General features: G+C 63.2%; 52 protein-coding genes (1 of these 52 only partly in view). 21 read left to right on the plus strand and 31 right to left on the minus strand.

Annotated features, from left to right (window positions below):
- The 3 genes from EKH80_RS24210 to EKH80_RS14745 form a co-directional block, all read left to right on the plus strand.
- On the plus strand, window positions 1-228 hold a 228-nt coding region (locus tag EKH80_RS24210; RefSeq protein ID WP_230473709.1), incomplete at its 5' end, for a hypothetical protein.
- A gap of 77 nt (window positions 229-305) precedes the next feature.
- Complete coding sequence (locus EKH80_RS14740) at window positions 306-992, plus strand: rhomboid family intramembrane serine protease (RefSeq protein WP_230473711.1); 687 nt, start codon at window positions 306-308, stop codon at window positions 990-992.
- A 10-nt stretch (window positions 993-1,002) separates the two neighbouring features.
- Window positions 1,003-1,326 carry a DUF1820 family protein gene (locus EKH80_RS14745; RefSeq protein WP_126685541.1) on the plus strand — a complete coding sequence of 108 codons (324 nt, stop codon included), beginning with the start codon at window positions 1,003-1,005 and terminating at the stop codon, window positions 1,324-1,326.
- Window positions 1,327-1,328: 2 nt separating this feature from the next.
- Here EKH80_RS14745 and EKH80_RS14750 read toward each other — a convergent pair whose 3' ends face one another.
- Together EKH80_RS14750 and tfpB are read right to left on the minus strand one after the other, a co-directional pair.
- Window positions 1,329-2,051 carry a glutamine amidotransferase gene (locus EKH80_RS14750; protein ID WP_126685542.1) on the minus strand — a complete coding sequence of 241 codons (723 nt, stop codon included), beginning with the start codon at window positions 2,049-2,051 and terminating at the stop codon, window positions 1,329-1,331.
- Between the two features lie 23 nt (window positions 2,052-2,074).
- A complete protein-coding gene (tfpB, locus tag EKH80_RS14755; RefSeq protein ID WP_126685543.1) occupies window positions 2,075-3,898 on the minus strand; it encodes a type IV pilus assembly ATPase TfpB in 1,824 nt (607 codons plus the stop codon).
- Window positions 3,899-3,987: 89 nt separating this feature from the next.
- Here tfpB and glyQ point away from each other — a divergent pair, with 89 nt between their 5' ends.
- Entirely contained in the window at window positions 3,988-4,899 is a 912-nt protein-coding gene (glyQ, locus tag EKH80_RS14760) for a glycine--tRNA ligase subunit alpha (protein ID WP_126685544.1), read from the plus strand.
- On the plus strand, window positions 4,896-7,043 hold the full coding sequence (gene glyS / locus EKH80_RS14765; RefSeq protein WP_126685545.1) for a glycine--tRNA ligase subunit beta: 2,148 nt from the start codon (window positions 4,896-4,898) through the stop codon (window positions 7,041-7,043). Before glyQ ends, glyS begins: the two co-directional genes overlap by 4 nt.
- A gap of 69 nt (window positions 7,044-7,112) precedes the next feature.
- Here the strand turns inward: glyS and EKH80_RS14770 are convergent, their stop codons facing one another.
- Entirely contained in the window at window positions 7,113-7,688 is a 576-nt protein-coding gene (locus tag EKH80_RS14770) for a helix-turn-helix domain-containing protein (protein ID WP_126685546.1), read from the minus strand.
- 536 nt (window positions 7,689-8,224) lie between these two features.
- Here EKH80_RS14770 and EKH80_RS14775 point away from each other — a divergent pair.
- Window positions 8,225-9,088: a YbaY family lipoprotein gene (locus EKH80_RS14775; RefSeq protein ID WP_126685547.1), complete on the plus strand. Its 864-nt coding sequence runs from the start codon at window positions 8,225-8,227 to the stop codon at window positions 9,086-9,088.
- A gap of 78 nt (window positions 9,089-9,166) precedes the next feature.
- On the opposite strand, the gene EKH80_RS14780 is transcribed toward EKH80_RS14775, so the two are convergent.
- From EKH80_RS14780 to mnmG, 4 genes are all read right to left on the minus strand, one after another.
- On the minus strand, window positions 9,167-11,209 hold the full coding sequence (locus EKH80_RS14780; protein ID WP_126685548.1) for an autotransporter outer membrane beta-barrel domain-containing protein: 2,043 nt from the start codon (window positions 11,207-11,209) through the stop codon (window positions 9,167-9,169).
- Between the two features lie 196 nt (window positions 11,210-11,405).
- A complete protein-coding gene (locus tag EKH80_RS14785; RefSeq protein WP_126685549.1) occupies window positions 11,406-13,730 on the minus strand; it encodes a Tex family protein in 2,325 nt (774 codons plus the stop codon).
- A gap of 134 nt (window positions 13,731-13,864) precedes the next feature.
- The gene (locus EKH80_RS14790) at window positions 13,865-14,662 is read right to left on the minus strand and encodes an RDD family protein (RefSeq protein WP_230473713.1); all 798 of its coding nucleotides are present in this window, start codon (window positions 14,660-14,662) and stop codon (window positions 13,865-13,867) included.
- A 46-nt stretch (window positions 14,663-14,708) separates the two neighbouring features.
- Entirely contained in the window at window positions 14,709-16,586 is a 1,878-nt protein-coding gene (gene mnmG / locus EKH80_RS14795; RefSeq protein WP_126685550.1) for a tRNA uridine-5-carboxymethylaminomethyl(34) synthesis enzyme MnmG, read from the minus strand.
- A 534-nt stretch (window positions 16,587-17,120) separates the two neighbouring features.
- Here mnmG and EKH80_RS14800 point away from each other — a divergent pair.
- Window positions 17,121-17,306 carry a hypothetical protein gene (locus EKH80_RS14800; protein WP_126685551.1) on the plus strand — a complete coding sequence of 62 codons (186 nt, stop codon included), beginning with the start codon at window positions 17,121-17,123 and terminating at the stop codon, window positions 17,304-17,306.
- 57 nt (window positions 17,307-17,363) lie between these two features.
- Here EKH80_RS14800 and pepN read toward each other — a convergent pair whose 3' ends face one another.
- Window positions 17,364-20,012: an aminopeptidase N gene (gene pepN, locus EKH80_RS14805; RefSeq protein WP_126685552.1), complete on the minus strand. Its 2,649-nt coding sequence runs from the start codon at window positions 20,010-20,012 to the stop codon at window positions 17,364-17,366.
- A 66-nt stretch (window positions 20,013-20,078) separates the two neighbouring features.
- On the opposite strand from pepN, the gene EKH80_RS14810 reads away from it, so the two are divergent.
- The 5 genes from EKH80_RS14810 (at window position 20,079) to lptA (ending at window position 24,532) form a co-directional block, all read left to right on the plus strand.
- The gene (locus tag EKH80_RS14810; RefSeq protein ID WP_126685553.1) at window positions 20,079-21,083 is read left to right on the plus strand and encodes an aldose 1-epimerase; all 1,005 of its coding nucleotides are present in this window, start codon (window positions 20,079-20,081) and stop codon (window positions 21,081-21,083) included.
- Window positions 21,080-22,030 (plus strand): pyridoxal-phosphate dependent enzyme, encoded by a 951-nt coding sequence (locus tag EKH80_RS14815; protein ID WP_126685554.1) that lies wholly within the window; start codon window positions 21,080-21,082, stop codon window positions 22,028-22,030. Before EKH80_RS14810 ends, EKH80_RS14815 begins: the two co-directional genes overlap by 4 nt.
- A gap of 258 nt (window positions 22,031-22,288) precedes the next feature.
- Window positions 22,289-23,056 carry a hypothetical protein gene (locus EKH80_RS14820; protein WP_158628848.1) on the plus strand — a complete coding sequence of 256 codons (768 nt, stop codon included), beginning with the start codon at window positions 22,289-22,291 and terminating at the stop codon, window positions 23,054-23,056.
- 183 nt (window positions 23,057-23,239) lie between these two features.
- Window positions 23,240-23,845 carry a DNA-3-methyladenine glycosylase I gene (locus EKH80_RS14825; protein WP_126685556.1) on the plus strand — a complete coding sequence of 202 codons (606 nt, stop codon included), beginning with the start codon at window positions 23,240-23,242 and terminating at the stop codon, window positions 23,843-23,845.
- Window positions 23,846-23,860: 15 nt separating this feature from the next.
- A complete protein-coding gene (lptA, locus tag EKH80_RS14830; RefSeq protein WP_230473715.1) occupies window positions 23,861-24,532 on the plus strand; it encodes a lipopolysaccharide transport periplasmic protein LptA in 672 nt (223 codons plus the stop codon).
- 44 nt (window positions 24,533-24,576) lie between these two features.
- Here the strand turns inward: lptA and bioC are convergent, their stop codons facing one another.
- From bioC to EKH80_RS14865, 7 genes are all read right to left on the minus strand, one after another.
- Window positions 24,577-25,458 carry a malonyl-ACP O-methyltransferase BioC gene (bioC, locus tag EKH80_RS14835; RefSeq protein ID WP_126685557.1) on the minus strand — a complete coding sequence of 294 codons (882 nt, stop codon included), beginning with the start codon at window positions 25,456-25,458 and terminating at the stop codon, window positions 24,577-24,579.
- Window positions 25,455-26,228, minus strand: coding sequence for a pimeloyl-ACP methyl ester esterase BioH (gene bioH / locus EKH80_RS14840; protein ID WP_126685558.1), 774 nt, complete (start codon window positions 26,226-26,228; stop codon window positions 25,455-25,457). The genes bioC and bioH overlap by 4 nt, the downstream gene beginning before the upstream one ends.
- The gene (locus EKH80_RS14845) at window positions 26,225-27,001 is read right to left on the minus strand and encodes a sulfurtransferase (protein ID WP_126685559.1); all 777 of its coding nucleotides are present in this window, start codon (window positions 26,999-27,001) and stop codon (window positions 26,225-26,227) included. The genes bioH and EKH80_RS14845 overlap by 4 nt, the downstream gene beginning before the upstream one ends.
- A gap of 28 nt (window positions 27,002-27,029) precedes the next feature.
- Window positions 27,030-28,256: an 8-amino-7-oxononanoate synthase gene (bioF, locus tag EKH80_RS14850; protein ID WP_126685560.1), complete on the minus strand. Its 1,227-nt coding sequence runs from the start codon at window positions 28,254-28,256 to the stop codon at window positions 27,030-27,032.
- Window positions 28,201-29,232: a biotin synthase BioB gene (bioB, locus tag EKH80_RS14855; RefSeq protein WP_126685561.1), complete on the minus strand. Its 1,032-nt coding sequence runs from the start codon at window positions 29,230-29,232 to the stop codon at window positions 28,201-28,203. Before bioB ends, bioF begins: the two co-directional genes overlap by 56 nt.
- A gap of 283 nt (window positions 29,233-29,515) precedes the next feature.
- Window positions 29,516-30,190, minus strand: a complete 675-nt coding sequence (locus EKH80_RS14860; protein ID WP_126685562.1) for a helix-turn-helix transcriptional regulator — start codon at window positions 30,188-30,190, stop codon at window positions 29,516-29,518.
- Window positions 30,191-30,193: 3 nt separating this feature from the next.
- Window positions 30,194-30,847 (minus strand): hypothetical protein, encoded by a 654-nt coding sequence (locus tag EKH80_RS14865; protein ID WP_126685563.1) that lies wholly within the window; start codon window positions 30,845-30,847, stop codon window positions 30,194-30,196.
- Window positions 30,848-31,094: 247 nt separating this feature from the next.
- On the opposite strand from EKH80_RS14865, the gene EKH80_RS14870 reads away from it, so the two are divergent.
- Window positions 31,095-31,304, plus strand: coding sequence for a hypothetical protein (locus tag EKH80_RS14870; RefSeq protein WP_126685564.1), 210 nt, complete (start codon window positions 31,095-31,097; stop codon window positions 31,302-31,304).
- Between the two features lie 15 nt (window positions 31,305-31,319).
- Window positions 31,320-32,039: a ComF family protein gene (locus tag EKH80_RS14875; protein ID WP_126685565.1), complete on the plus strand. Its 720-nt coding sequence runs from the start codon at window positions 31,320-31,322 to the stop codon at window positions 32,037-32,039.
- A 53-nt stretch (window positions 32,040-32,092) separates the two neighbouring features.
- Here EKH80_RS14875 and EKH80_RS14880 read toward each other — a convergent pair whose 3' ends face one another.
- A complete protein-coding gene (locus EKH80_RS14880; RefSeq protein WP_126685566.1) occupies window positions 32,093-33,433 on the minus strand; it encodes a Fic family protein in 1,341 nt (446 codons plus the stop codon).
- Between the two features lie 290 nt (window positions 33,434-33,723).
- On the opposite strand from EKH80_RS14880, the gene EKH80_RS14885 reads away from it, so the two are divergent.
- Window positions 33,724-34,182 carry a hypothetical protein gene (locus tag EKH80_RS14885; RefSeq protein ID WP_126685567.1) on the plus strand — a complete coding sequence of 153 codons (459 nt, stop codon included), beginning with the start codon at window positions 33,724-33,726 and terminating at the stop codon, window positions 34,180-34,182.
- A 307-nt stretch (window positions 34,183-34,489) separates the two neighbouring features.
- On the opposite strand, the gene ubiA is transcribed toward EKH80_RS14885, so the two are convergent.
- Window positions 34,490-35,515, minus strand: coding sequence for a 4-hydroxybenzoate octaprenyltransferase (ubiA, locus tag EKH80_RS14890; RefSeq protein ID WP_126685568.1), 1,026 nt, complete (start codon window positions 35,513-35,515; stop codon window positions 34,490-34,492).
- 207 nt (window positions 35,516-35,722) lie between these two features.
- Between ubiA and EKH80_RS14895 the strand changes: the two genes are divergently transcribed.
- A complete protein-coding gene (locus tag EKH80_RS14895) occupies window positions 35,723-36,109 on the plus strand; it encodes a VOC family protein (protein ID WP_126685569.1) in 387 nt (128 codons plus the stop codon).
- 79 nt (window positions 36,110-36,188) lie between these two features.
- Here EKH80_RS14895 and EKH80_RS14900 read toward each other — a convergent pair whose 3' ends face one another.
- Window positions 36,189-37,226, minus strand: a complete 1,038-nt coding sequence (locus tag EKH80_RS14900; protein WP_230473718.1) for a LysR substrate-binding domain-containing protein — start codon at window positions 37,224-37,226, stop codon at window positions 36,189-36,191.
- Between EKH80_RS14900 and EKH80_RS14905 the strand changes: the two genes are divergently transcribed.
- Window positions 37,213-38,160 (plus strand): DMT family transporter, encoded by a 948-nt coding sequence (locus tag EKH80_RS14905; protein WP_126685570.1) that lies wholly within the window; start codon window positions 37,213-37,215, stop codon window positions 38,158-38,160. The two genes, EKH80_RS14900 and EKH80_RS14905, sit on opposite strands and share 14 nt — an antisense overlap.
- Here the strand turns inward: EKH80_RS14905 and ilvA are convergent.
- The 13 genes from ilvA to EKH80_RS14965 all read right to left on the minus strand — a co-directional run bounded on the left by ilvA (window position 38,151) and on the right by EKH80_RS14965 (window position 51,746).
- The gene (ilvA, locus tag EKH80_RS14910; protein WP_126685571.1) at window positions 38,151-39,716 is read right to left on the minus strand and encodes a threonine ammonia-lyase, biosynthetic; all 1,566 of its coding nucleotides are present in this window, start codon (window positions 39,714-39,716) and stop codon (window positions 38,151-38,153) included. The genes EKH80_RS14905 and ilvA overlap by 10 nt on opposite strands.
- Window positions 39,713-39,952 (minus strand): acetolactate synthase small subunit, encoded by a 240-nt coding sequence (gene ilvN, locus EKH80_RS14915; RefSeq protein WP_126685572.1) that lies wholly within the window; start codon window positions 39,950-39,952, stop codon window positions 39,713-39,715. The genes ilvA and ilvN overlap by 4 nt, the downstream gene beginning before the upstream one ends.
- A 41-nt stretch (window positions 39,953-39,993) precedes the next feature.
- Entirely contained in the window at window positions 39,994-41,862 is a 1,869-nt protein-coding gene (ilvB, locus tag EKH80_RS14920; protein WP_126685573.1) for a biosynthetic-type acetolactate synthase large subunit, read from the minus strand.
- Window positions 41,863-41,995: 133 nt separating this feature from the next.
- Window positions 41,996-43,009 (minus strand): ketol-acid reductoisomerase, encoded by a 1,014-nt coding sequence (ilvC, locus tag EKH80_RS14925; RefSeq protein ID WP_126685574.1) that lies wholly within the window; start codon window positions 43,007-43,009, stop codon window positions 41,996-41,998.
- Entirely contained in the window at window positions 43,006-44,709 is a 1,704-nt protein-coding gene (gene ilvD / locus EKH80_RS14930) for a dihydroxy-acid dehydratase (RefSeq protein ID WP_126685575.1), read from the minus strand. Before ilvD ends, ilvC begins: the two co-directional genes overlap by 4 nt.
- 11 nt (window positions 44,710-44,720) lie before the next feature.
- Window positions 44,721-45,812 (minus strand): 3-isopropylmalate dehydrogenase, encoded by a 1,092-nt coding sequence (leuB, locus tag EKH80_RS14935; RefSeq protein ID WP_126685576.1) that lies wholly within the window; start codon window positions 45,810-45,812, stop codon window positions 44,721-44,723.
- Entirely contained in the window at window positions 45,809-46,393 is a 585-nt protein-coding gene (gene leuD / locus EKH80_RS14940) for a 3-isopropylmalate dehydratase small subunit (RefSeq protein ID WP_126685577.1), read from the minus strand. The genes leuB and leuD overlap by 4 nt, the downstream gene beginning before the upstream one ends.
- Entirely contained in the window at window positions 46,390-47,802 is a 1,413-nt protein-coding gene (leuC, locus tag EKH80_RS14945) for a 3-isopropylmalate dehydratase large subunit (protein WP_126685578.1), read from the minus strand. The genes leuD and leuC overlap by 4 nt, the downstream gene beginning before the upstream one ends.
- Window positions 47,799-48,737: a branched-chain amino acid transaminase gene (locus EKH80_RS14950; RefSeq protein ID WP_126685579.1), complete on the minus strand. Its 939-nt coding sequence runs from the start codon at window positions 48,735-48,737 to the stop codon at window positions 47,799-47,801. The genes leuC and EKH80_RS14950 overlap by 4 nt, the downstream gene beginning before the upstream one ends.
- Window positions 48,734-50,320 carry a 2-isopropylmalate synthase gene (locus EKH80_RS14955; RefSeq protein ID WP_126685580.1) on the minus strand — a complete coding sequence of 529 codons (1,587 nt, stop codon included), beginning with the start codon at window positions 50,318-50,320 and terminating at the stop codon, window positions 48,734-48,736. Before EKH80_RS14955 ends, EKH80_RS14950 begins: the two co-directional genes overlap by 4 nt.
- 110 nt (window positions 50,321-50,430) lie before the next feature.
- Complete coding sequence (locus tag EKH80_RS23850; RefSeq protein ID WP_158628849.1) at window positions 50,431-50,568, minus strand: hypothetical protein; 138 nt, start codon at window positions 50,566-50,568, stop codon at window positions 50,431-50,433.
- A gap of 375 nt (window positions 50,569-50,943) precedes the next feature.
- Window positions 50,944-51,540: a GNAT family N-acetyltransferase gene (locus tag EKH80_RS14960; protein ID WP_126685581.1), complete on the minus strand. Its 597-nt coding sequence runs from the start codon at window positions 51,538-51,540 to the stop codon at window positions 50,944-50,946.
- On the minus strand, window positions 51,540-51,746 hold the full coding sequence (locus tag EKH80_RS14965; RefSeq protein WP_126685670.1) for a YdcH family protein: 207 nt from the start codon (window positions 51,744-51,746) through the stop codon (window positions 51,540-51,542). The genes EKH80_RS14960 and EKH80_RS14965 overlap by 1 nt, the downstream gene beginning before the upstream one ends.
- 106 nt (window positions 51,747-51,852) lie before the next feature.
- Here EKH80_RS14965 and ttcA point away from each other — a divergent pair, with 106 nt between their 5' ends.
- The 4 genes from ttcA to EKH80_RS14985 all read left to right on the plus strand — a co-directional run.
- On the plus strand, window positions 51,853-52,737 hold the full coding sequence (ttcA, locus tag EKH80_RS14970) for a tRNA 2-thiocytidine(32) synthetase TtcA (protein ID WP_126685582.1): 885 nt from the start codon (window positions 51,853-51,855) through the stop codon (window positions 52,735-52,737).
- Window positions 52,738-52,795: 58 nt separating this feature from the next.
- A complete protein-coding gene (locus EKH80_RS14975) occupies window positions 52,796-53,995 on the plus strand; it encodes an amino acid aminotransferase (RefSeq protein WP_126685583.1) in 1,200 nt (399 codons plus the stop codon).
- 149 nt (window positions 53,996-54,144) lie between these two features.
- A complete protein-coding gene (locus tag EKH80_RS14980; RefSeq protein ID WP_126685584.1) occupies window positions 54,145-55,056 on the plus strand; it encodes a recombination-associated protein RdgC in 912 nt (303 codons plus the stop codon).
- Between the two features lie 247 nt (window positions 55,057-55,303).
- A protein-coding gene (locus tag EKH80_RS14985; protein WP_230473719.1) for a M48 family metallopeptidase crosses the window boundary here: on the plus strand, window positions 55,304-55,551 show its 5' portion. 520 nt of this gene lie beyond the right edge of the window; the window shows 248 of its 768 coding nt (coding positions 1-248); the start codon lies at window positions 55,304-55,306; the stop codon falls past the right edge of the window.

The raw sequence follows: 55,551 nt of genomic DNA on the forward strand, positions 1-55,551 counted from the left end.
GTTTTTTCTTTACGCGCCTCGGCGCACCCGCAACAGGTCACCGCCAGGGGCTTTATCCCTAAAACGCCTTCCCATCCGGGAAGGTGTTTTGCTTTGCGCGCGTTGTGCCGGATAAACGCACGGACTTTGACGTACCTCACCGTCATTCCGGCGCAGGCCGGAATCCAGTCTAAATACGCGTCCGAAGGACTCAAAGCCAGACTTCGAGTGCTTCGCACGGCGCACTGAAACTGGATTCCGGCCGTCGCCGGAATGACGGTGAGGCAAAATAGCGCTCGACCAGCACACGCGTCGAGGAGAACACCGTGTTTGTGAATGTCGAAACCCGGCGCCAGCCACGCCTGCATTGGGCCGCCACGCTGCTGATCCTCGTCTGCGTGGTGACCTTCGTGACCCTGGCTCTGATGTCTCCACCGCAACGTGTCACTTTCTTGCTGGAATGGGGCACCATTCCGGCCAATGTCTTCGACACGCACCAGCCGTTCTGGCAGAAGCTGCGCGATCCGGCATTGTTGCGTCTGGTCACGGCCCTGTTCATCCATGTCGCTTGGTTGCATCTTCTCAGCAACCTGTTGTTCCTGATGATTTTTGGCGTGCCGGCGGAACGTACCCTGGGATCGATCCGCTTTCTGGCACTGTTCCTGGTCGGTGGGGTCGTTGCCAACTTTGCCGGAGCGATTTCCCTCGCGGGGGAAGTCAGGCCGATCATCGGTTGCAGTGGTGCCGTGTCGGCGGTGCTGGGAGCCTACGTTTCGTTATTTCCACGGGCGCGCCTCGGCTTGGTGCTGCCCCTTGGCTTCTATCTTGAGTTCGTGCGCGTGCCTGCGTTCCTGCTGATCGGGATCTGGGCGCTGCTGCAGTTGCTTTTCAGCTACGTGGGCGGCCCCAGCTACGGTGGCTATGCCTGGTGGACGCATCTGGCCGGATTTCTGTTCGGCGTGCTGCTCGCCCTGTTGTCCCGCGACGCAATCATGCGCCGCATGCGCAAGTAAGATAGGCGCCATGCGTACTCAGAAACTTTACAAAGTCACTTTCCTGCACCTGAGCAAGTGCTACGAGCTGTATGCCCGGCATGTCGCTTCGAGCGGCCTATGGGGTTTTACTGAAGTGGGCGACCTGGTATTCGAGCCGGCTGGCGAAGGGATCGTGGTCGATCCCACCGAAGAACGCCTGCGCGAGGAGTTCAAGGATACGCGCATGCTGCACTTGCCCATGCAGGCGATCGTGCGCATCGAGGAAGTGGATCGCAAGGGCGCGCTGGCCATTCGCGATGCGGCGGACGGCCAGAAAGTCACGCCTTTTCCCATGCCGCCGCGTAGCCGCTAACGCTATACGCGGCTGAGTCCGTGATGTCGCGAGAACATCTTCAGTAGGCGCCGTGCCAAAGGCGTCGCCGCCACTTGCCGATAGGCGCGGTGCGGATCGAAACCTTCGCGACGCATATCGTGGTGCTTGCGCTGAATGTAGGCGCGCATCACGTCGGCGTTGAATTCCGGATGGAACTGCACGCTGACGGCGTTTTGGCCATAGCGAATCAAGTGGTGGGGATCGCGCGCCGAATGAGCCAGCACCTTCGCGTCCCTGGGGACCTCAAGCACGCTCTGTTCGTGGGTGGTATGCGCGCGAAATTGTGTCGGCAGAAACGTAGTCAGCTCGTCCTGTGCCGCGTCGGGCAGCAGTTCGATCGGCAGCGTACCGATCTCCCTGCCTCCAGGCAGGTAATCCACACGTCCGCCCAACGCATGCGCCATCAACTGATGGCCATAGCAGACGCCGAGCAAGGGCAGGTCGATGTCCATGGCGCTGCGGATCCAGCCCGCCGTTTGCTCGCTCCATGGTGCGCGGTCGGTCACCATCGCCGCAGAGCCGGTGATCAACGCGCCGGCTATTTCCTGGGGGGACGGCAAGGCTTCTCCCGCTGCGACGTTCACTACGCGCAACCGTTGCGGCGCAAGCTGTGCGCCAAGGCGAAACCAATGGGGAAAATCGCCATGCCGTGCCCGGATGCTCTCGGGGGCCTGGCCGGTACGGATGATCAGAACGGGTTTCATGCAGGCTATCGGGGTAAGAGCTTTCAGCGAGGCGTATCTTCAACGTGCTCCACGGGAGGTACCACGGTCAGCACTTCCTGCACGGTGGTCAGGCCGCGTGCAACCTGGTCTGCCGCGGAAATGCGCAACGGGCGCATGCCTTCGAGCAAGGCCGCCTGGGCGAAATGAATCAGGTCGAGCTGCGCGCTGATCATGCCACGCAGGCGCGGACTCAAGGGCATCATTTCATAAATGCCGGTGCGGCCCATGAAGCCGGTGTGGCGGCACTCCAGGCAACCCAGCGGCTTGAACACGCGTTCGGGCACCGGCATCGACCAGCCATGCGTCAGCACCGCCCACTCGTGCGGATCCTGTTGCGTTTCCAGCTTGCAATGCGGGCACAGGGTGCGCACCAGGCGCTGTGCGACCACTCCGGTCAGCGTGGATTGAATCAGGTAATGCGGAACGCCCAGGTCGAGCAGTCGCGTCACGGCACTGGGCGCATCGTTGGTATGCAGCGTGGATAGCACCAGGTGGCCGGTCAATGAAGCCTGCACCGCCATCTGCGCCGTTTCCAGGTCGCGGATTTCGCCGACCATGATGATGTCCGGGTCCTGGCGCAGCAGTGTCCGCACGCCGGTCGCGAAGTCCAGATCGATCGCAGGCTGGACCTGCATCTGGTTGAACTCGGGCGAGACCATTTCGATCGGATCCTCGACCGTGCACACGTTGATGTCCGGCGTGGCCAGATGCTTCAGCGTGGAATACAGCGTAGTGGTCTTGCCCGAGCCGGTCGGTCCGGTGACCAGCACGATGCCATGCGGACGCTCCACCATGCTTCGCCACATGGTGTCTTCCGCCGGCGAAAAGCCGAGCTGCGAGAAATCCTTCGCCACGATGTCGGGGTCGAAGATACGCATCACCATCTTTTCGCCGAACGCGGTGGGCATGCTGGAAATACGCAATTCCACTTCGCGGCCCGAGGTGGCCCGCGTCTTGATGCGACCGTCCTGCGGACGGCGCTTCTCCGCCACGTCCATGCGCGAGAGGATCTTGATGCGCGACGTCACCGCCGTCATCACCGGCGGCGGCAGCTCGAAGACCTTGTGCATCACGCCGTCGATGCGAAAACGCATGACGCCTGCTTCGCGGCGTGGCTCAAGGTGGATGTCCGATGCGCGTTGCTCAAAGGCATATTGCAGCAGCCAGTCGACGATATGCACGACATGGCGATCGTCGGCACCTACTTCGCCGGCCTTGCCCAGCTCCAGCAACTGCTCGAAATTCAGCAGGGCCGAGGAGTCGTAGCCGCCCTGGTTCTTGGCGTCCTTGGCGAGCTGGATCGAACGCTGGACGCCGTAGAACTCCTGCAGATAACGGTTGATGTCGATGGGACTGCAAACCACGCGGTGCACGTCCCGGCGCAGCATCTGCGCCAGATCCTTCGACCAGGAATTGTCGAACGGCTCCGCCGTGGCGAACGTTACCTCGCCGGGTGTCGCAGCTACCGGCAAAATACGATGGCGCTGCGCGTAGGCGTGGCTGACCACCTGTGTAACCGCCGCCACGTTGATCTTCATCGGGTCGATTTTCAGGTACGGCAGGCCCGCCTGGCCGGCCAGCCATTCGGTCAAGCCCTCCAGGCTGAGCGGTCGGCCCGGCTCCCTGCGGTTGATGAGCTTGGCATTGGCGATGATCACCAGCGGGTTCAGCTCCACCGAGCTGCGCCCGGCGTGATGTCCCACGCGCAGCTGCTTGGCATCGTCGGCCGAAAGATAGCCATCCACGACCAGCGCGGCCAGGAGGTCGTCCAGCGCCAGCCGGCCGCGCCGGCCCAGCATGGAGGCGATTTGTTGCGTAGCTGCCATGGGTGGATTTCCCCTTGTAGCGCTGGAAAAACGGCGAAAAGTTGCGCTGCGGCTATACTAACGCGCTTTACACTCAGGTTAGGGAAGAGATGTCCGCGCCTACCTTCCAGGATGTGATCCAGACCCTCAATCGCTATTGGGGCCGCCAGGGTTGCGTGCTGCTGCAGCCGCTCGATACCGAAGTCGGTGCCGGCACTTTCCACCCCGCCACGTTCCTGCGTGCGCTCGGGCCCGAGCCCTGGGCCGCGGCTTATGTGCAGCCCTGCCGCCGCCCTACGGATGGCCGCTACGGCGAAAATCCCAATCGCCTGCAGCATTACTACCAATATCAGGTGGTGATGAAGCCGAACCCGGAGAACATCCTCGAGCTCTATATCGGCTCGCTCAAGGAGCTCGGCCTCGATCCGCAGGTGCACGACCTGCGTTTCGTGGAGGACAACTGGGAGTCGCCCACGCTCGGCGCCTGGGGCCTGGGCTGGGAGGTGTGGCTCAATGGCATGGAAGTCACTCAGTTCACCTACTTCCAACAGGCCGGCGGCCTGGAATGCAGGCCGGTCACCGGCGAAATCACCTACGGCCTGGAACGCCTGGCCATGTACCTGCAGAACGTGGACAACATCTACGACCTGGTCTGGACGGAAGCCCCGCACGGCAAGGTCAGCTACGGCGACGTGTTCCATCAGAACGAAGTGGAGCAGAGCACCTACAACTTCGAGCATGCCAACGTAGCGGAGTTGTTGCGCTGGTTCGACGTGTGCGAAGGCGAAGCCAACAAGCTGATCGCCGCAGGCTTGCCGTTGCCGGCCTATGAGCAAGTGATGAAGGCAAGCCATACCTTCAATCTGCTCGATGCACGCCGCGCGATCAGCGTCACCGAACGGCAGCGCTACATCCTGCGCGTGCGTACCTTGTCGCGCAGCGTAGCCGAAGCTTACGTGGCGCAGCGCGAAAAGCTCGGGTTCCCGGGATTGAAGCAACCGAAAAAGGAGCAGGCCGCATGAGCGCCGCCAAGTCATTGCTCGTCGAGCTGGGCACGGAAGAACTGCCGCCGAGGGCGTTGGACGAACTGGGTGCCTCGTTTCTGCGCGGTATCTGCGAAGGCCTGGGCAAGCGTGGCATCGCTGCGCAGCTTGAACAGGCGATGCTGTATGTCACTCCGCGGCGTTTGGCCGTCTATGTCCCGGAAGTCGCTGCTGCGCAGCCGGAGCAGTCGATCGAACGCCGTGGTCCAGCGGTGAATGCCGCGGTCGATGCGCAAGGCCAACCCAGCAAGGCGCTGATCGGTTTTGCGCAGTCCTGTGGGGCGAGCGTGGAGCAGCTGCAGAAGCTCGAAACCGACAAGGGGTCCTGGTTCGTCTATCGCAGCGTCAAGCCCGGCCAGCCGGTCGCCGACCTGCTGCCTGAGATCGTCGACGAAGCGCTCAAAGGCCTGCCTATCCCCAGGCCCATGCGCTGGGCTGACCACGATTACAGCTTCGTGCGCCCGGTGCACTGGCTGGTGATGCTGCATGGATCGCAAATCGTCGAAGGCGAGGTGCTGGGTTTGCGCAGCGGCCGCCAGTCGCGTGGCCACCGCTTCATGCATCCGCAACCCGTGCATCTGGCGGATGCGGACAGCTATGTCGATGCGCTGCGCATGGCGAAAGTGCTGGTCGATCCGATCGAGCGCCGGCAACGCGTTCGCGCCGAAGTAGCCCGGGTGGCGAAGGAAACCGGCGGCACTCCGCGGCTCGACGACGCACTGCTGGATGAAATCGCCAACCTCACCGAATGGCCGGTGGCGATCGCCTGCGCGTTCGACCGCGAATTCCTGAGCGTGCCACCCGAAGCCCTGGTCACCACGATGGAGGCCAACCAGAAGTTCGTGCCGGTGTTCGACGCCCAAGGCAGGCTCAGCGAGCACTTCATCGGCATCGCCAACATCGACAGCAAGCATCCGGGCGAGATTCGCAAAGGCTACGAACGCGTGATCCGTCCGCGCTTCGCCGACGCGAAGTTCTTCTGGGATGAAGACCTGAAGACATCGCTGGCGAGCTATCAGGATGGCTTGAAGAACGTGACCTATCAGCAGGCACTAGGCAGCCTGTGGGACAAGAGCGTACGCGTGGCCGAGATCGCACGCATCATCGCCAATCGAGTCGGTGTCGACGCCGCGATGGCGACGCGCGCGGCAAGTCTGGCCAAATGCGACCTGCTTACGCGCATGGTTGGGGAATTCCCCGAGCTGCAGGGGGTGATGGGCCGCTACTACGCGCAGCACGACCGGGAATCGCCGGAAGTGGCCGACGCGCTCGATAGCGTTTACCAGCCACGCTTCGCGGGTGACACGATCGCCGCAGGCAAGGTAGGGCAGGTGCTCGCGATCGCCGAGCGCGTCGACACGCTGGCCGGTATTTTTTCGGTGGGCTTGAAGCCCAGCGGCAACAAGGATCCGTTCGCCTTGCGTCGCGCGGCACTGGGTTTGGCGCGCACCTTGATCGAGGGCCGGCTTGAGTTCGACCACAAGGCGCTGTTCTGCGAAGCGTTGGAATTGTTGCCGGAGACGGCCCTGGCTGCCGGTCTGAAGCCTGGCAAGGACGGCAAGGCGCCCACGCTCGATCCCGGTCAGCGCCGTGCTGCGCTGGCGGCAGAGCTCAACGAATTCGTGCTCGAGCGCCTGCGTGGCTACTACGCCGAAAAGGGCTACACCACCGAGCAATACGAAGCCGTGCTGGCGGTGACGCCGGTAAGCCTGGTCGATTTCGATCGCCGCCTGCGCGCTGTGGTCGAATTCGGGCGGCAGCCGGAGGCGGCAAGCCTGGCGGGCGCCAACAAGCGCGTTGCGAACATCCTGCGCAAGCAGCAGGAAGAGCACGGCGTGCAGAGTGTCCGCGAGCAGGTCGATCCTGCGCATTTCGAGGAAGATGCCGAGCGTGCGCTCGCGCAAGCGCTGGAAGCCGCGCAAACCGATACCGCTGCCGCGTTAGGACGCCGGGATTACACCGCCGTACTCGCGCGCCTGGCCCAGTTGCAGGCGCCTGTCGATGCGTTTTTCGATCACGTGCTGGTGAATGCCGAGAACCCGGTGGTGCGCGCCAATCGGCTCGCCCTGCTTGGGCGATTGAAGGCTCAATTCACTGCCATTGCCGATATAGCGCGCCTGTAACGGCGCGGCGGGAAACCAAAAAAAACGGCAGCTGCGTGCTGCCGTTTTTTTTGCCCGTTCGAAAGCGGATCAGGACGCGAGTCGATTCGCCGCGAGACCTTTCAGTCGCTCGGCAAGGCGGTGATTGAACGTCACCATCGCTGTTGCATCGACGTCATTGCCGCCCGGACCGAGGATGTCGTAAAGCTCGGCGAGCATGTCGGCGTTTTCGGCCAAGGTCAGCTGGCTGTCCGCCAGCTCCAGTTCCGACTGCAAAATGCGCAGCGCCGTGTTCAAGCGCTGCACATCCATGCCGCCGGCCACGAGGGTGTCGGCGGCGGCGCGCAGCTTGGTGCGATGGCGCGAGGCGATCGACTCGGCGTTGGTGGTGTTCATGTCATCGGAAACCACCGCGCCGGGATCGAGCATCGATCCCTCGCCGGCGACCAGCCAGACCAGGGAGATGCCAAGAGTGCGCGCCAGCGTAACGCAACGCGCGCGCGAGGGGTCCGTATTCCCGTCGCGCCAGCTGCGCACCACCCCCTCCGAAAACCCGCACATGCGTGCGATCTCCGTGACGCTGCCTACCCTCTGGATCAGCAATTTTATGCGATCGGCGAAGGTATTGGCCGGCTCAACCAGGGGGGTATGGGCTTGCAGGTTCATCGCGGGAATTCCACAATATTTTCGACTGTTTGACTGGTAAGTGCTTGCCAGCCTTCCTGTTTTATAGACCAACGGGCTGTCGCGAAAATGCCGTCCGCCGCAAGATTATGGTCCGGAACTGCTTTATTTTGCGGATGGCAGCGCGGAGAAGACGTCATCCTACGCCGCACAAACGCGGAAGTCGTTTCGGGGTTGACACCCCAGGGTTCGGAAGGTGGCAAGAAACTGCGGCGACAGCGGGCTCGACCCGGTCGAGCCAAGCCGATGCCGATAGCCCCGGATGCCTTGATCTGGCGCCATTTGCCCCGTGTTTTACGGCATTGGCCATCCCGCTAAAGCCGCTAACCTATTCATCCATGGACGACACGGCTCCGCGTACCCGAGCTGAACATACGGCGGCGAATGGGTCACTTTGCCCGTTGACTTTTCCGCCAGTGCTCTTTGGGCTATGCTCTGAGGCTCCCCCGCGCTGTTTGCGACGCGACGCGTTCGGCAAGCATCGCGTTCGAATTGATCCAACCCGAGGTTCCCATTCCATGCGCAGCGTTGTTTGGTCGCTGATGACAGTGGCAGCGGTGGCAGTAGCCGGCTGCAATAATTCTTCAAGTCCGGCGTCGTCGACCGGCACGGATGGTACGGATGCGAGTGCGCCGGCTACCGCCGCGCATAGCGTCACCGGTACCGTCACGCTCCGTGGCGGCATCACGCCCTCGCCGCAGGACAAGCTCGACATCAGCATCGTCGATGTGACGGCGCAGGGCTCCGCTCCGCTGGCGACCAAGCAGATCGCGCCGGCCACGACGTTCCCGCAGCAGTTCGAGCTGGATTTCAATCCCGCCAACGTGGCCACCAACGATCTCTACATCGTGCAGGCGCAGCTGACCGACGGCGACCGCCATTACATGATGCCGCTGCAGGTGCCGGTGCTGACCAAGGGCAACCCGACCGCCAACGTCAACATCGAACTTGCCCCGGAGCAGACCCCGGGCGAAAAGCAGCTCGTCGCGTTCCTGGGCGTGCAGAAGCAGATCGGTGGCATGAAGCGTACGGCCGGCACCAAGCTTGAGCAGAACGCTTCGCGCGCCTGGCAGGTATTCCGTGACGGCGGCGAAGTGAAGTTCATCCGTGAGCTGGTCGACTACGGTGACAAGGGCTTCACCAGCACCGATTACGCCTACAAGGACGGCAAGCCGTGGGTCGCGCAGCAGCAGCATAAGCCGAGCCAGAATGCCAAGCCCACTGCGGTGGATACCGCGGGCTGGGGTGACGACGGTTCGCTGGTGCTGAAGACGCATGAAGCCGGCGGCAGCTCTTCGCCGTTGGGTGACAGCGATGCCCAGAATCTGCAGCAGCAGGCCAAGGACATTCTCAACATGGCGACGGGCGGCAAGGGCAAATAAGCCCCGCTTGCCAATGTCAGCATAAAAAAAGCCGCCCTGAACCGGGCGGCTTTTTTGTGGCCAGGGGCCAGGCCCGGCTTAAAAGCCGAGCTTCATTCCAAGGTTGACGCCATTGATGCGCTGGCTGTTGTCAGCGAAATGGCCGTTGTAGGCGATCCAGCCGGAGAGGTTCGGGGTGATCTGTGCGCTCAGGCCCACGTTGGCCGAACCCCAGTTCTTTTTCGGCGTGAAGCCGGCCATCTCGAAGCTGCCGTTCATGCTGTTGAGGCCGGCGGTCACCATGTCGGTGCCAGCACGGCTGTCGTGGTTCCAGCCCAGTTCGACAAACGGGGCCAGGTCCATGCCGCTGTACTGCCAGTGGCCCTGCAGGCGCCAGCCCAGCGTGCTGATCAGGGCGTTGCGCTGCTGGCGGCCGAACCACATCGCCGTCGCATCGTTGCCGTTTTCACTGTAGCCGTCGATCTTGATGTTCTGGTATTCGAAATTCGCGAACGGACCGGTCTTCAGCGAGCCAACGTCGAACCAGTAACCCCCGTGCAGCCCTAAGCCGACATACGAGCCATCGACCTTGCCGCTCTCGTGGGTGCGATCGTTGCCGATCATGAACACGCGGTTGACATTGGTATAGCTGGCCTGGCCGAAATCGCCATACACGCCGGCATAGGCGCCGCCGGTGTGCCAGGTGAGGTAGCCCAGGCCGGTGAGCGCCTGCAGTTTGTAGCCGCCACCACCGCTAACGTCGGCATAGTGTTCGCCGATGCCCACTGCGACGCCCCCGGAGATGCTGTCAGTCGCGTGGATATCGGCACCGACGGTGAGATCGACGTTGTTGCTGGTGGTCTTCGGTGCGCCGGCGCGCTGATCGAAGCGCTGGTTCGAATAGTTGATATTGGCGAATGCGCGCGTGGTGCTGCCGAAGTTGTCGGCCATCATCTGGTTGCGCACCACGGCGGTCTGCGTGGTCACGGCGGTAAGCGGGGCTTCCTGCAGCAACGAGATCTGTTGCGGCGCGGCCAGCTCCGACAGCACCACCTGCGACAACATCATGTGAGCCGCGGTCGTGGGGTGCACGCCATCCGCAAAAAAATAGGTCTGATTCGTACCCGGCGCATAGGTATACGGCAGGCCGGAACCCTGCGGACCGCATTGCACCGAACTGGAGCCGGCGCCGCAGGCCGGTGTGGTGACATTGGTGAAGCCGTACGCCGCAGGATTGGCGATCGCCTGATTGAGCAGGGCGAAGGTGTTGACCGGAATGATGCCTTTGCCCAATCGCCCAAGGCCCGCATTGAGCTGGCTGTTGAAGATCACGCTCAGGCCGGTCAGCGAGGCCGCCGCGGCACTGCCTTGCGCAAGCGCTTCCGGCGTCAGGCCGATATTCGGTAGGTTGAACACCACGATGTTCTTGGCGCCGGCGGCCTGCAGCGCGCCAATCAGCTTCACTTCCTGCTGCCCGGCGGCTGCGATGGTGGCCTGGGCCTGGGGCGCGGTTTGCAGCGAAGACACGCCTGCTGCCGCGGCTACCTGGGAGTTCACCTGGGCGGTCACGGCGGGGGTGATCTGCGCTTCGAAAGCAGCGATGGCGACTGGGCTATTGGGGATCAGTCCTGCGGCGACCGCCTGGGAGGCCTGCGCGGCCAGCGTTTGGGCGATGATCTGCTGGGCGGCAGAGCCAGCCGCCACAGATGTCGCAGCGTTGAAGATATCGTTGTTGCCGCCCCACATCGTATACAGGGCATGGCTGTTCACGCTGTTGCTGGCCAGATAGCTGGTTACCTGGCTGGTAATGGTCGGCACCGCGGCCGGCGTGCCCGGTGAGTTGTTGTTGATGCCGGCGCCACCCCAGGCGTAGTCGGTGCCCCCGGCCAGCGAGGCGGTCAACGAATAGCCCAGGCCGGCTGCAACGTTCTGTACCGTTACCGCACCGGGATTGGTGGTGAACTCCAGCGGCGGCTGGATGCTGGGGTTGGTCGCCAGTGAAATATTGCCTGCGTCACTGAGGCTGTCGCCAAAGGCCACCACACCGTTGAAGGTTGAATGCGGATTGCCCGTAGCATGTACGGCGCCGACCATTCCGAGGGCCAGCGCCACGGCGCCGGCGATCTTGCGAGGGTGCAACATGTGGGTGCTCCTGCGTCTGTTTGTTATCAGGGCGTTACGTTAATGCATGCCATACGGCAGCGCATGCTGCGCTGCAAGCAAGGCATCTACCCGCAAGAGTGTTTTCGAGGTATTGGATAGGCTGGGATGACAATTCCAGCATCAGCAACACCCGAAAGCCGGGATTGCCATCCCAGCCTACGTCACCTGGTCTGGCCTAACGCTTGAGTGCCTTGGAGAAGGCATCCGCAAACGCGCTGTTGGCTGGCGCCGCGGACGGTTTTGGCGAGGAGGCGCCTGGCCGGGGGCCGCGTCCATCACGTCCACCACGTGCTTCGCCGCCAGCGGGCTTGCCGCCGCGTGCCTGCTGCCCCGGTTCGTCATCCAGGCGCATGGAAAGGGCGATACGCTGGCGTGCGATATCCACCTCCATCACCTTCACCTTGACGATGTCGCCGGCCTTCACGGCATCGCGCGGATCCTTCACGAAGCTGTGCGAGAGCGCAGAGACGTGCACCAGGCCATCCTGATGCACGCCGATGTCGACGAACGCACCGAAGGCGGCCACGTTGGTGACGCGGCCTTCGAGAATCATGCCGGGCTTGAGGTCCTTCAAATTCTCCACGCCCTCGGCGAAGCTGGGTGCGACGAACTCCGGGCGCGGATCGCGGCCAGGCTTTTCCAGCTCCTTGAGAATGTCGCGTACGGTCGGCAGGCCGAAGCGCTCGTCGGTGAATTGTTCGGCTTTGAGGCCGCGCAGGAAGCTGCTGTCGCCGATGATGCTTTTCACTTCGCGGCCGCATTGGGCGATGATGCGTTCCACCACCGGGTAGGCTTCTGGATGCACGGAGCTTGCATCCAGAGGGTTGTCGCCACTGGCGATGCGCAAAAAGCCCGCGCATTGCTCGAAAGCCTTGTCGCCCAGGCGCGGCACTTTCAGCAGGGCCTTGCGATTGGCGAAGGGACCATTGGCGTCGCGATGCTTCACTACGTTCTCGGCAACGCTCGGCGTAAGCCCTGCCACGCGCGAAAGCAACGCCGCGGAAGCGGTGTTCACGTCGACGCCGACGGCATTCACGCAGTCTTCCACCTTGGCATCCAGCGTGCGCGCCAGCTTTACCTGATTCACATCGTGCTGATACTGGCCGACGCCGATCGCCTTGGGTTCGATCTTCACCAGTTCGGCCAGTGGGTCTTGCAGGCGGCGAGCAATGGACACGGCGCCGCGCAAGCTCACATCAAGCTCGGGAAATTCCTTCGCTGCGGTTTCAGAGGCGGAGTAGACCGAAGCACCGGCTTCGCTCACCACGATCTTGGCCAACTTCAGATCCGCATGCTTCTTGATCAGCTCGCTGGCCAGTTTGTCGGTTTCACGCGATGCCGTGCCGTTGCCGATGGCGATCAGGTTCACGCCATGCTGCTTGCTGAGCACCGCCAGGCGCGCGATCGACTGATCCCACTGATTGCGCGGCTCATGCGGATAGATGGTGTCGGTGGCCAGCAGCTTGCCGGTGGCATCGACCACCGCCACCTTCACGCCGGTGCGAATGCCCGGGTCCAGCCCCATCACGGTTTTTGCGCCGGCCGGCGCGGCCAGCAGCAGGTCCTTGAGATTGTCGCCGAACACGCGGATCGCTTCGTCTTCGGCCCCTTCGCGCACGCGACCGAACAGATCCAGCGTGAGATGCAGATGCAGCTTCACGCGCCAGGTCATGCGTACTGTTTCACGCAGCCATGCATCCGCCGCGCGACCGCGGTCGATGATGTTGGCATGCGATGCGACACGGCCTTCGGCTTCGTGGTGGCCCTGCTCGGCTTCCAGCGTGGGCAGCAGCTCCAGTTCGATCACGCCTTCGTTGCGCGCGCGCATCAGGGCGAGCAGGCGATGCGACGGAATTTTGCCGATCGGCTCCATGTGATCGAAGTAGTCGCGGAATTTCGCGCCTTCGTGTTCCTTGCCTTCAACCAGCTTGGCGCGGATCTGGCCTTTGTCCCATAGCCAGTCGCGCAGTTCGCCCAGCAGTTGCGCATCTTCGGCGATGCTTTCCATCAGGATCGCGCGCGCGCCATCGAGGGCGGTGCGCACATCGGACACACCTTTTTCCGCGTCGACGAACGGCACGGCGAACGCTTCGGGCGCCTGCGTGGGGTCTTCACGCAGGCCGATGGCAAGCGGTTCCAGGCCGGCTTCACGCGCGATCTGTGCTTTGGTGCGGCGCTTGGGCTTGTAGGGCAGGTAAAGATCTTCCAGGCGTGCCTTGGTGTCGGCTTCGACGATGTCCTGCTTCAGCGCGTCGGTGAGCTTGCCTTGTTCCTCGATGCTGGCGAGGATCGCGCTGCGGCGTTCCTCCAGTTCGCGCAGATAACGCAGGCGTTCCTCGAGCGTTCGCAGTTGCGTATCGTCGAGGCCGCCAGTGACTTCCTTGCGGTAACGCGCGATGAACGGCACGGTGGCGCCGCCATCGAGCAAGTCCACGGCTGCGCGGACCTGTTCCGACTTGGCGGCGATGTCTTGGGCGATGCGTTGTTCGATGCTGAGCATGATGAAGCAATACTTCCTTGCGCCGGCCTTATGCTTGCGGCGTATGGTTACGAAAGACTGGATGATACCAAGATGCGCAGAGCAGGTAGGGAGCGGCGCAGGATGGTTCCGGTGCGCGTTTCATGGGCGGCAATTCAGGCGTGGAACGAGCCCTTGTCGTTGCGCGGACGCTCGGATGTGTCCCGTTTTAAATCGCTGGCGCGGCCATTGAGTACGAGCGTATTGGCGAACATGTCATGCAGGCCTTGCTTGCGCTGCGTGAAGGCGATCATCAGGAAGCCGATGCACATGATGAAGCCGCTGATGAATTTGCCACCATAGCGTCCCAGTGCGCGACCGAACGAAATGCGCGCGCCATTCAAGTCGGTCACGCGCATGCCCAGTGCCAGCTTGCCGACGGTTGCCTGCCAGGAGGAGCTTTCGCAGATGGCGAAATACAGCCAGCCGAGAATGAGCGTAGTCAGGAAGTACGGCCATTGCTCAGCATAAAAATGCTGATAGGCCGTCAGCGCGGCCGTCGGGTCGGTCTCATGAGTGATGCGCAGGGTCAGCGCATCGTATGCAGCCCGCATGTGGAACGGTATTTCCAACAACGAAAACGGAAGATACAGCACGAATGCGTCGATGATGTAGGCCGCGACGCGCTTCCAGAAGCCGGCATAGGCGAACGCCGGTGCGCCAGCCTGCGGCTGCTGCAAGGGCGGCGGCGCGTAGGCGTCGGGAGCAGGCGGCGGCGTGGGTTTCTCCAGCGGAAACAGCACCGAAAGCGGCTGCCAATCGGCCAGGCCGTCGTACCAGCCCAGATCGTCGCGGCTCAGCTGGCCGCTGCGCAACCAATGCTTGATCTGTTCTTCCTGATAGGGGCCGTGACGTTCGCCGTTGCGGCCAATCCACACTTCCATGGGGCGTACCTCGATATACGTAAAGCGCATGATGCCATGCGCCTACAAGTGACCGCGAGTTGATGGAGGCGTTGCTTCAGGCGGCGTCGCGGCGCTTCAGGTGCACCAGCAGCAACGAAATGGCCGCGGGCGTGACACCGCTGATGCGCGCCGCCTGGCCGATGGTGACGGGCATGCTGCGCTTGAGCTTCAGCAGTACCTCGGCGGAAAGTCCGCGCACCTTGTCATAGTCGAAGCTGGCGGGAATGAGCGTGTTCTCGTGACGGCGCTGGCGCTCGATCTCCGCGTGCTGGCGTTCGAGGTAGCCGGCATACTTGGCCTGCACTTCGACCTGGGCGGCGACATCTTCGCGTTCGACCATCGGGCCCAGCTCGGGTACTCCGGCCAGCTTGGCGTAGTCCAGTTCCGGTCTGCGCAGCAGATCCAGCGCATGGGTTTCGCGGCTTACCGCCACGCCGAGCTCGCGCTCGATCGCCGCTCCCAGTGCGTTGTTCGGTGCGGCCCACAATCCGGCCAGCCGTTGCGTTTCCCGCTCCACCGCTTCGCGCTTGCTGCGCAAGGCATCAAAGCGCAGCTGTGGCACCACGCCCAGCGCATGACCGGTTTCGGTGAGGCGCAGATCGGCGTTGTCCTCGCGCAGATGCAGGCGGTATTCCGCGCGCGAAGTGAACATGCGATAGGGCTCGATGGTGCCGTTGCTGGTGAGGTCATCGATCAGCACGCCGATGTAGGCTTCATCGCGGCGCGGGTACCAGGGGGCCTTGCCTTGCACCGCCAGAGCGGCGTTGAGGCCGGCGATCAGGCCTTGCGCCGCCGCTTCCTCGTAGCCGGTGGTGCCGTTGATCTGGCCGGCGAAGTACAGGCCCGGGACGGTCCTGGTTTCCAGCCACGGATGAAGTCCGCGCGGGTCGAAATAGTCGTATTCGATCGCGTAGCCGGGGCGGGTGATGTGCGCCTGCTCGAAGCCCTTGATCGAATGCACCAGTTCCAACTGCACGTCGAACGGCAGCGAGGTGGAAATGCCGTTCGGATAGATCTCGAAGCTGTCCAGTCCTTCCGGCTCGATGAAGATCTGGTGCGAGCCCTTGTCGGCAAAGCGCACCACTTTGTCCTCGATGGACGGGCAATAGCGCGGGCCCACACCCTCGATCTGGCCGGTGTACAGCGGCGAGCGATCTAGCGCGCCGCGGATGATCTCGTGCGTGCGCGCGCTGGTGTGGGTGATCCAGCAGCTCATCTGGCGGGGATGGTCGTCGCGGGTACCGAGATAGGAGAACACCGGGGCCGGATCGTCACCCGGCTGCTGCTCCAGGCCGCTGAAGTCGATGCTGCGCAAGTCGATGCGCGGCGGCGTGCCGGTCTTCAGACGGTCCGCCGCCACCGGCAGCTCGCGCAGGCGCTGCGCCAGCGTAGTTGCAGGCGGGTCACCGGCACGGCCGCCGGCATATTGGGCGGGACCGATATGGATCTTGCCGGCCAGAAAAGTGCCCGCGGTGAGCACTACGGACCTGGCACGGAAGGAAACGCCCATTTGCGTCACCGCACCCACCACGCGTCCCTGCTCGATCAGCAGGTCGTCCACCGCCTGCTGGAACAGGTCCAGGTTGGGCTGGGTTTCCACCATGCGGCGGATGGCAGCCTTGTACAACACGCGGTCGGCCTGGCAGCGGGTGGCGCGCACGGCCGGACCCTTGGAAGCATTCAGCGTGCGCCATTGGATACCGGCCCGATCGGCGGCTTGCGCCATGGCACCGCCCAGCGCGTCGATTTCTTTCACCAGATGGCCTTTGCCGATGCCGCCGATGGCCGGGTTGCAGCTCATCTGGCCGATCGTCTCGATGTTGTGGCTCAACAGCAGCGTGCGCGCGCCGCAGCGCGCCGAAGCGAGCGCAGCCTCGGTGCCGGCGTGGCCGCCGCCGATCACGATCACGTCATAGGAACTGGGGTGGAACATCGGAGTAACACAAGGGCAGACAAGCGCTTATGGTACTGCGAACCGCCGCGCCAGAAATCTCCTACGTGAAGCTGGCATGCTTTCTGCATTTATGTTTCCGCACTCTCGCGGGCAGAGGCTGCGCGATTCGCGCGCTGAGACAGGACGGCAGGGGTCCTTTCGCGTACCGGGACAGGAAGCGCAGACGGCGCCCTTTTGGGGCGCCGTCTATTTTTTTGATCTCTGGAAGAGAGATCTGGCGCCCGGCGGTCTCAGGAACAGGGGGAATCCAGGATGACCGTAGTGCCGGGCGCCAGAAACTGGTGGCCCAAACGGGCAGGACGGCTGAGACCGCGCTCCCGAGGCGTGGAAGCGATCATCGCCCTCCGCATGTGAATATGAAGTGACTGAAACGCAATTTTCTGCCGACTTATGGCAGGAGCTGACAGAAAAGGTCACAGCGTGATAACAAGCAAACCGCGTCTGTGATTTACATCACACGATGGCACGTCTGTTGCTGGACGGATCATGCAACTGAAAAGAGGGAGATGTGCCATGGACAACAGCAACGAATTCGCACCGGTGTACTTGCGGCATGATCTGATGGTGGAGATCGGTCGCCTGGAGATGGCGATGGATCACCTGGTCGAACGCGATTCGGTTCAACAGGAGCAACTGCGCCCGCGCCTCGAATCGCGCATGAGCCATCTGCTCACCGAGCTGGATCATCTTCCCGTCTGACCGGACTGTTTGAGGCACCACCCCGAAACGGCGACCCCCCGGTCGCCGTTCGCGTTTTCAGTGCTTGAGCACATTGCCGACGATCTCGCTCAAATTGGGCGACAAGCCTTCGTGTCGTGCCAAGGATTCCAGCGCTTGCTGCGCCGCATGCCGGCGCAGCGGCTCCAGTCGCTGCCAGCCATTGAAGGCGGTGGCCAGGCGCGCCGCGATCTGCGGATTGAGCGCATCCAGTTGCACCAGGCGTTCGGCTAGATAGGGGTAGGCTGCGCCATCGGCACGGTGAAATCCGCTTGGATTGGTGCTGGCGAAGGCGCCGAGCAGGGAACGGGCGCGGTTGGGGTTTTTCAGCGTGAAGGCGGGATCGCTTTCCAGCTTCCTGACCACGGCTAGCGCTGGTTCGTCCGGCACCTGCGCCTGCACGGTGAACCACTTGTCCAGGGCCAGCGGATTATCGGCGTAGCGTTCGCGGAAATGCGCGAGCGCAGACGCCGCCTGCGGCGCGCGCCGGCGGACCAGCACGCTGAGGGCGGCGAGGCGATCCGTCATGCCCGACGCGGTGCTGTATTGCCTTGCTGCCAGCGTGTTGGCCTGCTCGGCATCGATCAGCGCCAGCAATTCAAGCACGCAGCGCTTGAGGCGTCGCCTGGCCTGGCTGCCGGCATCCAGTCGCGGCTCGCCGGCATCGGCCGCCAGCGCACGATAGCGCGCGAGCAAGGCATCGATGCCGATCTGTTCGGCCAATCGATGCTGCATCGTCTCGCGCTGGGCGTGAATCCTTGCCGGATCCACCTCGCTCTGGCGATCCGCGAATTCGATTTCGCCCGGCGGTGTCAATAGATCGGCAAGCAAGGCATTGTCCATCGCATCCTGCTCGAACAATGCAGCCAACGCCTTGCACCATGCCCTGCATGCGACGGAGTCGTCGCCGTCGCGCAAGGTGTCGAAAGCCAGCATGGCCAGTTGCTGCCCAGCTTCCCATCGATTGAAGCCGTCCGCGTCGTGCGTAAGCAGCAGCGCCAGTTCGTCCGGCGTGTAGTTGTACTCAAGCACCACCGGCGCCGAAAAGCCGCGCAGCAACGACGGCACGGGCGATGAGGCAACCTGCTTGAAGACGAAGCGCTGGGTGGCCCGGTCGAGCACGATGACCTTTTCGGCACCGTCGCCTTGTGCCTCGCCATCCGTGTGCAGGGGCAGCAGCTGGCCGTCGCGGCCGAACAATGACAGCTTCACCGGAATCGGCAGCGGCTTTTTGTCCGGCTCCCCCGGCGTGGGGCGAGTCTGTTGCGATAGCGAGAGCGTGTATTCGTGCCGCGCCGCGTCGTATTCGCCTTTCGCATGCAGGCGCGGCGTGCCGGCTTGCGAGTACCACGTGAGATACGCAGCCAGATCGATATGGTTGGCATCGCCCAGCGCGGAGAGAAAATCTTCGATGGTCGCCGCCTGTCCGTCGTGCCGCTCAAAATACAGATCCATGCCCCGGCGGAAACCTTCCTGCCCCAACCGGCCGGCCACCATGCGCACCAGCTCCGAGCCTTTTTCGTAGACGGTGGCGGTATAGAAGTTGTTGATCTCGCGGTATTCCGCCGGGCGCACCGGATGCGCCAGCGGGCCGGCGTCCTCCGGGAATTGCGTGCGCCGTAACAGAGCGACGTCTTCGATGCGCTTCAACGAGGCGGAGTTCATGTCCGCGGAGAACTGCTGTTCGCGGAATACCGTAAGCCCTTCCTTCAGCGAAAGCTGGAACCAGTCGCGGCAAGTGACGCGGTTGCCGGTCCAGTTGTGGAAGTACTCATGCGCGACGACGGCTTCCACCGCGCGGTATTCGTCGTCCGTACTGGTATCCGGATCGGCCAGCAGGTATTTCGCGTTGAAGATGTTGAGCCCCTTGTTCTCCATCGCGCCCATGTTGAAATCGTGCGTGGCGACGACGTGGAACACATCAAGGTCGAAGCTGCGGCCATAGCTGCGCTCGTCCCAGCGCATCGAGCGTTCCAGCGCATCGAGTGCGTAATGGCAGCAATCGATCACATTGGCTTCGGACCAGATCACCAGCTTTACCTTGCGCCCGTCGGTCGTGAGGTAGTCGCGCTGGATGTTTTCCAGGCGTCCGGCGACCAATGCGAACAGGTAGCAAGGCTTGGGATGCGGATCGATGAAGCGCGCCCAGTGGCGGCCGTCCGGCAAGTCGCCGCTGCCGGCTGGATTGCCGCCGGCCAGCAGCACCGGAAAGCGCTCGCGATCGGCACGCAAGGTCACCGTGTAGCGGGCGAGCACGTCCGGTCGGTCCGGAAAAAAGCTGATGTGACGGAAGCCCTCGGCTTCACATTGCGTCAACAGAAATCCGTGCTCGCGCGAACCGGACAGGTACAAGCCTTCCAGTGCGGTATTGGCGGCCGGTCGTACGCGTACGCGCGTTTCCAGCACACTGCCGTCATGGGCGCCGTGGACCTCGAGCACACCTTGTTCGTAACGGTAGCCGTGCGCTTCGAGCTTGCGCCCGTCAAGCGAAATCGCCAGCAACTCCAGGCCTTCACCATCCAGCCGCAGTGGCGTCGACTGCTGTGGGTCGTTGCGCAAAGTCAGCCGAGACGAAACTTCGGTGCTGTCGATGCCCAGGTCGATCTCCAGCTCGATGGCTTCCACCGACCATGCAGGAGGACGGTAATCGCGCAGGCGGATCGGGGTGGTTTCGCTGACGAGGGTCATGGTGGCCGATGTAGAGCAGGGAGCAGTCAGGCTAACATGAGGCCCTTTGGTCGACAGGGCAAGCGGATGAGCGGATTCAGTCTTGAGCGGACCCAGTGGGGCGTCCATGACATGTTCGTGTTGCATGATGGCCAGCGTGGGCGCTGCGCCCGCGTGGCGCGCCGTGGTGCGAACCTGGTATCCCTTGAGCAGGCGGTCGACGGTGTGACCCAAGCGCTGGTCGACGGCTATCGCGATGCCGAGGAACTGGTGCGCTGCCCCAGCTCGCGTTCCGCGATCATGGCGCCGTTTGCCAATCGCATCGCCGACGCCCGCTATACCTTCGACGGCAAAACCCAGGACATGCAGCCAGGCGTGGATTCGCAACGCGGCGTCCGGCATGGTTTCGTACGCAGCCTGGATTTCGAGCTTGCTACCGCCAAGGCGGACGGCGATGGCGCGCAACTTACGCTCAGTACCTCGGTGATCCGTCCCGGCGCCTTTCCCGGCTATCCGTATGCGATCGATCTGGCCGTCACCTACACGCTGGACGCAAACGGGCTTTCCTTGGCGGTGAACATGCGCAACGTCGGTAGCGAGGCCGCCCCGTGTTTCTTCGGCTGGCACCCGTATTTCCGTTTCGATGGCAGCGAGCTGGATCGATGGGAGCTGCTGGTGCCGGCCACCAGGCTGGTGCGGACTTCGCCCGAGTTGATTCCCTTGCCTGGCGAGGAAGCTTTCCAGTCGCTGGACCAGAGCTCGAAGGAACTGGATTTCCGCCAGCCCAGGCCGATCGGCGCGGTGAAGATCGATCATGCCTATGCCGGCCTCGTGCGTGACGAGGATGGCCGCGTGCGCACGCGTTTGCGCGATCCGGCCACTGGCCTGCGCATCAGCATGTGGCAGGAGGACGGCGTCGTGCTGGTATTCACCGCCGACACGGTAGGTCGTGACGTGCGCCGCTCGGTGGCGCTAGAGCCGATGGAAAGCATGTCCAACGCGTTCAATCGCCCCGATTGCGCGGATGCCATTCGCCTGGAGCCTGGCGCTGAGCGCGTGTTCCGCTGCGGCGTGGAGGTCGATCGAGTATGAGTCTCAGCTTGCCGGCCTTTGCAGACATCCAGGACGCAGCCGCGCGTATTGCCCCGCATGCCGTGGTGACGCCGGTGGTTAATCACGCGGCGCTGGATGCATTGACGGACGCGCATCTGTACTTCAAATGCGAAAACCTGCAGCGGGGTGGCGCTTTCAAGTTTCGTGGCGCCTGCAATGCCGTCTGGTCGCTGACGGATGAGCAAGCGAAGTGTGGTGTCGTCACGCATTCGTCCGGCAATCACGGCAATGCACTGGCCATAGCGGCAGCTACGCGTGGCATTGCCGCGCACGTCGTGGTGCCTGAGGGCGCCGTCCGCGCCAAGGTGGAGGCGATCGAGCGAGCCGGTGCGATTGTGCACCGCTGCGCTGCAACCATCGCTGCGCGTGAAGCCAAGGCCGCCGACGTGCAGCAGGCCACTGGCGCGGTCATGGTGCATCCCTATGCAGATCCGCGAGTGATGGCCGGGCAGGGCACGGCCGTGCTGGAGCTATGGCAGCAGAGCGGAGGGCTGGAAGCGATCATCGCGCCGGTGGGTGGCGGTGGACTGCTGTCGGGTTGTGCCATTGCCGCACATGGCCTGGCTTCTGCGATCAGGATGTATGGCGCCGAGCCGTCGGGTGCTGCGGATGCAGCGCAATCGCTGGCGAGCGGCACGCGCGTCGATCACTTTGTGCCGAATACGGTTTGCGATGGTCTGCGCGCGCTGATCGGCGCACCGAATCTTGAGGCCTTGCGCGAGCATCGCGTAGAGGTCATCACGGTCAGTGATGAAGAAACCATTGCCGCGATGAAACTGCTTTGGCAGCAACTCAAGCTGGTGGTGGAAGTATCGAGCGCCACCGTGTTCGCGGCAGTCCTCAAGCAGCGCGAGCGATTTGCCGGTCGCCGCGTAGGCTTGGTGTTGACGGGCGGCAATGTCGATCTCGACGCGTTGCCGTGGTGAAGAAAGCCGGACGGGTGCGTGGGGCTGCGCATCTGTTCGCTGTTCGTGACATTTTGCGATTCACCGCGCTTGTATGAAAAGCAGACGCGCCATGCAACGGCTGGTTGAAAAAGTCCTCCCTCGTGCTTGCCGCCCATGCGTGACGCAAGTCTTGTTTGCGCGTGACGATTTTTGATGCCAATCACGGCCAGGGAACCGAATTTCGCTCATCCTGGCGCCCTGTTTCGTGTGACCCAGCATCGAACAACAGGGGGGCCTATGATCGAGCTGGAAATCCAGGTTCTCTCCGACCGGAGAGAAGGTCTGGTGATGGAGATTGGGCAAGTCATCAGCGCCCATAACTATGCATCGCTGCGTCAACGGCTTACGCAGGACGGGCGCGGTGCCTTGCTGTCGATGCTCGTGCGCGGTCCTTCCGAGCAGCGCCTCGCGCTGGAGGAAATGCTGGGTACGCACCATCGCGTACTGAGTTTCGAGGCCGCACTAAGTAAAGAAGCCATGGCGATTTCGGTGGCCGCGCCGAAAGTGGCGTCGCCCGGCTTGGTAGCGGAGCCCAGGCTTGCCTTCGAGGCGCCGGCGGCCATGCCGGATATCGAGCAGGTCGAGCAGATTCTGCCCAGGCTAGTGCAGGATTTTCCCCATATCTATTCCGGATTGGCGGCGCTGAAAAGCAAGGTGACGGGTGCTGCACAGGATCCTTCGATGTTCCTGGCAGGCCGGCGTGTCGGTTTGTGGGTGTACAAACGCGATTACGCCGGGGGGGTGTCCTTGGGGCTGGGCGACGCGATCAAGCGCATCGCCGTGCCGGCCTTGCGGCAGATCGCCCAGATCGAGCCACGCGGGGTGCATGTCCACGTCCTCGATTGCCCCATGTGTGACTCCGCCGGCGGCTCGGGCTGCCGATTTTACGGTGGCTATCTGGAGGGCTTGCTCGGTGCTGCGCTGGCCGACAGGAAGGTGCGCGCAAGACAGCTCAGCTGCAGAGGCGCCGGCGCGGCGCATTGCAGTCTGGAAATTTCGCATTGAGGGAAGCTCTGATTTATTCAGAGCTTCCGCGGTGCAAGGATGCACCGCCCACGAATCAAGCACCTAAGTGTTTGATTCGTGGTAGCCGCGTGCGGACATGTGCCGTGCGCGGCGCGTCTGAAAAAATCCAGGAAGGATTTTTTCAGACTCATCCTGAGTTGGCGCTATTCTCCTGTTCCAAAAATGGATGCGAAGAAGGGGAATACCGTGCCGACTACGCGCGTACGCTGCCACTGGGCGGCCGATGGCGATCTGATGCAGGCCTACCACGACAGCGAGTGGGGCGTGCCGCTGCACGACGACCGGATGCTGTTCGAGTTCCTGTGCCTTGAAGGTGCGCAGGCCGGCCTGTCGTGGCGTACGGTGTTGCACAAACGTGAGCACTACCGCCGCGCGTTCCATGACTTCGACATCGCTCGCGTCGCGGCGATGAAGGATCGCGAGCTGGAAAAGCTGTTGCTGGACCCGGGTCTGATTCGCAACCGGCTCAAAATCAGCTCCGTGCGCGACAATGCCAAGGCGGCGCTGGCAGCAATCGACGAACACGGCAGCCTGGACCACTACTTGTGGTCTTTCGTGGACGGCAAGCCGGTGCGTAACACCTGGCTCAGCCGCGGCGACGTGCCGGCTACTACGCCGGCTTCGGACCGCATGAGCAAAGCCTTGAAAAAGCGTGGCTTTCGCTTCGTGGGCAGCACCATCTGCTACGCCTTCATGCAGGCCACCGGGATGGTCAACGATCACCTGGTGGAATGTTTCCGGCACAAAGCGTGTGCGGCTAAGCGCTGAAGTACGAAGGCTGGGATGACAATCCCAGCATCGGCAATGCTTGCCAAGAGCTGGGATTGCCATCCCAGCCTACCCGACAGCATCAGCGGCCATGAAAAACTGAATAGAATGGTGGCCATCGCGATCACCGAGATGCCGCACATGAAGCCGCTCCATGCTGTCCCCATGTTCCCGCTGTGCGCCGCCATTTTGTTGCTCCTGCCGCTGGCGGTGCACGCCAAGACCGGTGATCGCAACCAGCCTATGACGACCTCGCAATCCTCCGTCAACGGCTCCCAATCCCCTAATACGATTACCACGCTGACCGGCAACGTAGTCGTGACCCAGGGCAGCATGAAGGCCAAGGGCGACGTCGCCCAGGTCTACTTGGGCGCCGACGCCCAGGTCAGCCGCATCGTGATGAAGGGCCATCCGGCGCATATCCAGCAGTTGGACGACAATGATCACTTGATGACCGGCGAGGCGCCCACGCTCGACTATGACAATGTAAACGGCATCGTGGTGCTGCAGCCGGACGCCGTCGTCACGGAGCAGAGCATGGGCGACGCACATGCCGACAAGCTCACCTACAACACGCAGACCGCGTATTTCACCGGTACGGGCAACGTGAGTGTGACTTACCTGCCCAAACAGCGGCAGGACGGCAATGCGCAGCCTGTACCGGCATCCACCGCCCCGCAGAAATAGTCGTAGGCTGGGTTGCAAAACCCAGCATCGCCATCCATGCAACTTTACCGCCGGCGCGACCCGCGCAGGCTGTCCACCGCAAAACTGGCGATCTCGCCGCCGCCTTTGGCTCGGCGCGACTGGCCCGGCGCCGGGCCCCAGGCATGGGCCGTCACCACTTCCCAGGTGGCGGGAATGCGACCGTTCAAACGCATCGCCTCGTAGGCCGCCAGCATGGCCTGGAAATGGCGCTTGCCGGTAAGGCCACGTTCGCGGCCGCGGTCCGCGTGGGTGGCGCCGAGGCCCTTGAGTTCGCGCAACAGGGCCTTCGGTTCGCTGTAGGTCAGCGTGTAGCGATCCACGTCCAGTACCGGATCGCGCAGGCCGGCGTTGATCATGGCATCGCCCAGGTCGTGCATGTCCAGGAAGCGGCTGACGTGCGAATGCTGGTCCACCGCGGCCCAGGCTGCGCGCAGCTCGCGCAGGGTGTCCGGGCCGAAGGTGGAGAACAGCAGGATGCCGCCCGGCTTCAGCACGCGCACGCATTCGCCGAACAAGGCCGGCAGGTCGTCGATCCACTGGAAGCACAGGTTGGAATGCAGGACGTCCACGCTGTGATCGGGCAGCGGCAGTGCCGTGGCTTCGCCGCATACCCGCGCAAACGGCTTGAGCCAGCTGGTATGCGACTTGGCGGCGCGCAGCATCGGAACGGCGGCATCGATGGCGATGACCTGCGCTTTGCCGTAGCGTCTTTTCAGCAGCGCACTGCCGCGACCGGTGCCGGCGCCCACGTCGATGATGCGTTGGGGCTGCTCGAGATAGAAATCCAGCCGTTCCAGCAACAGCTGCTGCACTTCGCGCTGTAGTGCATCGTGCTGTTCGTAGCTGCCGGCGGCATGGCTGAAATTGGCGCGCACACGCTGCGCATCGATCTGGAAGTCGCTCATGCGTTCGCCTCCAGCCATGGCAGCAGGTTTTGCGCGACGGCTTGCGCATGGCTCAGGAAAGGCGCGTGACCGGCGCGCGCGGTCAAGTGGTATTCGCCCTGGCTGATCTGAGCCGACCATTCCATCGCCGATGGATGCACCAGCCGGTCGAGCCGCCCCGCGTTCCACCAGCTGTTACCTGCCTTGAGGTTTGGCAGGCAGCTGCGCAAGTCGGTCTCGTCCAGGACGCGGATGCCTTCCTGCAGCACACGTAGGTTGGGCTCGCCCCGTGCAAAGACCTCGGCGCGCAGCTTGCGCAACTCCGCGCGCGGGTCGGGGCTGCCCATCACTTCCAGCGCGAGGAAGCGCTCGATGGTGGCGTGGTAGTCGGTTTCCAGGTCGGTGGCGAGCTGGCGTACCAGCGCAGGGTCGCGCCCTTGCGGCCAGTCGTTACCGCTCACGAAACGCGGCGTGGCGCACAGCATGGCCAGGCCGCGCACCTGTTGCGAGAAATCCAGCGCACCTTGCAACGCCACCACTCCGCCGAGCGACCAGCCCAGCCAGATCGCCGATGGCGTGGCTTCGGCGATGGCGCTAGCGCAAGCCTTGGGTTCCAGCGGCAAACCGCAATCGCGCGAATAGCCATGACCGGGCAGATCGACCAGATACATCGTGCAGCGCTCGCGCAAGGCATCGACCAGCGGATGGAAAATGCCGCCATGCATGGCCCAGCCGTGCAGCATGACCAGCGGGATCGGGCCGCTGCCCTGGGTTTCGATGTACAGGCTCATGCGGGCATTTCTTCCTCTCCCGTTTGGGGAGGGAGGGGTTGAAGGAGAGCAGGGTTCAGGTCCTTGTCCACGGCGCCGCGCTCGTCGAACACGAAGCAGTCGCCCTGCCAGTGCGCGCCACCGGCTTCCTCGAAGTACTTCAGGATGCCGCCCTCCAGCTGGAACACGCGCTGCATGCCGATGTCCTGCATGTACAGCGCGAATTTCTCGCAGCGGATGCCGCCCGTGCAGTAGGACACCACCGTCTTGCCGGCGTAGCGGGATTGATCGGCGGCTAACACCGAAGGCAGTTCGGTAAAACTCGCAATGCGATAATCGATGGCTTGCGCAAACATGCCGGCGTCGGTTTCGTAGGCATTGCGCGTGTCCAGCAATACCACGTCCCTGCCTTCGTCATCGCGCCCCTGGTCCAGCCAGCGCTTGAGGGTGGCGGCGTCCACCGCCGGTGCGCGGCCGCCTTCGGGGCGAATGGTTGGATGACGCAGCGTGATGATCTCTTTCTTCAGGCGCACGCGCATGCGTTTGAACGGCACGTGTTCTGACCAGGATTCCTTGCCCTGCATGCCGGCAAAGCGCGGATCATCCCCCAGCCAGCTCATGAACCCGTCGACCGCTTCGCGCGGGCCGGCCAGAAAAAGATTGATGCCTTCCGGCGCCAGCAGAATCGTGCCTTTTACGTCGAGTGCGTGGCATTGCGCAAGCATGCGCTCGCGCAGCGCGGGCAGATCGTCCAGGCTGACGAATCGGTAGGCGGAGATATTCAGGATCGACATGACGGGGGACTGGGCGTGCGAAACGCGATTATACGGTGGCGTCTGTCAGCGGCAGCGACGCCAAGGCATCCAGCAGTCGGTCCACGTGCGCTTCTTCGTGCGCAGCCGATAGCGTGATGCGCAAGCGCGCCTGCCCCTGCGGCACTGTGGGCGGGCGGATGGCCACCACCAGCAGTCCTTGTGCTTCCAGGGCGCGCGACGTGTCCATGGCACGCTGCGCATCGCCAAGCAGCAGCGGCTGAATCGCCGTTCGCGAAGGCATCAGCGGCAGGCCTAGCTGCTGAGCGCCATGGCGGAAGCGCCTAATCAACGCCTGGAGCTTTTCGCGCCGCCAGTTTTCAGTGCGCGCGAGGGTGACTGCGCAATGCGTTGCGGCTGCAAGGGCTGGCGGCATGGCGGTGGTGTAGATGTATGTGCGGGCGAATTGGATCAAGCCGTCGATCAAGCTGGCCGACCCGGCCACGAAGGCGCCGCTGCATCCCAATGCCTTGCCGAGTGTCGCCATCAGCACCGGTACTTCCCGTTCGCTCAAGCTTGCTTCCGTCGCGCTGCCAGCGCCGTCGTCCCCGAGTACGCCCAAGCCATGTGCATCATCCACCATCAACGTTGCGCCTTCGCGACTGCACAGTTCAGCGAGCTCGCGCAGGGGAGCGATGTCACCATCCATGCTGAATACGCCATCGGTGGCAAGCAAAGCGCAAGCATCGGCGTCACCGTGCAATTGGCGCGCGGCGGCTTCGACGTCGGCATGCGGATAGCGCTTCAATGTCGCGCCGGCCAACTGAGCACCGTCCAGCAAGCAAGCGTGATTGAGCTTGTCCTGGACGCAAGGCTCACCACGCTGCAGCAACGCCTGCATCACGCCGAGGTTGGCCATGTAGCCCGTTGAAAACAGCAATGCGCGTTCGCGCCCGGTCCATTCGGCCAGCGCTTCCTCCAGTTCTGCATGTTCGCTGCGGTGGCCGCAGATGAGATGCGCGGAACCGCTGCCGACGCCGCTCACATCAGCGGCCTGCTTCCAGGCGGCGATCAAGCGCGGATCCCGCGCGAGCCCCAGGTAGTCGTTGCTGCAGAAGGTCAGCAGGCGCCGCCCGCCAGTTTCCACGAAAGGTCCTTCGACACCTGTCACGATGCGCAGGCGTCGCTGCAATTGTGCCCGCACACGATCGGCCGTCTGGACGGCCAATCGTTCAAGCAGGTCAGGCCGCGCAGCCACAGCCGTGTCCGCAGCTTTCTTCCGCCATGATGTCCGCATGCACCGTATCGGTATCCTCCGTCACTTCCAGCGCATGTAGGTCGAGCCGGCGGAACAGGGCGCGGTCGTGTTCAACGTCGGGGTTGCCGGTGGTCAGCAGCTTTTCGCCGTAGAAGATCGAATTGGCGCCGGCGAAGAAGCACAGCGCCTGCACGGCGTCGTCCATCTGCTGGCGGCCGGCGGAGAGGCGCACCATCGATGCAGGCATCAGGATGCGCGCCACCGCGATTGTGCGCACGAACTCGAACGGGTCCAGCGCTTCGGTGCCGTGCAGCGGCGTGCCGGCCACCTGCACCAACTGGTTGACCGGCACCGATTGCGGATGCTCGGGCAAGTTGGCCAGCGTCTCAAGCAAGCCGGCACGCTGCTCGCGCGTCTCGCCCATGCCGACGATACCTCCGCAGCAGGTCTTCAGGCCCACCTGGCGCACGTGTTCCAGCGTGTCCAGGCGATCCTGGTATTGGCGCGTGTGGATGATCTCGCCATAGAACTCCGGCGCGGTATCCAGGTTGTGGTTGTAGTAGTCCAGGCCGGCCTGCTTGAGGGTCTGCGCCTGGGGCTCGGTGAGCATCCCCAGCGTGGCGCAGGTTTCCAGGCCCAGCGCCTTCACGGCCGAGACGATTTCCGCCACTTGGGCTACGTCCCGGTCCTTGGGGCTGCGCCAGGCCGCGCCCATGCAGAAACGGCTGGCGCCGGCATCCTTGGCGGCCTTGGCGCGGGCGACCACGGCGTCCACCGGCATCAGCTTCTCCGCCTTCACGCCGGTGTGGTAGCGCGCGGCCTGGGGGCAGTAGCCGCAGTCTTCCGGGCAGCCACCGGTCTTGATCGAAAGCAGGGTGGATACCTGCACCGCGTTAGGGTCGTGATGGGCGCGATGCACGCTGTGCGCGCGATGCAGCAGCTCGTTGAAGGGCAAGGCGAACAGGGCGACGACCTCGTCGCGGGTCCAGTCGTGGCGAAGAGCGGCTGCGGTCATGGAGGGGCTCCCGGAAATCGGCGCACAGTGTGGGAGCCACCTGGAAGGCTGTCAACTCAATTCGCTTCCGAATGGTTGACGGGGCGGAGTGTCCGCCAACCGCCGGCGTCCGGCGAGCATCTGCTCCCTCCCGTACGTGTAGTAGGGGAGGGCTGGGGTGGGGTGAAGCAACCTCGCGGTGAACTCAAGCGCTGCGGCAAGCTCGTGCAACCCCACCCCGACCCTCCCCTGCCGAAGCAGGGGAGGGGGCTGCATGTCGCATAGCTGGAACATGGCGTGCTAATCAAGGCCATTCCAGGGCATCGCCCTCCTCCTTCTCCTTCGACAGCAAGGCACCCAGCCGAAAGCGGCACACATGCCCGCCGCGCACGATGCACTCCATATGGTGGATGCGCCGGCCGCCGGCGGCTTCCAGGTAAGCCAGGTCGAATTTGCACACCTGCGGAAACTGCCTGGCCAGCGCATGGAACACGCAGTTGAAAGCTTCTATCTGCCAATCCTCGCCATGTCGTGCAGCAGTGGCCTCGTAACCAAGCGAGTCAAGCTTCTGCGCGAGGCCATCCGCTATCTCCTTGGGCGGGGTTTCAGGCGGCGGGGCGACTTCCTGGCTGCCCAGGCGGTGGCCAAGTTCGCGCAACACGCCTTCCGTTGCGGAGTCGCCTAGTTGCTCATGCATCTGGGCCAACAGCGCGACGGCGATGGTGCCGTAGTTGCGGGGAAACAGGGCGTGCCCCGACTCGGTAAGCCGGTAACACGCCATAGGCCGTCCGCCGCTGGGCCTGGACTGCGTGCGTTCCACATAGCGGCGCGCGATCAAGGCGCTCAGGTGTTGGCGCACGGCGTTGTGGCTGATACGCAGTTGTGCACACAGCGACTCCACCGTACCGCCCTCGTTCGCCATCAGCAGTTGCCGTAACAGGCGCTGCTGCGTGGTTCCGAGTTGCCTGAGCGCCGACATGGCTCAGTGCGCCTTGTCCGGGAATTGCTTGGCAATGCCACCGGCGAACGCATCGGCAATCGTATTCATGTGCGCCTGCATCTCGGTCCAGGTGATCTGCTCGCCTTTGCTGTCGCCACCCATGATCTGTCTGATCTGCGTGGCGTGGTGCGCCATGTGGGTGGCGAACAGGCTCTGCAAGGCACTCTCCGGCAGGTTGGGATTGGCGCTGGAGAAGAACTTGGCAATGGCCGTGACATTGCTGCTGAGATCTGCCATCGCCTTCTGTTCGCCGGCACTGTCGCCGGCAGCGCTGGCGTCGGTAAGCGCCTTGACGCCGCCCCAGTGTCCGGCGAGCAATTGCAGCGTCTGATCGCCGGCGGCTTTGCCATAGAAGCTACCCACCGCCGCCGCGATCTGCTTCGCATTGGCAACCACCGCATCGGCTGCGACCTTGGCCTTTGCGCTGTCATGGGCATGGACTGCCAAGGCATAGTTGCGCGTGCTCACCACGTGCCCATGCCATAGCTCCCGCATGGCTGCTTGCAGTTTCGGCGCAGGGGCCGGGGCGCTCTGCGTGGTCATCGCCATCTCGTGCGTAGCCGGGGTGGCTTGTGCAAATCCAACGGTGGCCAGGCTCGCGCTGGCCAGTACGAACAACAAGTCTCCAATCTTCATGGCTAGTCTCCGCAAGATCGCTCAGTGCGACGGGGGGACAGTCTGGACGCCTTCGATTTTTGCACAACCCATATATGTGTAAAGACCGGCTATCAACGCAATGGATGGCAAAAGCGGCCGGACTCAAGCTCGCTTCGTGCAGCGTGGAAGGTGCTTTGGATGGTGATCTGCCGGTGCGGACCCAAGAAAATTTACGCGGCGCGGCAGTGCCTCTACCATGCGCAAACCATTTATCGAAGGAATCGCCATGAGCGCCGCGGGTCAGGGTAGTGCCGGAAATGTTCTCGCCGCCATCTGCAGCCTGTTCATTCCGGGACTGGGCCAACTGGTGCAGGGGCGCTTCCTGAAGGCCGTGCTGATGTTCGTGCTGGCCGGCGTGCTGTGGTTCTTCTGGCTGGGCTGGATCATCCACCTGTGGTCGATCCTCGACGCAGCGATGTTCAAGCCGAACCGCTGACCGAGGTCCTAGCGCATGGATGCGCCAATCCGCTGGCTTTCCGCCCTGCATCAATGGTTGCTGCCATGGCGTTGTCTGCTGTGCGGTGACGCTGGCGCCAATGGCATGGATCTATGTGCCGACTGCGCAGCGGAATTGCCACGCAACACGCATTGCTGCCAACGTTGTGCATTGCCATTGCCGGTCTCTGCGCCTCTATGCGGTCGGTGTCAGCGAAAGGCCCCGCCATGGGACGCCGCGTGGGCCCCGTTCCGCTATGCGTGGCCGCTGGATCGATTGGAAACGCGCTTCAAGTTCAACGGCGATCTACCCGCGGGACGCGTGCTTGCGACACTATGGCAGCGAGAGCTACATCCCTCCGATCTGCCGCAGCTGATCATTCCCGTGCCACTGCATCGGCGCCGGCTACGCGAGCGCGGCTACAACCAGGCCCTCGAATTGGCCAAGCCGCTCGCGCGGGCGCTAGGCATTCCCTGTCGGCACGACGTGTTGCGGCGTGTGAGGCACACTGATGCGCAGACAGGCCTGGATGCTGTTGAGCGCCGCCGCAATTTGCGCAAGGCATTTGCGTTGCGCGCGACAACAAGGCTGCCTGCTCACGTTGCCGTACTCGATGATGTTTTTACAACGGGCGCAACGCTGGCCGAATGCACGCGCATTCTCAAGCATGCGGGAATCGCGCGGGTGGATGTATGGGCATTGGCGCGTGCGCCTTTGCCGGCGGGCAAAATTTAGGCCGCAACAGCAGCAGTACCTGCGGTTGAGTCCCGTTGGTATCTCTATCGATCTTATCGCGGCCGTCCGGCATCGACCCACGCCTGGGTGGCCGACAAAGTCAGCCGATAGCGCGCGCAGTTATGGACGTTCAGCAACTGCAATTCGGAAAGTAGCAGCGGCTGAAATAGCGATAGCTCCTCTGGCGTCAGCTGCAAGGATGCCGTCGCATCGGCCGCAGCAATGCGATCCTTGACGATGCGCCGGATCGCTTCATTGAGATGCTCCCGAAAGCGCAGGCGCACGGGATCGGGTCTATGGGTGGCTTCTAGTACCACCGCGTATTTCTGGATTGAACGCCGGTAGGCCCAGGCGAACAGATCGGCCGCCAAAGAGGTATCCGTAAATTCATAGATGCCGATCATGGCTTGTGCGTAATCCAGCATATTCACATCCAAGAAGGACAGCGGCGCGCAGTTGTACAGCATCAGCGGCACATTGGCGGCCAACCGGCTCGTGCGTTTGTTGCCGTCCTCGAAAGGCTGAAGGTAGGCGAGATTCACCCATAGAAAGAAAGCCGACTCCACCGGATTCTTGATCAGCTGCGCCTTATGGACGATGAGTTCCAGCATCTCTTCCAGCACGGAAGGAACCTGATTCGGCACGTACGTCGTATCGGAGATGCTGACCAGTTTGCGGCGGACCGTGCCCAGCGCTTCCGTATCGGCAAGCAGATCCCTCATCAAAGTGGCGTGCAGATTGCGCAACAAGGCGCCGGAGAGCCCGTATTGCGGTACGGCATCCACAAGAAATTCGATGGCGGCTTTGTGATTGAGCAGCATGACCGCGTCGCGGTCACCGTCGGTGACGCCGCTCTGGAACAGCTCCCTGGTTTCGAGCAAGGAATAGCGATTGCCTTCGAGTCGTGACGACCACCATGAAAGGTCGATCAACAAGGGTTCCAAAACCTTGCGCGCATAAGTGCCGGCCGGCTGCTGCTCGCGCATGCGGCCCTCGTTGGCGAGTGCTGTCGCGACAGCCGTGGGCAGCAGCGAAGATTCGTTAGGGATGTAATGTTCTACAAAGTCTCGTCGATAGGTGACGATCTGGCGGGTAGCGGGCGGTCGATTCAACTTCCCTCGCAAAGCGAGGCTGGCCTCGGACCAGTCAAAGCTGACGTCCGGCTCCCCCCATTCGCCTTGCTGTGCCTGCGTGGGAACAGCAAGCCGGTAACGAGTGGCTCTGGCCCTGCCCTCGCGTACTACCAGCCCCGAAAGCACGAGCTGATCTAGGTGGCGCTTGGTCGTTGTCCAGCTCATGCCGGCTTCGGCCGCAAGCGCACTGGAGGTTGCCGTTCCCCCTTTCGCGATCACCTTCCGAAGCGCAGTCAACAGGGCATCAGGACTGTCTTTCATAGAGCTGGGCTCATGGGTGAGGATGGTGGGGATATTAGCCCAAATCAGCCCAAATCAGCCCAAATCAGCCCAAATGGACTGATTTGTCCCAACGGGAGACGCCCGGCAGACATCCGGAGCATCCATGAACTTGCCATGTAAGGAAGGCACTGAGCGGCTGAAGCCGGCAAGATGAGATGCGTAGAGCGATTGGCGTTCAATAGTTGACGTTCATTAGTTCAAATGGTGGGTGTCCTGTTCCTCCTGTTCCTCCGTTACCCTTTATCTGCTATCTGGGAAACAATAGTCATATGAAAGAGCAGATGTATCCCGAAGGAATAGATTGTGTTTGGATCGCCTCGGATCGGGCTGGGTGTGTGGCCGCGTTTGTCACAGCCGGAATGGGGCCAATCCCATATGAAGTTTTTTATGGTGCAATTGAACTGCAAGACATCGAGGAGCAAGTGTGTCAACTTCCGGATGTTTCGAGTGCAAGACGGCTAATCGAGTTAGAACTGCCGAATGATTATGTTGACATGGCGAGTAAGGGTTTCTTTGTCTACGACTGGCAAGATATTCACCGCGCTGAAGTAAACTGCTCACGTGCCTATGAGCCTATTACCCGGCCTAGCAATCCGATCTCCGTTGTAGAGCTGCCAAGTCCGCTGAGGAGTGTCGTGGAAGGCGTTAAATTTAGGAAAGTATTATTTGCCGATGGTGGAAACATTGCCGTAGTTGACGAGTTTCAAACGTATCAGTCGTCTATGTAGCGCGGGGCAAGCTGGCCTTTGCAGAAAAGAAGAAACGGGACCAGTCCAAAGATCGACGGAAGAATATGGGGCGCTGGACTGTTGGAAACATTCCCAAAGGCTCTCGCAAGGGCGGAGCAAAAAAGGCGCAAAGTGCTTTTCAATTTCCTCTCTAGAGTGGTGAGAGCGCTCTCTTTCGACGCCCCCAGGATCGAGTAGTGCAGCGATTTAGCGTCCAAACATTTTGAAGTACAGGGGGAGGCGTATGTAGACGCATGAGCGCTCATGCGAACACCTAACTCTGATCGCCGAATTTATCCAGCATGCTTCATCGGATGGCTAGCGCAAGCGCGATGCCAACCCACAACGTCAGCCCCACCCAATTGTTGTGCCGAAACGCCGCCAGGCAGGCATCGCGTTCGCGATTCCGGATCAGCCACTGCTGCCATCCAAACAGTCCAGCCGCTGCTACCACGCCCAGCCAATACGGCCAGCCCAGGTGCGCACGCGTGCCGATCATCACCAAGGCAACCGTGAGCGTGCCCATCAGCACGCCGATGATCAGCAAGTCCGCATCGCCAAACAGAATGGCAGTGGAGCGTGCGCCGGCTTTGAGGTCGTCTTCGCGGTCCACCATCGCGTACTCGGTGTCGTAGATCACCGACCACAGGATGTTGGCGATGAACAGCAGCCAGCCCAGCGGCGGTACTGCGTTTTGCACGGCGGCGAACGCCATCGGGATGGCCCAGCCGAACGCTGCGCCCAACACCACTTGCGGCAGATCGGTGTAGCGCTTGGTGAAGGGATAGAGTGCAGCCAGGGCGGCGCCGATGAAGGAAAGCTTGATGGTTAGTGCATTGGTCAACAGCACGAGCAGGAACGCGAACACCAATAGGCTGGCGAAGACGATCAGCGCTTCGCGTGGTGAAACGCGGCCGGAGGCAAGGGGTCTGCCTGCCGTGCGTGCCACCTGCGGGTCTAGCTTGCGGTCGGCGTAATCGTTGATCGCGCAGCCGGCCGCGCGCATCGCAAAGACGCCTAGCGTAAAGATGATCAGTGGCTTCCACGGGGGGAGGTCGCCCGCCGCCAGCCATAGTGCCCACCAGGTCGGCCACAGCAGCAGCAGGGCGCCGATGGGGCGGTCCATGCGGGTGAGCACCAGGATGTCGTGCGCCTTCTGGCGATGCTGGTCCGGCAAGTTCTGCAGCAGCCAGTCCAGTACGCTGGCGGCACGCGTGGAGCTGTCGGCGGGGCGGGCCGGCTGTACCCGCGTAGGGGTGGCCGAAGCCCGTGCGCGGTGAGGCGCGGGTGTGGGGGAGGTGCGCCGGGGGCGCTTGCGGGAAGTCGGGGCCATGACGGCAAGTGTAACGTGCCCTCTTTATGCCGAAACCATGCTTTGCCAGGCGGCCTGGGGTGCAAACCCTGACTCCAACATGCCGCGCGGGGAGATGTAGGGGTTTTCCCCAGCTGACAAACTTTGTGCGACGCGGCTGCCCGGGTAGTACAGTGTGCCCGCCAAGGAGATAGGTCCAGGGGACTTATCGCATCGGGAGGCGGGTCCATGAACACAGCCATCGCTCACATTGCCCTGATCGTGCGGGATCCCTCGCGCACGGCGGAGCTGTTCGCGGGCGTGCTTGGTGCACAGGTGATCGCCGATTGCCCGGATGAGCGGGGACATCCGCAGACCTTTGCGAAGTACGGTGGCGTGTGGTTCGTGCTGCGGCAGGGGGATGGTCCTTCCTGCCGCAATGGCGACCATATCGCGTTCGAAGTGGATCGCGCCGAACTGAAGGCCTGCGCCGGCAAGCTGGGCACTTACGACGTCGAGCACTTCATGGCGCGCGAAGACACGGCGCTGTATTTCACCGACTACGACAATCATGTGTTCGAGCTGGACGCCGGCGGCTCGCTCGATGAAGTGCTAGCGGGAACGCTGCAAGCCTAGAGGGGCGTTCAGCCTGTAGGCTGGGATGAGAATCCCAGCATCTGTTGCGGTATTCCGATGCTGGGATTGTCATCCCAGCCTACGTGTTGCGTGCCTGGTCGAATTGCGCGCATTCGTATGACAGCCATTCCACGAACGCGGACGTGCGGTGCGCATGAGGTTGACGGCACATCAGTACATATTTCGCAGGAGCGCGTATACGCTGCCCGAGGGCAGCGACAAGCCGTCCCGTGGCAAGTTCTTCAGCGACCAGCGTGCTGCGACCCAGCGCCACGCCCTGGTGATTGAGCGCTGCGCTGATGGCCAGACTTGAGAGATTGAATTGCAACCCCTTCGTCGTGTCGATCTGCCCCGGCATGACGGCATCGAGCCAGGTCTCCCACTCAATTAGGTCGGCAGCGCCCTCCCACGGCTCTGCATCATGCAAAAGCACGATGCTTGAAAACCAGTCCTTCGTTGCGAAGGGTGGATGCCGCCGAAGGTATTCAGGCGAGGCGACTACCAACAGGTATTCATCCAGCAGGACGCGCCAGTGGGAAGCGTCCGCGGTGACGGGTGTATAGCGTATGGCGACGTCAATGTTCTCGGTTTCAAGCGCGTTGCGGTCTAGGGCATGAAATTCGGCTCGCAACCGTACGCCTATGTCCGGATGGAGTCGCTGGAAGGCATGCAGTCGCGGCATCAGCCATTGCAGTGCGAAGGAGGGCGGGCAACTGATCTGTAGCGGCGCGTCCGGCTCGCTGAGTTCCTGCAATACTTGCTTGAGATCGCCGAGCACGCCCGCCACTGCCTGGTACAGCGCCGTTCCTTTTGAGGTAAGGGCCAGGCCGCGTGGCTGGCGCACGAACAGCGAGTAACCAAGCCGGTTTTCCAGCTGGCGGATCTGCTGGCTTATCGCGCTTTGGGTCAGATGCAGCGCTTGTGCGGCTTTGGTGAAGCTTTTCAGGCGCGCGGCTGCCTCGAAGCAGGGTAGCGTTGCGAGAATAGTGGGGTCCAGTAAGGCAGCCATAAGCCAGTCTAATTCCTCGATTAGCAAATGTCGCTTCTGCTGAACGCGACGCACGACATAGCATGGAAATGTATTCCATTGGTGCTCTGCTCCCATGCCATCCGTCATCAAAGCCCGCCTGCAAACTCACCTTTGCGTATTCCTGTGGGGCTTCACCGCCGTTTTCGGCAAACTGATCACGCTGCCGGCCATGGCGCTGGTGTGCTGGCGTATGCTGCTGGTGAGCGGCAGTTTGCTGCTGGTGCCACGTGTTTGGCGCGGCTTGCGCGCCATGCCGCTGAAGCTGTGCGTGATCTACGCCGGCATAGGTGTGCTAGTGGCGCTGCACTGGTTGACGTTCTATGCAGCCATCAAGCTTTCCAATGCCTCCGTGGGGGCAATCTGCCTGGCGCTGATTCCGGCGTTTCTCGCTTTCATGGAGCCTTTGCTGGCCGGGCGGCGCTTTGATACACGCGAGTTGCTGATTGCCGTCGCGGTGGTTCCTGGCGTGCTGATGATAGTGGGCAGCACGCAAGATCATATGCGCATCGGCATTGCGGTAGGTGTGCTGGCGGCATTGCTGTGGGCTTTGTTCAGCTCACTTAACAAGCGTATGGTCGATCACGGCGACCCAATGACTGTCATCTGTATAGAGCTAGGAGCTGGCACGCTGTTTTTGTTGCTGCTGGCACCGTTCCTGCCTCATGCCGGTCCCGCTTTGCCACTGCCTAGTCTGCGCGACGCGGGACTTTTGCTGGTCCTTTCGTTTGGCTGCACGCTGCTGCCATTCTTGCTGATGCTGGTCGCGCTGCGGCAGATGAGCGCGTTTGCCATGCAAATGATCACCAACCTGGAGCCGGTCTACTCCATCGTGCTGGCGTTGCTACTGTTGGGCGAGCAACGTCAGCTGGGGGCATGGTTCTATGCGGGAGTGGTGGTAATTCTTGCCTCGGTGTTTGTGCATTCGCTATTGCATCAAAAGGAGGCAGGCCTCGATACGGAGAAAGTTGCCAAGGACGGCAAAGTACAGTCGTCAGGTCTGCATGTGCGCGCTCAAGCTTGAGTGCGCAACAGCAATTGATAAGCGGGGCTGTCGCTCTCGTCGACGTAGGGATAGCCTAGAGAGGCGAGAAAGTCCGCAAGCAGCAAGAGTTCGCCCGGAGGGACCTGCATGCCGACCAGGATGCGCCCGTAATCCGCGCCGTGATTGCGATAGTGGAACAGGCTGATGTTCCAGTCCGGATGCATCCGGTCCAGGAAACGCGCCAGTGCGCCGGGGCGCTCGGGGAAATCGAAGCGGTAAAGACGCTCGTCGCGCGCCAACGGTGAGCGGCCGCCGATCATGTGGCGCAAGTGCAGCTTTGCCAGCTCGTCGTCGGTGAGATCCAGTACACCGAAATCGTTAGCGCGAAATGCCTTCGCCAGCGCCTCGCGTTCACCGCGCTTGGCCGTCTGCACGCCGACGAAGATGTGCGCGGCCTTGGCATCGCCGATGCGGTAATTGAATTCGGTGATCGAATGCTGCCCCAATGCGGCGCAGAATCGGCGAAAACTGCCGCGCTGTTCGGGGATGGTAACCGCGAACACGGCTTCGCGCTGTTCGCCCACCTCGGCACGTTCGGCCACGAAACGCAGGCGGTCGAAATTCATGTTTGCGCCGGAAACGACCGCCACCAAGGAGCCCTCGCATTTACCACGAGCGGCGACGTATTGCTTCAGGCCGGCCAGCGCAAGCGCTCCGGAAGGTTCGGGAATGCTGCGAGTGTCCTGGTAGATGTCGCGAATGGCCGCACAAATGGCGTCGGTATCCACGCGCAGCACTTCATCGAGATATTGCTGGCACAATGAAAAGGTCGTTGCCCCGACCTGCTTGACGGCGGTACCGTCGGCGAACAAGCCGACTTCGTCCAGCATCACGCGTTCCCCTGCTTCGAGAGAACGCGCCATCGCGTCGGTGTCGCTGGCTTGTACGCCGATCATGCGTATGTCCGGACGGCATGCCTTGAACACCGCCGCCATGCCGGCAGCCAGGCCGCCGCCGCCTATCGGCACAAACACAGCGTGCAACGGACTCTGGTGTTGATCCAGCAGCTCCAGTGCAATGGTGGCCTGGCCGGCGATCACGTCCAGGTCATCGAAGGGATGCACGAAGGTGGCGCCGCGTTCGTCGCGCAAGCGCTGGGCTTCGGCCTGCGCATCGCTATACGAATCGCCATGCAATACTACTTCCGCATAGATTCCGCCGAAGCGCCGCGCAGCGTCGACCTTGACTTGCGGCGCGGTCACCGGCATCACGATCACCGCGGGAATCTTCAGCCGCGACGCGGCCAAGGCCACGCCTTGCGCATGATTGCCGGCGGACGCGGCAATTACGCCTCGCGCGCGTTGGGTAGCGTCGAGCTGCGCCATGCGGTTGTAAGCACCGCGCAGCTTGAACGAAAACACGGATTGCTGATCTTCGCGTTTGAGCCACACGTCGGTGCCGAGTCGTGCGGAAAGCAGCGGTGCACGTTCGAGCGCAGTGTGCTGCGCCACCTCGTAAACGCGCGCTACTTCGGCGCGGCGCAGGATCGCGGCCGCGGTGGGTGCCGATGCCTTGTGCGCGAGCTGTGCGTTCATGCGTGGGTCGCGTGTTGTACCTGCAATACGTCCACCAGCTTGCGCGTCTGCTGAAGAATCTGCGTAAGCGCGGCATTGTCGCCGCGCACGGTCAGGATCAGGTGCGACACGGCCGGGTCGGCGGTGGGAGCCACCGTCAGGGTGTCGATGTTGTGTCCGCGCGCAGCAAACAGTCCCGCTACGCGAACCAGGGCACCGGCTTCGTTTTGCATGAGGATGGAAAGCGTGTGTTGCATAAGCGAAGTTCCCGGGTGTCGGTGGCTTGAGCGTGGGCGGTTCAGAAGGCGTCGGAGGCAGCGGCATCGCCGGTCTGCGCTACCGTGCGCGCCGGAATGAAATCGCCGGTGATCATTTGCGAGTAGTTGGCGCCGGGGCCGACCATCGGATACACGCCGGCATCTGGGTCGATCATCACTTCGAGGAAGGCCGGGCCGTCGAAGGCCAGGAACTCGGCGATGGTGGCTGCCAGGTCCTCGCGGCGCTCCAGGCGGCGCGCCCAGGCAAACCCATCGGCTTCGGCGGCGCGTACGAAGTCCTTGCGATGCAGGCTCTTGTCGGAGGAAGCGAAGCGAGCCTTGAAGAACAACTTCTGCCATTGGCGCACCATGCCGTCGCCGACGTTGTTCAGGATCACGACTTTCACCGGCAGGCCGTAAGTGGTGACGGTTTCCAGCTCGCCCAGGTTCATGCGGATGCTGGCGTCGCCGTCGATGTCGATGACCAGCGCATCGCGTTGCGCGAACTGCGCGCCGACCGCCGCAGGTAGGCCGAAGCCCATCGTGCCCATGGAGCCGGAGGTCAGCCAGTGCCGCGGCAAGCAGAAATCCAGATACTGCGCCGCCCACATCTGGTGCTGGCCTACGCCGGTGCTGATGATGGCGCGGCCTTGCGTATGGCGGTTGATCTCCTCCAGCACGGCGTAAGGCTGGATCAGCGCGCTATTGTGGTCGTAGCTCATCGCATGCTCACGCTTCAATGCGGCGACGTGCGCGTGCCAGTCGGCCAGCGCCGGCTGGTGGCTGCGAGCCTTGCCGTATTGCGTCAGGCGCTGCAGTGCGCGGTCCAGCGGGCCGACGTGATGCCAATCCGCGTGCTTGACCTTGTTGATCTCGGCCGGATCGATGTCGACGTGCGCAACGAACCTGGCCTTAGGGGCGAATTGCGCCGGCACGCTGGCAACACGGTCATCGAAGCGCGCGCCCAACGCGAACAGGAAGTCGCAGTCCTCCACCGCGTAATTCGCGTATGCCGTTCCATGCATACCCAGCATGTGCAAGGCCAGCGGATGCGTGGTGTCGAAGCCGCTGATGCCCATCAAGGTGGTGGTGACCGGCAGGCCGAAGGCTTCGGCAAACTCTCGCAACAGCGTGGCGGAACCACTGGCGATAACGCCGCCACCGGCATAGATCAGCGGACGCTTGGCGTGCAGCAAGGCTTGGAAAAACGCGGCACAGTCGGCGTCGCTCAGCGTGGCATGCTCCACCGCGCTTAGGCGTGCGCGATAGCCGGGCAGGGGCAACTCCGCCTGGCCATCGAACACGAGGGAAGCATTCTGGATGTCCTTGGGAATATCCACCACGACCGGGCCGGGCCGTCCGCTGCGTGCGATGACGAACGCGGTACGCAGAGTGGCTTCCAGCCGCTCGGCCTCGGTCACCAGGAACACGTGCTTGGCGCAGGCACTCATGATGTTGCTGATCGGCGCCTCCTGGAAGGCATCGCTGCCGATCGCCTGCGTGGCCACCTGTCCGCAGATCACCACCATCGGAATCGAATCGGCGGTGGAGTCGCGCACCGGCGTCACCATATTGGTGGCGCCGGGGCCGGAGGTAACGATGGCCACGCCGACCTTGCCAGACGCGCGTGCATAACCCGACGCCATGAAGCCGGCACCCTGCTCGTTGGCCGGCACGATCAGCGGCATCGGTTCGCCGCCATCGGCCTGCAAGTGTTCCGCGTTGTAGCGAAACACCGCATCGTAAACGGGCAGGATCGCGCCACCCGAATAGCCGAACAGTACATCCACGCCTTCATCCGCCAGCACTTGTACTACGACATCCGCACCGCTCATGGCAACGCCTGCCAGCGGATGGCGCGCGATGACCGGTGCGGCCTCGGCGGCGGGTGTGGGTTTCAGTAGTGGCATGTTCACATCGGTCCTCTGATGATGGTCAAAGCGTGTGCTGTGATGGGTGGATGGGAGACTTTCCCGCAAGGAACCATGCGGCGCTCACCGCCGGAGGAAGGGGGGAGGCGTGGGTGTGAGCGCCGCATGGTGTTCAACCGACCTTCTTCAGCGCCGGCTGGGGCTTGGCGCCAGTCTGCAGCCAGGGCATGCGCGCGCGCAGTTTGGCGCCGACCTGTTCGATCGGATGCTCCAAGTCGGCTTGCTTGAACTTCTTGTAGTTCGGCAGGCCGGCCTGGTACTCGGCGATCCAGTTGCGCGTGAACGTGCCGTCCTGGATGTCCTTCAGCACCGCCTTCATGCGCTCCTTGGTGCCGGCGTCGATCACGCGCGGGCCGCTGACGTAATCGCCGTATTGCGCGGTCTCGGAAACGAACTCCAGCATCCTGGTGATGCCGCCTTCGTAGAACAGGTCCACGATCAGCTTCAGTTCGTGCAGCACTTCGTAATAGGCAATCTCGGGCTGATAGCCGGCTTCCACCAGCGTTTCGAAACCCTTCATCACCAGCTCGCTGGCGCCGCCGCATAGCACCGCCTGCTCGCCGAACAGGTCGGTTTCGGTCTCTTCCTTGAAGTCGGTCTTGATCAGCAGCGCACGAGCGCCGCCCAGGCCCGCGGCGTAGGCAGTGGCCTTTTCTCCAGCGTGGCCGCTGACGTCCTGGTGTACCGCGTAGATGCAGGGCACGCCGCGGCCGCGTTCGTACTCGGTGCGCACCAGCGCGCCCGGGCCTTTCGGCGCGACCAGCACCACGTCGATGTCGGTGCGAGGTTCGATCAGCTTGAAGTGCACGTTCAAGCCATGCGCGAACAGCAGCACTGCGCCGGGCTTGATGTTCGGCTCGATCGATTCCTTGTACAGCGTGGGCTGCACCATGTCCGGCGTCAGTACGGCCACCAGGTCGGCGCCGCGCACTGCTTCGGCCGCCTCCACCACATGGAAACCGTCAGCAACGGCCTTGTGCCAAGTGGGGCCATTCGGGCGCAGGCCGACGACGACGTCCAGGCCGGAGTCCTTCAGGTTGAGCGCGTGGGCGCGGCCCTGGCTGCCGTAGCCAAGAACGGCAATGCGCGCCTTGGCGAGCGATTCGGTGGTGGCGGTGGTGCTCATGCGGTGACTCCTGCTTCGGAATGGATGGGGGTGGATGGTTTGTTGCTGTGTGTGGAGGGATGCGTGGTGGCGCCTTCGGAGGCGGAGCCCACCAGTTGGGCGTACTTGGCGAGCGCGCCGCGCGTGACCTTCGGTGCCGGCGGCTGCCAGCTGGCGCGGCGAGTTGCGAGATCGGCATCGGTGGAGATCGTGCGCGACTGCGCGTCGATCACGATGCGGTCGCCCTCATGCAGCAGGCCGATCGGGCCGCCGCGTGCGGCCTCCGGTGCGATGTGGCCGACCATGAAGCCGTGCGTGGCGCCTGAGAAACGGCCGTCGGTAATGAGCGCGATGTCGTCGCCCAAACCACGGCCGATCAAGGCCGCCGTCACGCCCAGCATCTCGCGCATGCCAGGGCCGCCGGCGGGACCTTCATTGCGGATCACCACCACGTCGCCCTTTTCGATCTTGCCGGCCTGCACGGCGGCGAAGGCCTGTTCCTCGCTTTCGTATACGCGTGCGCGGCCTTCGAAATGCGTCGTGCCCTTGCCGGCTAGCTTCAGAATGCAGCCTTCGGGCGCCAGATTGCCGTACAGAATCGAATAGCCGCCGCGCGGCTTCAGCGGTTTGCTTATCGGATGCACGACATCCTGCTGGTCAGCGCGCGGCGCCGCGGCGCATTCCTCGAACAGGCTGCGACCGGTGACGGTGGGGCCGTCTTCCAGCATGTTCGCGGCGATCAATTCCTGCGCGACGCGCGCGCTGCCGCCGGCGCCAAACAGCTCCACCGCGGTGTAACGCCCGCCCGGCATCAAATCGGCGATGACCGGTGTGTGCACGGAGGCGGGTTCGAAATCCTCGATCGTCCACGGCACGCCGGCTTCACGCGAGATCGCCAGCAGGTGCAGCACCGCGTTGGTGGAACCCGCGGTAGCGGCCACCATGCGCGCGGCATTGCGGAACGCCGTCTGCGTCAGGATGTCCAGCGGCTTGCGTTGCTCACGCAGGCAATCCATCACCAGCTCGCCGCAACGGAACGCGGCATGCTGCTTCGCCGGATGCGTGGCGGGAATGTCGTTGAAGCCCATCGGCGACAGGCCCAGCGTCTGCAGCACCATCGCCATCGTGTTGGCGGTGAACTGGCCACCGCAGGCGCCGGCACCCGGGCAGGCATCCTTTTCCACCGCGGCCAGCTCGGCATCGTCGATCTTGCCGGCGCCATGCGCGCCGACCGCCTCGAACACCTGCTGGATGGTGATCGGATGGTCGTGATGGTTGCCGTGCGCAATGCTGCCGCCGTACAGCGCGACCGCCGGAATGTTCAGGCGCGCCATCGCCATCGCAGCCGCCGGAATGGTTTTGTCGCAGCCGCACAGCACCACCATGGCGTCGAGGCAATGGCCGTCCACGGCCAGCTCGATTGAATCGGTGATCACCTCACGACTGATCAGCGAGGCGCGCATGCCGGGCGTACCCATCGCAATGCCGTCGGTGACGGCGATGGTGTTGAATTCGATCGGCGTGCCGCCGGCTGCGCGGATGCCGGCAGAAACATGTTCGGCCAGCTCGCGCAGATTGAGGTTGCACGGGCTGACGTTGGACCAGGTATGCACCACCGCCACCAGCGGCTTGGAGATATCCCCGTCCTGCAAGCCGGTGGCACGCAGCATCGCGCGCGCCGGGGCGCGGTCGGGGCCGGATTTGATCAGGTCGCTACGCATCGTGCCCCCACTCAGCCGCAGGCACGCAGGCCGCTCAGAAAAGCCGGCGTGGCGACGTCGTCCAGGGCGGCGATCACCGCGTCGCGGATCTGCGCGGTGCCGGCTTTACCGCCGATGTCGCGGCTGTGCGGGCCGTTGCTCAGCACATGGCCGACCGCCGCTTCGATCGTGGTGGCTTCGACGTCCAGATCCAGTGAGTGGCGCAGCAGCAGCGCAGCGGAAAGGATCGCGCCCAGCGGATTGGCGATGCCCTGGCCCGCGATGTCCGGTGCCGAACCGTGGATCGGTTCGTACAGGCCGACCTTGCCTTCGCCTAGCGATGCGGACGGCAGCAGGCCCAGCGAGCCGGCCAGGGCAGCGGCTTCGTCGGTGAGAATGTCGCCGAACAGGTTCTCGGTGACGACTACGTCGTAGCGTGCCGGTTGCGTCAGCAACAGCATCGCCATCGAATCGACCAGTTGGTGCTCCAGCTTCACGTCCGGATATTCGGCGGCAATGCGTGTCACCGTGCTGCGCCACAGGCGCGAGGTTTCCAGCACGTTGGCCTTGTCCACCGAGGTGACATGCTGGCGGCGTTCGCGTGCCAGCTCGAAGGCCCGGCGCGTGACGCGCTCGACTTCGGCCACGGTGTATTTGCATTCGTCGGTGGCGGCATCGGTGGTGCGTGTCTTTGCACCGAAATACGCGCCGCCGGTCAGCTCGCGCACAAACAGCACGTCGACGTGCTTGAGCTTTTCGTTCTTCAGCGGCGATAGCGAAGCCAGCGCCGGATGCACCTGCAATGGACGCAGGTTGGCGTAGACGCCCAGCGCAGCGCGGATCGCGAGCAGTCCTTGCTCAGGACGAACCTTTGCCTGCGGGTCGGACCACTTCGGCCCGCCGACCGCGCCCAGCAGTACCGCATCAGCCTTCTTGCAGGCTTCCAGGGTGGCGGCCGGCAACGGTTCGCCGGTGGCGTCGATGGCACAGCCGCCGATCAGTTGCGCTTCGAATTCGAAGCTGTGGCCGCTGCGCTCGGCAACAGCTTCCAATACGGCGACTGCCGCGTCGAGAACTTCCGGACCTACGCCGTCGCCGGGCAGGGTAACGATGCGCGCCTTCATGCCGCCTTCTCCTGGTGATGTTCGTATTGGGTGATGGCGTCGCCGTGCTGGAGCAGGAAACCGAGTTGGTCCACGCCGTTGAGCAGGCAGTGGCGCGCGAATGGTTCGAGCTGGAAGCCGATGCGTCCGCCATCCGGCAATTCGATCGCCTGTTCGCGCACGTCAATGGACAGCTCGATGCCGGGATTGCGCAGCAGCCAGCGGTGCTCGGCCTCGTCCAGCACGATGGCGAGCAGGCCGTTCTTCAGCGCGTTGCCGCGAAAAATGTCGGCGATCTCGCTGCACAGTACCGCCTGGATGCCGTAATCCAGCAGCGCCCACGGCGCGTGTTCGCGCGAGGAGCCGCAGCCGAAGTTGCGGCCGACGACAAGAATCGAGCAGCCGTGCGCTTCCGTCTGGTTGAGCGGGAAGTCGGGGTTGTCGCTGCCGTCTTGCCGATAGCGCCAGTCGTTGAAGCAGAACTTGCCCAGGCCGGCGCGCTCGGTGGTGGTCAGGAAGCGCGCCGGAATGATGCGATCGGTGTCGATGTTCTCGTCCGGCAGCACGGCGGTGCGCGAATGGATGCGGGTTACAGGCTTCATGCGGCCACCTCCGTCAGGTATTCGCGTGGATCGGCGATCGCGCCAGCAATGGCTGAAGCGGCGGCGGTGGCAGGGCTGGCCAGCACGGTGCGCGCGCCCTTGCCCTGGCGGCCTTCGAAATTGCGGTTGGAAGTGCTCACCACCAGCTGGCCCGGTTGCGCCAGGTCACCGTTCATCGCGATACACATCGAACAGCCCGGGATGCGCCATTCCGCGCCGGCGGCGAGAAACACCTCATGCAGGCCTTCCTGCTCCGCATCGCGGCGCACCGCTTCGGAGCCAGGCACGACCAGTACGCGAACGCCCTTGGCGACGCGGCGGCCGCGCATCACTCCGGCTGCTTCACGCAGGTCCGACAGACGTGAGTTGGTGCAACTGCCGATGAACACCACGTCCACCGCAGTACCCTGCATCGGCTGATTTGCCTTGGCCTGCATGTAATCCAGCGCCCGCTGCTCCACCGGGTTGCGCGCGGCGGGTACGGGCTGGTCCAGCGCGATCGCCATGCCTGGGTGGGTGCCGTAGGTGACGGTAGGGCGGATCTGGCTGGCGTCGAAGCGTGCTTCACGGTCGTACTTCGCGCCTTCGTCGCTGCGCAGTTCGCGCCAGCGCTGTACGGACGCGTCCCATGCTGCGCCTTGCGGCGCGCGGGGACGACCTTTCAGCCAGGCAAAGGTGGTTTCGTCGGCGGCGATCAATCCTGCGCGTGCACCCGCTTCGATCGACATGTTGCACACCGTCATGCGCTCTTCCATCGTCAGCGCTTCGATCGCTTCGCCGCGATACTCCAGCACGTAGCCGGTGCCGCCGTCGACGCCGATCTCGCCGATGATGTGCAGGATCAAGTCTTTTGCCCCCACGCCACGCGGCAGCTTGCCGTCCACATGGATCGCGAAGGTTTTCGGCTTGCGTTGCAGCAGGCATTGCGTGGCCATCACATGGCCGACTTCGGTGGTGCCGATGCCGAACGCCAGGGCGCCGAACGCGCCATGGGTGGAGGTGTGGCTGTCGCCACACACGATGGTCATGCCCGGCTGCGTGGCGCCTAGCTCGGGACCAATTACATGCACGATGCCGCGATCGCTGCTGTCCCAGCCGTACAGCTGCACCCCGAAGTCGCGGCAATTGGTTTCCAGCTGCGCGACCTGCGCTTTCGCTTCGGCGTTCGCATAGGGACGTTCGCCGCTCGCTGCCGGCGGCAAGGTCGGCGTGGAGTGGTCCAGCGTTGCCAGCGTGCGATCCGCGCGGCGCAGTTTCAGGCCGCGTGCGCGCAGTTCGCCAAAGGCCTGGGGCGATGTGACTTCATGCACCAGATGCAGATCGATGTACAGCACGGCCGGCGTGTCGGCTGTTTCCGGCGCCACGACGTGCGCATCCCATATTTTTTCGAATAGCGTGCGGGCGCTCATGCCGCCTCCTTTGCTGTAGTGGTTTCGACATGGGTAAGCCAGCCGTAACGGTCTTGGGTGCGGCCGTCGAACAAGCCGAAGAACGCATCGCGCAATACACGCGTGATCGGACCGGGCGTACCTTTGCCGACCGGCTTGCGATCCACCGAACGCACCGGCGTGATTTCGGCGGCGGTGCCGGTCATGAAGATTTCATCGGCGGTGTACAGCGCTTCGCGCGGCAGGTCGCGCTCTTCCATGACATAGCCCATGTCGTTGGCCAGCGTGATCACCGAGTCGCGCGTGATACCAGCCAGGATGCCGGCGCTCGATGGCGGCGTAAGCAACTTGCCGCGCTTGATCAGGAACAGGTTTTCGCCGGCGCCTTCACTCAGCAGGCCGTTGTAACCCAGCGCGATGCCTTCGTCGAAGCCGCCGCGGCGCGCTTCCAGGCCGATCAGCTGGCTGCTCAGGTAATTGCCGCCGGCTTTCGCCCAGCTGGGGTAAGTGTTGGGCGCCGCGCGATTCCATGAAGACACGCACACGTCCGCGCCGCGCTCGGCGGCTTCGCCAAGATACGCACCCCATTCCAAAGCCAGGATCGCGACGTCGACGGGCGCACCGTCCCTGGGGAGAACGCCGAGCCCGCCGGCGCCGCGAAAAACGATCGGTCGTACGTAGGCTGACGCCATCCGGTTGGCGCGGATCAATTCCAGGCAGGCTTGGTTGATTTCTTCTTCGCTGTAGCCGATGTCGATTTCGTATACGCGCGCCGAGTCGAACAGGCGGCGCGTGTGTTCGGTGAGACGAAAATAGGCCGGCCCTTCCGGCGTGGCGTATACGCGTTCGCCTTCGAATACGGACGAGCCGTAATGCAGGGCGTGCGTGCTGACGTGAACGGTGGCCTCGGCCCAGGGCTTGATGCGGCCGTTATGCCAGAGGAAGGGCGTACTCATGCGGCGGTCTCCATGGGCGAGGCGTTTTGGCGCTCGATGCGATTGACGATGGCGAGTGCGGCGTGCGCGGTTGCCTCGATGATGTCGGTGCTGACGCTGCTGCCGTGCCAGTCGCGCGTGGCGTGACGCGCGACGAGTTGTGCATGGCCCTGCGCATCGCCGCCTTCGCTGATCGCGCGCACCTGGAAACGCGTCAGCACCATGTTGGTGCCGGTGGCGCGTTCGATGGCGCGCAGCACCGCATCGACCGGGCCATCGCCGATGGCGGCTTCGCCCACTTCACGACCGTCTTCGTTGCGCAGCTTCACCGAGGCCGAGGCGCTGCCGCCCAGATGCGAGTTGGTGTTGAGCTGGGTGAGGTGCCAGGGGCCGGTGGCATCCGGATCCTGGCCCAAGGCAAGCGCTTCCAGATCCTCGTCGCGAATCTCCCGCTTGCGGTCGGCCAGTGCCTTGAAGCGCTTGAACACGCTGTCCATGGCATCGTCATCCAGCTTGTGCCCCAGTGTTTCCAGGCGCTGACGCAGCGCATGGCGGCCCGAATGCTTGCCCAGCACCAGCGTGGTTTCGGCAATGCCGACGTCTTCCGGGCGCATAATCTCGTAGGTGCTGCGATGCTTCAGCATGCCGTGTTGATGGATGCCCGATTCGTGCGCGAAGGCGTTGTCGCCCACCACGGCCTTGTTGCGCTGGACGGTCTGGCCGGTGAGCTGGCTCAGCAGGCGCGACGTGGGGTACAGCTTGTGCGTGTCGATGCGGGTGCGCAGCCCAAAGCGTGGCGCGCGAACCTTCAGCGCCATCACGATTTCTTCGAGTGCGGCATTGCCGGCGCGTTCGCCGATGCCGTTGATGGTGCATTCCACCTGGCGCGCGCCGCCGCTGACTGCAGCCAGGCTGTTGGCTACGGCCATTCCCAGGTCGTCATGGCAATGCGAGGAAAACACCGCCTTATGCGCATCGCGCACGTGCTGGCGCAAATAGCTGAACAACTCGAAGATCTCGGCGGGCGTGGTGTAGCCCACGGTGTCGGGAACGTTGACGGTGGTGGCGCCGGCGGCGATGGCGGCGCTGAAGACTTCGACCAGGAATTCCGGCTCGGTGCGCAGCGCATCTTCGGCGGAAAACTCGATATCCGCGCAGTATTTGCGCGCATGCAGGATGGAGGCGACCGCGGTGTCCAGCACTTGCTGCTTGCTCATGCCGAGCTTGTGTTGGCGATGCAGCGGGCTGGTGGAAAGAAACAGATGGATGCGTGATCGGTGGGCGTGTTCCAGTGCGCGTGCCGCGGTGTCGATATCGCCGGTTTGACATCGTGCCAAAGCGCACACGGTGGTGTTGCGCAAACTTCGGGCGATCTCCTCGACGGCCGCGAAATCGTCCGGCGAGGCTTGCGGAAAGCCGGCTTCCAGCACGTCCACGCCTAGCGCTTCCAGCGCTTGTGCCATGCACAATTTTGCGCGCTTATCCATGGAAAACCCGGGGGCCTGTTCGCCGTCGCGCAGTGTTGTGTCGAAGATGCGTACACGATCTTCGGCACTGTCCGTACTTTCGCCGGGTTCGTTCGGTTGGGCTGTTGCAGAGGTCATGGCCTGGCTCCGTTCAGGTGAAGACGAGGGCGATAAAAAACCCCGCATCCTGGTGGGTGCGGGGTTCTTTGGGGGTCTAGGTCAGTTTTTCTTTACCTTGACACGCGCCCTCAGCCCGCACCTCCGTTGGTAATGAGGAGTACGAGTACAAGGGAAAGAAGAAGGAGGCCGGCGAGCGGCAACGCGTCGATGAGCGTCGGGGGACGGATCGCGGCGATGAATTCGCGGTGGCTGTTGCGTTGCGGCATGTCATCGACCGTACGGCATGCCGCGCGGACGTGTCAACACTTTTTATATGAGAAATTTTCCGAATTGCCGATTTTGGCGTGTTTGGATGGCTAAACGTCCATAGCTATCAAGCACTCACGGCTTTTTTGGTTTCATGCGCAACTTAAGGTCGTTGCATTCGAAACAAAAAAATTGACGATGCTCATGCGCGCAAAGTGGACAAGCGTCTGGACCTTCGCGGGCGTATTGAAAGAGGAGTAGGGCGGAGAGCCACAAGAAGGACGCCTAACTTCGCACAGTTGCGTGTCAATCGTAGGCTGGGTTGCGAAACCCAGCATCGCCATGCATGCACCCCGCGCGATGCTGGGATTGGCATCCCAGCCTACGCGCTCGAATCAGCTGTTACTCAGCCGGGCCAGCCGCATGGACAGCCAACGCTGCACGTCCGGCCATTCACTAGCGATGATCGAATAGCACACCGTATCGCGCAACGCGCCGTCCGGGCGGCGCTTGTGGGCACGTAGCACGCCGTCCTTGTGCGCACCCAAGCGCTCGATCGCGCGTTGCGAATCCAGATTGCGATGGTCGGTATGGAACTCCACCGCCACGCAGCCGAGTGCTTCGAAGGCGTGCTTCAGCAGCAGGCGCTTGCAGGCGGTGTTGAGGTGGCTCTTCTGCCAGCGCCTCGCGTACCAGGTGTAGCCGATCGCCAGGCGCGGTAGTTCCGGGACGAAGTCGTAGTAGCGCGTGGTGCCGACGATCTCGCCGCTGGTCTTCTCGCGCACGGCAAACGGCAACATGGTGTTGGCCGCCAGGCCGGCGAGGGCCTTCTCGATATAGTTCATGGCCTGGCCTGGGGCCGGGGCGCTGGTGAACCACAGGTTCCACAGCTCGCCGTCCGCCGCCGCGGCTTCGAGCTCGGGCGCATGCTGCAGGGTGAGGGGTTCGAGCAGGACGTGATCGTCCTGGAGAGCGGTCGGGGTGAGCGGCATCAGGCGTCGAGGTCGGGGATCAGCTTGCTTTCCAGCCGGGCGATGGCGTCCTTGAGCAGCAGTTTGCGTTTCTTCATGCGAGTGATCTGCAGCTCATCGCGGCCGATCGAATGGGACAATTGCTGGATGGCCACATCCAGGTCGCGGTGTTCCTGGCGCAATTCAGCCAGTAGATGGGCGATCTGGGCGGGGTCCTGGGCCTGCATGGCGGCGTTGCACGGGCGGCGATGAGAGGCCGTCATTGTAACGCGCCCCGGACATAGCAGCGGGACGGGTACAATAGGCGACTGCCCGTCGTATCCCCAGCCGCCCATGTCCGCCCATACCGAGGCCACTTCGCCCGATCCCACCCGCAAGCGCGCCTACGAGGCCGCCAAACTGGCCAAACGCCTGCGCCACCAGGTCGGCCAGGCGATCGCCGACTTCAACATGGTCGAGGATGGCGACAAGGTGATGGTGTGCCTGTCGGGCGGCAAGGACTCCTACACCATGCTCGACATCCTGCTGTCCTTGCAGGCCAAGGCGCCGGTGCGCTTCGAGCTGATCGCGGTGAACTTGGACCAGAAGCAGCCGGGCTTTCCCGAGCACGTGCTGCCGCAGTATCTCAGCGAGCGCGATGTGCCGTTCCACATCATCGAGCAGGACACCTACAGCACTGTCACCCGGGTGATCCCCGAAGGCAAGACCATGTGCAGCCTGTGTTCGCGCCTGCGCCGCGGCGCGCTATACGCCTGGGCGGCAGAGAACGGCGTTACCAAGATCGCGCTGGGTCACCATCGGGACGACATTCTTGCGACGTTCTTCCTCAATCTGTTCCATCAGGCCAGCCTGAAGGCGATGCCGCCCAAGCTGCGCTCCGACGACGGACGCCACGTGGTGATCCGTCCGCTGGCCTATTGCAAGGAAAGCGATATCGCCGATTACGCCGAGCACAAGCAGTTTCCGATCATTCCCTGTAATCTCTGCGGTTCGCAGGAGAATCTGCAGCGCAAGTCGGTCGGACGCATGTTGCAGGAATGGGAGCGCCAGCATCCCGGGCGCAGCGAAACCATGTTTCGCGCGCTGGGCAATGTGGTGCCCACGCAATTGGCGGATCGCAAGTTGTTCGATTTCGCTGCGCTGGGCTCGCGTGAGGGCGCCAAGCGCGCCGACGCGCATGGATGGCTGGCAGGAGCCGAAAGCGAGAACGGCGAATAAGTATTCAGGCGGACGTCTGGACGTCCATATCTTTCTCACCATTTTGTCGAGTAGAACCGTGTCCCATTTCGCATCCGTTGAAATGACCCCAGGCGATCCGATCCTGGGCCTCACCGAAGCCTTCGTGGCCGATTCGCGTCCCGGCAAGGTCAACCTCGGCGTGGGCATTTATTACGACGAAAGCGGACGCATTCCGGTGCTGCGCGCGGTCCGCCAGGTGGAACAGGCGCTGGCGAAAGAATCGCTGCCGCGCGGCTATCTGCCGATCGACGGGCTGCCGGCTTACACCCAGGCCACGCAAAGGCTGGTGTTCGGCCCCGAATCGCCGCTGCTGGCGGCTGGCCGCGTGGCCACCTCGCAGACCATCGGCGGCAGCGGCGCGCTGCGCGTGGGGGCGGATCTGCTGAAGAAGGCGCTGCCCAAAGCCAAAGTGGCGATCAGCAGCCCGAGCTGGGAAAACCATCGCGTGGTGTTCAACGCGGCAGGTTTCGAAGTGCTGGATTACGCCTACTACGATGCGGCTACCAACGGGCTGGATTTCGCCGGCATGCTGGCGGATCTGGGTAAGCTGGAGCCGGGCACGGTGGTGCTGTTGCACGCCTGCTGCCACAACCCCACCGGCGTGGATCTGTCGGTCGAGCAATGGAAGCAGGTCGTTGCGCTGGTGAAAGATCGCCAGCTGTTGCCGTTCATCGACATGGCCTATCAAGGTTTCGACAAGGGCATCGACGAGGATGCCGCCGCGGTACGCCTGTTTGCCGAGTCGGGCATCGATTCGTTCGTGGTGGCGAACTCGTATTCCAAGTCGTTCTCGCTGTACGGCGAGCGTGTGGGCGCGCTGTCGGTCGTTGGCGCCACGCGTGAGGAAGCGCTGCGCGTGCAGTCGCTGGTCAAGCGCATCATCCGCTCCATTTATTCCAGCCCATCCACGCACGGCGGTGCCCTAGTGGCCGGCGTGCTCAACAGCGCAGAATTGCGCGCGTTGTGGGAGCAGGAACTCACCGAAATGCGCGAGCGCATTCACGCGATGCGTGCCGGCATGGTGGAAAAGCTCGCTGCGCACGGTGCGCCGCAGTTCGGCTTCATCCAGCAGCAGGCCGGCATGTTCTCTTACTCCGGCCTGAGCAAGGCCCAGGTGGATCGCTTGCGCGAAGAGCATGCGATCTACGCGATCGGCACGGGACGCATTTGCGTGGCGGCGTTGAATCGTAACAATCTCGATACGGTAGTGGCCGCCGTAGCTGCCGTCATTCGCTAAATTTCATCGTACCGATAGCCGCTCCCTCCCCTACGTGCAGTAGGGGAGGGTTGGGGTGGGGTGTAGCCCCCACGCTTGCGGCACGCTCCAGTAACCCCCTCCCGACCTCCCCCGCAAGCAGGGGGAGGGCGTATCGATCGGACTCAAGCATGTTTTTCCGCAACCTCACGCTGTTCCGTTTTTCTCCCGCCGTTGCCGAAGACCTCAAGCGCCTCGACGAAGCGCTGGACGATCATCGGTTGCGCCCGTGCGGTCCGCTGGAAATGGGCACACGTGGTTTCGTGCCGCCGGTCGGCCGTGGCGACGATGCGCCGATGACGCATGTCGTGAAGGCATGCACGCTCATTACCGTCGGTGCCGAGGAGAAGCTGCTGCCTTCAGCGGTTGTGAACGATGAATTGCAGCGCAAAGTGCAGAAGATCGCCGAAGAAGAAGGGCGCAAGGTCGGCGGGCGCGAACGCAAGCGGCTCAAGGAAGACCTGCTTACCGAACTGCTGCCTCGTGCCTTTGTGCGCAGCTCGCGCATGTCCGCCTACGTTGATCGCAAGCACGGCTGGCTGGTGCTCGACACCTCGAGCCGCAAGAACGCGGAGAACGCGCTCACGCAGGTGCGCGAAGCACTCGGCAGCTTCCCCGCGGTGCCGCTCGCGCCCGAAGAAGGTCCTCGGGTCCTGATGACGGACTGGCTTGCCGGCGGCAACTTGCCGGGCGGTCTTGCGCTGGGCGACGAATGCGAATTGCGCGATCCGGCCACTGCCACCGGCGCAATCGCACGTTGCCGCCGTCAGGATCTCGATGCGGAGGAAGTGAAGGAGCACCTGCGCAACGGCAAGCAGGTGTTTCAGCTCGGCCTGGTGTTCGACGATCGCATCAGCTTCGTGCTCGGCGAAGACCTGGTGCTGCGCAAGCTGAAATTCCTCGATGCGGTGCTCGACGAACTGGGCGACAGCCAGCAGGATGCTGCGGCGGAAATGGATGCCCGCTTTGCGCTGCTGACGCTGGAACTGGAGCGGCTGCTGGGTAAGCTGGAGGAGTGGTTCGGCTTGCCGCGGCCGGAGTGACGGCTTCGCCGCCGAGCCGTCCTTCCCTGTATCCGGGGCCCAGTGTCGTGATCTGTCGCCGGGCCCCGGCTTCTGCCGGGGGCCACATGGGTGAGGTCGTCCCAGGTCTCCCTGAGACGCGCGTCAGGCCGGGCTTCCCGCCGGAGCGGCAAAAAAGCCCTTGCGCGAAGCCGCGGCACCCCACATCCTGCCTGTGCCCAGACCCCCCACCCCTTCGGTCTGGGGGCAGTTTGGAAAGGCTTAAATCATGGCGTATCTCGACGGCGACTGGCTGGAGCTGGCGACACCCAGCGGCAACACTATCCGTGTGCTCAAAGCTTCGCATCCGCGGGCGCGACGACTGCGTCTGACGGTATCGACCAAGGGCGCGCGCATCACCTATCCCCAAGGCACGCATCCTTCACAGGTCAATGCGTTTCTGCGTCACAACGCCGACTGGCTGGAGAAGAAGCTCGGCGAACTCAACCTGGTGATCGAGCCGCTGCCGCCGTTGCG

This window comes from Dyella choica, from assembly GCF_003977665.1.
GTDB classification, from domain to species: Bacteria; Pseudomonadota; Gammaproteobacteria; order Xanthomonadales; family Rhodanobacteraceae; genus Dyella_B; species Dyella_B choica.

Bases quoted from the DNA above. Each gene is read 5' to 3' on its own strand.
- EKH80_RS14810 (WP_126685553.1), top strand. From the start codon at position 20,079: ATGAGCGGATTCAGTCTTGAGCGGACCCAGTGGGGCGTCCATGACATG.
- leuD (WP_126685577.1), bottom strand. From the start codon at position 46,393: ATGAAGCCTGTAACCCGCATCCATTCGCGCACCGCCGTGCTGCCGGAC.
- EKH80_RS14860 (WP_126685562.1), bottom strand. From the start codon at position 30,190: ATGTCGGCGCTCAGGCAACTCGGAACCACGCAGCAGCGCCTGTTACGG.
- EKH80_RS14950 (WP_126685579.1), bottom strand. From the start codon at position 48,737: ATGAGTACGCCCTTCCTCTGGCATAACGGCCGCATCAAGCCCTGGGCC.
- glyS (WP_126685545.1), top strand. From the start codon at position 4,896: ATGAGCGCCGCCAAGTCATTGCTCGTCGAGCTGGGCACGGAAGAACTG.
- pepN (WP_126685552.1), bottom strand. From the start codon at position 20,012: ATGACCCTCGTCAGCGAAACCACCCCGATCCGCCTGCGCGATTACCGT.
- EKH80_RS14960 (WP_126685581.1), bottom strand. From the start codon at position 51,540: ATGCCGCTCACCCCGACCGCTCTCCAGGACGATCACGTCCTGCTCGAA.
- ilvA (WP_126685571.1), bottom strand. From the start codon at position 39,716: ATGAACGCACAGCTCGCGCACAAGGCATCGGCACCCACCGCGGCCGCG.
- EKH80_RS14845 (WP_126685559.1), bottom strand. From the start codon at position 27,001: ATGTCGATCCTGAATATCTCCGCCTACCGATTCGTCAGCCTGGACGAT.
- EKH80_RS14955 (WP_126685580.1), bottom strand. From the start codon at position 50,320: ATGACCTCTGCAACAGCCCAACCGAACGAACCCGGCGAAAGTACGGAC.
- EKH80_RS14815 (WP_126685554.1), top strand. From the start codon at position 21,080: ATGAGTCTCAGCTTGCCGGCCTTTGCAGACATCCAGGACGCAGCCGCG.
- EKH80_RS14865 (WP_126685563.1), bottom strand. From the start codon at position 30,847: ATGAAGATTGGAGACTTGTTGTTCGTACTGGCCAGCGCGAGCCTGGCC.
- ilvB (WP_126685573.1), bottom strand. From the start codon at position 41,862: ATGCCACTACTGAAACCCACACCCGCCGCCGAGGCCGCACCGGTCATC.
- EKH80_RS14905 (WP_126685570.1), top strand. From the start codon at position 37,213: ATGCCATCCGTCATCAAAGCCCGCCTGCAAACTCACCTTTGCGTATTC.
- EKH80_RS23850 (WP_158628849.1), bottom strand. From the start codon at position 50,568: ATGCCGCAACGCAACAGCCACCGCGAATTCATCGCCGCGATCCGTCCC.
- EKH80_RS14870 (WP_126685564.1), top strand. From the start codon at position 31,095: ATGAGCGCCGCGGGTCAGGGTAGTGCCGGAAATGTTCTCGCCGCCATC.
- EKH80_RS14885 (WP_126685567.1), top strand. From the start codon at position 33,724: ATGAAAGAGCAGATGTATCCCGAAGGAATAGATTGTGTTTGGATCGCC.
- ilvC (WP_126685574.1), bottom strand. From the start codon at position 43,009: ATGAGCACCACCGCCACCACCGAATCGCTCGCCAAGGCGCGCATTGCC.
- EKH80_RS14750 (WP_126685542.1), bottom strand. From the start codon at position 2,051: ATGAAACCCGTTCTGATCATCCGTACCGGCCAGGCCCCCGAGAGCATC.
- EKH80_RS14770 (WP_126685546.1), bottom strand. From the start codon at position 7,688: ATGAACCTGCAAGCCCATACCCCCCTGGTTGAGCCGGCCAATACCTTC.
- glyQ (WP_126685544.1), top strand. From the start codon at position 3,988: ATGTCCGCGCCTACCTTCCAGGATGTGATCCAGACCCTCAATCGCTAT.
- lptA (WP_230473715.1), top strand. From the start codon at position 23,861: ATGACAATCCCAGCATCGGCAATGCTTGCCAAGAGCTGGGATTGCCAT.
- bioC (WP_126685557.1), bottom strand. From the start codon at position 25,458: ATGAGCGACTTCCAGATCGATGCGCAGCGTGTGCGCGCCAATTTCAGC.
- EKH80_RS14775 (WP_126685547.1), top strand. From the start codon at position 8,225: ATGCGCAGCGTTGTTTGGTCGCTGATGACAGTGGCAGCGGTGGCAGTA.
- EKH80_RS14965 (WP_126685670.1), bottom strand. From the start codon at position 51,746: ATGCAGGCCCAGGACCCCGCCCAGATCGCCCATCTACTGGCTGAATTG.
- ubiA (WP_126685568.1), bottom strand. From the start codon at position 35,515: ATGGCCCCGACTTCCCGCAAGCGCCCCCGGCGCACCTCCCCCACACCC.
- ilvD (WP_126685575.1), bottom strand. From the start codon at position 44,709: ATGCGTAGCGACCTGATCAAATCCGGCCCCGACCGCGCCCCGGCGCGC.
- EKH80_RS14820 (WP_158628848.1), top strand. From the start codon at position 22,289: ATGATCGAGCTGGAAATCCAGGTTCTCTCCGACCGGAGAGAAGGTCTG.
- EKH80_RS14800 (WP_126685551.1), top strand. From the start codon at position 17,121: ATGGACAACAGCAACGAATTCGCACCGGTGTACTTGCGGCATGATCTG.
- EKH80_RS14825 (WP_126685556.1), top strand. From the start codon at position 23,240: ATGGATGCGAAGAAGGGGAATACCGTGCCGACTACGCGCGTACGCTGC.
- EKH80_RS14790 (WP_230473713.1), bottom strand. From the start codon at position 14,662: ATGCGCTTTACGTATATCGAGGTACGCCCCATGGAAGTGTGGATTGGC.
- EKH80_RS14780 (WP_126685548.1), bottom strand. From the start codon at position 11,209: ATGTTGCACCCTCGCAAGATCGCCGGCGCCGTGGCGCTGGCCCTCGGA.
- bioH (WP_126685558.1), bottom strand. From the start codon at position 26,228: ATGAGCCTGTACATCGAAACCCAGGGCAGCGGCCCGATCCCGCTGGTC.
- EKH80_RS14785 (WP_126685549.1), bottom strand. From the start codon at position 13,730: ATGCTCAGCATCGAACAACGCATCGCCCAAGACATCGCCGCCAAGTCG.
- tfpB (WP_126685543.1), bottom strand. From the start codon at position 3,898: ATGGCAGCTACGCAACAAATCGCCTCCATGCTGGGCCGGCGCGGCCGG.
- EKH80_RS14745 (WP_126685541.1), top strand. From the start codon at position 1,003: ATGCGTACTCAGAAACTTTACAAAGTCACTTTCCTGCACCTGAGCAAG.
- bioF (WP_126685560.1), bottom strand. From the start codon at position 28,256: ATGCGGACATCATGGCGGAAGAAAGCTGCGGACACGGCTGTGGCTGCG.
- EKH80_RS14880 (WP_126685566.1), bottom strand. From the start codon at position 33,433: ATGAAAGACAGTCCTGATGCCCTGTTGACTGCGCTTCGGAAGGTGATC.
- mnmG (WP_126685550.1), bottom strand. From the start codon at position 16,586: ATGTTCCACCCCAGTTCCTATGACGTGATCGTGATCGGCGGCGGCCAC.
- EKH80_RS14895 (WP_126685569.1), top strand. From the start codon at position 35,723: ATGAACACAGCCATCGCTCACATTGCCCTGATCGTGCGGGATCCCTCG.
- ttcA (WP_126685582.1), top strand. From the start codon at position 51,853: ATGTCCGCCCATACCGAGGCCACTTCGCCCGATCCCACCCGCAAGCGC.
- EKH80_RS14900 (WP_230473718.1), bottom strand. From the start codon at position 37,226: ATGACGGATGGCATGGGAGCAGAGCACCAATGGAATACATTTCCATGC.
- bioB (WP_126685561.1), bottom strand. From the start codon at position 29,232: ATGACCGCAGCCGCTCTTCGCCACGACTGGACCCGCGACGAGGTCGTC.
- EKH80_RS14875 (WP_126685565.1), top strand. From the start codon at position 31,320: ATGGATGCGCCAATCCGCTGGCTTTCCGCCCTGCATCAATGGTTGCTG.
- leuB (WP_126685576.1), bottom strand. From the start codon at position 45,812: ATGAAGGCGCGCATCGTTACCCTGCCCGGCGACGGCGTAGGTCCGGAA.
- EKH80_RS14980 (WP_126685584.1), top strand. From the start codon at position 54,145: ATGTTTTTCCGCAACCTCACGCTGTTCCGTTTTTCTCCCGCCGTTGCC.
- ilvN (WP_126685572.1), bottom strand. From the start codon at position 39,952: ATGCAACACACGCTTTCCATCCTCATGCAAAACGAAGCCGGTGCCCTG.
- leuC (WP_126685578.1), bottom strand. From the start codon at position 47,802: ATGAGCGCCCGCACGCTATTCGAAAAAATATGGGATGCGCACGTCGTG.